General features: G+C 69.6%; 49 protein-coding genes, 1 tRNA gene and 3 pseudogenes (2 of these 53 running past the window's edge). 22 read left to right on the top strand and 31 right to left on the bottom strand.

Features of this window, described 5'->3' with window-relative positions; genetic code table 11:
• Window positions 1-1289, top strand: the 3' portion of a protein-coding gene (locus tag M6G65_RS03770; protein WP_250103590.1) for an aminotransferase class I/II-fold pyridoxal phosphate-dependent enzyme. The gene continues 79 nt to the left of window position 1, outside the view; 1289 of the gene's 1368 nt are visible here — the last part of the coding sequence; its start codon lies beyond the left edge, outside the window; the stop codon is at window positions 1287-1289.
• Window positions 1290-1436: 147 nt separating this feature from the next.
• Here M6G65_RS03770 and M6G65_RS03765 read toward each other — a convergent pair whose 3' ends face one another.
• The 3 genes and pseudogenes from M6G65_RS03765 to M6G65_RS03750 all read right to left on the bottom strand — a co-directional run bounded on the left by M6G65_RS03765 (window position 1437) and on the right by M6G65_RS03750 (window position 6025).
• Window positions 1437-2621, bottom strand: a complete 1185-nt coding sequence (locus tag M6G65_RS03765; protein ID WP_250103589.1) for a polysaccharide biosynthesis/export family protein — start codon at window positions 2619-2621, stop codon at window positions 1437-1439.
• Between the two features lie 194 nt (window positions 2622-2815).
• Window positions 2816-4305, bottom strand: a pseudogene (locus M6G65_RS03760) (LTA synthase family protein).
• Between the two features lie 217 nt (window positions 4306-4522).
• The gene (locus tag M6G65_RS03750; RefSeq protein WP_250103586.1) at window positions 4523-6025 is read right to left on the bottom strand and encodes a capsular polysaccharide export protein, LipB/KpsS family; all 1503 of its coding nucleotides are present in this window, start codon (window positions 6023-6025) and stop codon (window positions 4523-4525) included.
• A 334-nt stretch (window positions 6026-6359) separates the two neighbouring features.
• Between M6G65_RS03750 and M6G65_RS03745 the strand changes: the two genes are divergently transcribed.
• The 4 genes from M6G65_RS03745 (at window position 6360) to M6G65_RS03730 (ending at window position 10050) form a co-directional block, all read left to right on the top strand.
• Window positions 6360-7667 (top strand): capsule polysaccharide biogenesis protein, encoded by a 1308-nt coding sequence (locus M6G65_RS03745; protein ID WP_238199571.1) that lies wholly within the window; start codon window positions 6360-6362, stop codon window positions 7665-7667.
• Window positions 7668-7774: 107 nt separating this feature from the next.
• Complete coding sequence (locus M6G65_RS03740) at window positions 7775-8542, top strand: SDR family NAD(P)-dependent oxidoreductase (RefSeq protein WP_238199572.1); 768 nt, start codon at window positions 7775-7777, stop codon at window positions 8540-8542.
• Window positions 8542-9402: a formyltransferase family protein gene (locus M6G65_RS03735; protein WP_238199573.1), complete on the top strand. Its 861-nt coding sequence runs from the start codon at window positions 8542-8544 to the stop codon at window positions 9400-9402. The genes M6G65_RS03740 and M6G65_RS03735 overlap by 1 nt, the downstream gene beginning before the upstream one ends.
• Before the next feature lie 237 nt (window positions 9403-9639).
• Window positions 9640-10050, top strand: coding sequence for a flagellar basal body rod C-terminal domain-containing protein (locus tag M6G65_RS03730; protein ID WP_192708776.1), 411 nt, complete (start codon window positions 9640-9642; stop codon window positions 10048-10050).
• On the opposite strand, the gene M6G65_RS03725 is transcribed toward M6G65_RS03730, so the two are convergent.
• Complete coding sequence (locus M6G65_RS03725; RefSeq protein WP_238199574.1) at window positions 10043-11437, bottom strand: amino acid permease; 1395 nt, start codon at window positions 11435-11437, stop codon at window positions 10043-10045. The genes M6G65_RS03730 and M6G65_RS03725 overlap by 8 nt on opposite strands.
• Before the next feature lie 482 nt (window positions 11438-11919).
• On the opposite strand from M6G65_RS03725, the gene rpsO reads away from it, so the two are divergent.
• The 3 genes and pseudogenes from rpsO to M6G65_RS03710 all read left to right on the top strand — a co-directional run bounded on the left by rpsO (window position 11920) and on the right by M6G65_RS03710 (window position 15003).
• The gene (gene rpsO, locus M6G65_RS03720; protein ID WP_010685305.1) at window positions 11920-12189 is read left to right on the top strand and encodes a 30S ribosomal protein S15; all 270 of its coding nucleotides are present in this window, start codon (window positions 11920-11922) and stop codon (window positions 12187-12189) included.
• 210 nt (window positions 12190-12399) lie between these two features.
• Window positions 12400-14618, top strand: a pseudogene (gene pnp / locus M6G65_RS03715) (polyribonucleotide nucleotidyltransferase).
• Between the two features lie 163 nt (window positions 14619-14781).
• Window positions 14782-15003, top strand: coding sequence for a YgaP-like transmembrane domain (locus M6G65_RS03710; protein ID WP_012317941.1), 222 nt, complete (start codon window positions 14782-14784; stop codon window positions 15001-15003).
• 217 nt (window positions 15004-15220) lie between these two features.
• On the opposite strand, the gene M6G65_RS03705 is transcribed toward M6G65_RS03710, so the two are convergent.
• Window positions 15221-15484 (bottom strand): GlsB/YeaQ/YmgE family stress response membrane protein, encoded by a 264-nt coding sequence (locus tag M6G65_RS03705; protein ID WP_238199598.1) that lies wholly within the window; start codon window positions 15482-15484, stop codon window positions 15221-15223.
• A gap of 181 nt (window positions 15485-15665) precedes the next feature.
• Here M6G65_RS03705 and M6G65_RS03700 point away from each other — a divergent pair, with 181 nt between their 5' ends.
• Both M6G65_RS03700 and M6G65_RS03695 read left to right on the top strand, forming a co-directional pair.
• Window positions 15666-16022, top strand: a complete 357-nt coding sequence (locus M6G65_RS03700) for a RidA family protein (RefSeq protein WP_250103585.1) — start codon at window positions 15666-15668, stop codon at window positions 16020-16022.
• Window positions 16023-16042: 20 nt separating this feature from the next.
• Window positions 16043-17125 carry a polyamine ABC transporter substrate-binding protein gene (locus tag M6G65_RS03695; RefSeq protein WP_373323904.1) on the top strand — a complete coding sequence of 361 codons (1083 nt, stop codon included), beginning with the start codon at window positions 16043-16045 and terminating at the stop codon, window positions 17123-17125.
• A 38-nt stretch (window positions 17126-17163) separates the two neighbouring features.
• Here the strand turns inward: M6G65_RS03695 and M6G65_RS03690 are convergent.
• Window positions 17164-17575 (bottom strand): annotated as a pseudogene (locus M6G65_RS03690) (DUF3597 domain-containing protein).
• A 211-nt stretch (window positions 17576-17786) separates the two neighbouring features.
• On the opposite strand from M6G65_RS03690, the gene M6G65_RS03685 reads away from it, so the two are divergent.
• Window positions 17787-18842, top strand: coding sequence for a double zinc ribbon domain-containing protein (locus M6G65_RS03685; protein ID WP_238199577.1), 1056 nt, complete (start codon window positions 17787-17789; stop codon window positions 18840-18842).
• A gap of 176 nt (window positions 18843-19018) precedes the next feature.
• Here the strand turns inward: M6G65_RS03685 and M6G65_RS03680 are convergent, their stop codons facing one another.
• From M6G65_RS03680 to M6G65_RS03665, 4 genes are all read right to left on the bottom strand, one after another.
• Window positions 19019-19186 carry a hypothetical protein gene (locus M6G65_RS03680; protein ID WP_238199578.1) on the bottom strand — a complete coding sequence of 56 codons (168 nt, stop codon included), beginning with the start codon at window positions 19184-19186 and terminating at the stop codon, window positions 19019-19021.
• A 328-nt stretch (window positions 19187-19514) separates the two neighbouring features.
• Complete coding sequence (locus tag M6G65_RS03675) at window positions 19515-19838, bottom strand: hypothetical protein (RefSeq protein ID WP_238199579.1); 324 nt, start codon at window positions 19836-19838, stop codon at window positions 19515-19517.
• 40 nt (window positions 19839-19878) lie between these two features.
• On the bottom strand, window positions 19879-20700 hold the full coding sequence (locus tag M6G65_RS03670) for a helicase C-terminal domain-containing protein (protein ID WP_250103584.1): 822 nt from the start codon (window positions 20698-20700) through the stop codon (window positions 19879-19881).
• A complete protein-coding gene (locus M6G65_RS03665; protein WP_250103583.1) occupies window positions 20664-21728 on the bottom strand; it encodes a DEAD/DEAH box helicase in 1065 nt (354 codons plus the stop codon). Before M6G65_RS03665 ends, M6G65_RS03670 begins: the two co-directional genes overlap by 37 nt.
• Before the next feature lie 276 nt (window positions 21729-22004).
• Between M6G65_RS03665 and M6G65_RS03660 the strand changes: the two genes are divergently transcribed.
• Window positions 22005-22088 (top strand) — tRNA-Tyr (locus tag M6G65_RS03660).
• Window positions 22089-22105: 17 nt separating this feature from the next.
• Here M6G65_RS03660 and ruvC read toward each other — a convergent pair.
• The gene (ruvC, locus tag M6G65_RS03655) at window positions 22106-22729 is read right to left on the bottom strand and encodes a crossover junction endodeoxyribonuclease RuvC (protein WP_238199582.1); all 624 of its coding nucleotides are present in this window, start codon (window positions 22727-22729) and stop codon (window positions 22106-22108) included.
• Window positions 22730-22818: 89 nt separating this feature from the next.
• On the opposite strand from ruvC, the gene M6G65_RS03650 reads away from it, so the two are divergent.
• Window positions 22819-23391, top strand: coding sequence for a peroxidase-related enzyme (locus M6G65_RS03650; protein WP_373323902.1), 573 nt, complete (start codon window positions 22819-22821; stop codon window positions 23389-23391).
• 7 nt (window positions 23392-23398) lie between these two features.
• Here M6G65_RS03650 and M6G65_RS03645 read toward each other — a convergent pair whose 3' ends face one another.
• Window positions 23399-23719, bottom strand: a complete 321-nt coding sequence (locus M6G65_RS03645; RefSeq protein WP_238199585.1) for a YnfA family protein — start codon at window positions 23717-23719, stop codon at window positions 23399-23401.
• Window positions 23720-23820: 101 nt separating this feature from the next.
• Here M6G65_RS03645 and M6G65_RS03640 point away from each other — a divergent pair, with 101 nt between their 5' ends.
• Entirely contained in the window at window positions 23821-24786 is a 966-nt protein-coding gene (locus tag M6G65_RS03640) for a tyrosine recombinase XerC (protein WP_238199586.1), read from the top strand.
• Between the two features lie 171 nt (window positions 24787-24957).
• Window positions 24958-25797: a response regulator gene (locus tag M6G65_RS03635; RefSeq protein ID WP_238199587.1), complete on the top strand. Its 840-nt coding sequence runs from the start codon at window positions 24958-24960 to the stop codon at window positions 25795-25797.
• A 255-nt stretch (window positions 25798-26052) separates the two neighbouring features.
• On the opposite strand, the gene lpdA is transcribed toward M6G65_RS03635, so the two are convergent.
• The 10 genes from lpdA to gloB all read right to left on the bottom strand — a co-directional run bounded on the left by lpdA (window position 26053) and on the right by gloB (window position 38383).
• Window positions 26053-27459 (bottom strand): dihydrolipoyl dehydrogenase, encoded by a 1407-nt coding sequence (gene lpdA, locus M6G65_RS03630; protein WP_250103582.1) that lies wholly within the window; start codon window positions 27457-27459, stop codon window positions 26053-26055.
• 61 nt (window positions 27460-27520) lie between these two features.
• Window positions 27521-28276 (bottom strand): SDR family oxidoreductase, encoded by a 756-nt coding sequence (locus tag M6G65_RS03625; RefSeq protein ID WP_238199589.1) that lies wholly within the window; start codon window positions 28274-28276, stop codon window positions 27521-27523.
• 7 nt (window positions 28277-28283) lie between these two features.
• A complete protein-coding gene (odhB, locus tag M6G65_RS03620) occupies window positions 28284-29603 on the bottom strand; it encodes a 2-oxoglutarate dehydrogenase complex dihydrolipoyllysine-residue succinyltransferase (RefSeq protein WP_238199590.1) in 1320 nt (439 codons plus the stop codon).
• 49 nt (window positions 29604-29652) lie between these two features.
• Window positions 29653-29952 (bottom strand): YciI family protein, encoded by a 300-nt coding sequence (locus M6G65_RS03615; protein WP_238199591.1) that lies wholly within the window; start codon window positions 29950-29952, stop codon window positions 29653-29655.
• A gap of 10 nt (window positions 29953-29962) precedes the next feature.
• Window positions 29963-32950 carry a 2-oxoglutarate dehydrogenase E1 component gene (locus M6G65_RS03610; RefSeq protein WP_250103581.1) on the bottom strand — a complete coding sequence of 996 codons (2988 nt, stop codon included), beginning with the start codon at window positions 32948-32950 and terminating at the stop codon, window positions 29963-29965.
• Between the two features lie 172 nt (window positions 32951-33122).
• Window positions 33123-34007, bottom strand: a complete 885-nt coding sequence (gene sucD / locus M6G65_RS03605) for a succinate--CoA ligase subunit alpha (protein ID WP_238199594.1) — start codon at window positions 34005-34007, stop codon at window positions 33123-33125.
• Window positions 34008-34009: 2 nt separating this feature from the next.
• Window positions 34010-35206 (bottom strand): ADP-forming succinate--CoA ligase subunit beta, encoded by a 1197-nt coding sequence (gene sucC / locus M6G65_RS03600; RefSeq protein WP_238199595.1) that lies wholly within the window; start codon window positions 35204-35206, stop codon window positions 34010-34012.
• 102 nt (window positions 35207-35308) lie between these two features.
• Window positions 35309-36271, bottom strand: a complete 963-nt coding sequence (gene mdh, locus M6G65_RS03595; RefSeq protein ID WP_250103580.1) for a malate dehydrogenase — start codon at window positions 36269-36271, stop codon at window positions 35309-35311.
• 410 nt (window positions 36272-36681) lie between these two features.
• The gene (locus M6G65_RS03590; RefSeq protein ID WP_012317921.1) at window positions 36682-37257 is read right to left on the bottom strand and encodes a TetR family transcriptional regulator; all 576 of its coding nucleotides are present in this window, start codon (window positions 37255-37257) and stop codon (window positions 36682-36684) included.
• A 349-nt stretch (window positions 37258-37606) separates the two neighbouring features.
• Window positions 37607-38383, bottom strand: a complete 777-nt coding sequence (gene gloB, locus M6G65_RS03585) for a hydroxyacylglutathione hydrolase (protein WP_238199596.1) — start codon at window positions 38381-38383, stop codon at window positions 37607-37609.
• A gap of 140 nt (window positions 38384-38523) precedes the next feature.
• Here gloB and M6G65_RS03580 point away from each other — a divergent pair, with 140 nt between their 5' ends.
• Window positions 38524-39258 (top strand): class I SAM-dependent methyltransferase, encoded by a 735-nt coding sequence (locus tag M6G65_RS03580; protein WP_192708754.1) that lies wholly within the window; start codon window positions 38524-38526, stop codon window positions 39256-39258.
• Window positions 39259-39325: 67 nt separating this feature from the next.
• Window positions 39326-40039, top strand: a complete 714-nt coding sequence (locus M6G65_RS03575; protein ID WP_238199597.1) for a MarC family protein — start codon at window positions 39326-39328, stop codon at window positions 40037-40039.
• A 24-nt stretch (window positions 40040-40063) separates the two neighbouring features.
• Here the strand turns inward: M6G65_RS03575 and M6G65_RS03570 are convergent, their stop codons facing one another.
• Window positions 40064-41116 (bottom strand): hypothetical protein, encoded by a 1053-nt coding sequence (locus M6G65_RS03570; RefSeq protein WP_250103579.1) that lies wholly within the window; start codon window positions 41114-41116, stop codon window positions 40064-40066.
• Between the two features lie 1038 nt (window positions 41117-42154).
• Here M6G65_RS03570 and M6G65_RS03565 point away from each other — a divergent pair.
• Window positions 42155-42988: a nucleotide-binding protein gene (locus M6G65_RS03565; protein ID WP_192708752.1), complete on the top strand. Its 834-nt coding sequence runs from the start codon at window positions 42155-42157 to the stop codon at window positions 42986-42988.
• The gene (locus M6G65_RS03560) at window positions 42985-43476 is read left to right on the top strand and encodes a hypothetical protein (protein ID WP_250103578.1); all 492 of its coding nucleotides are present in this window, start codon (window positions 42985-42987) and stop codon (window positions 43474-43476) included. The genes M6G65_RS03565 and M6G65_RS03560 overlap by 4 nt, the downstream gene beginning before the upstream one ends.
• Before the next feature lie 11 nt (window positions 43477-43487).
• Here M6G65_RS03560 and M6G65_RS03555 read toward each other — a convergent pair whose 3' ends face one another.
• From M6G65_RS03555 to M6G65_RS03535, 5 genes are all read right to left on the bottom strand, one after another.
• A complete protein-coding gene (locus M6G65_RS03555) occupies window positions 43488-44531 on the bottom strand; it encodes a cytochrome-c peroxidase (RefSeq protein WP_238198153.1) in 1044 nt (347 codons plus the stop codon).
• Between the two features lie 143 nt (window positions 44532-44674).
• The gene (gene pbpC / locus M6G65_RS03550; RefSeq protein ID WP_373323834.1) at window positions 44675-46801 is read right to left on the bottom strand and encodes a penicillin-binding protein 1C; all 2127 of its coding nucleotides are present in this window, start codon (window positions 46799-46801) and stop codon (window positions 44675-44677) included.
• A gap of 105 nt (window positions 46802-46906) precedes the next feature.
• Window positions 46907-47116 carry a hypothetical protein gene (locus tag M6G65_RS03545; protein WP_238198149.1) on the bottom strand — a complete coding sequence of 70 codons (210 nt, stop codon included), beginning with the start codon at window positions 47114-47116 and terminating at the stop codon, window positions 46907-46909.
• 184 nt (window positions 47117-47300) lie between these two features.
• The gene (locus tag M6G65_RS03540) at window positions 47301-50714 is read right to left on the bottom strand and encodes an acyl-[ACP]--phospholipid O-acyltransferase (RefSeq protein WP_238198147.1); all 3414 of its coding nucleotides are present in this window, start codon (window positions 50712-50714) and stop codon (window positions 47301-47303) included.
• Between the two features lie 150 nt (window positions 50715-50864).
• A complete protein-coding gene (locus tag M6G65_RS03535; protein ID WP_238198145.1) occupies window positions 50865-51125 on the bottom strand; it encodes a hypothetical protein in 261 nt (86 codons plus the stop codon).
• A gap of 180 nt (window positions 51126-51305) precedes the next feature.
• Between M6G65_RS03535 and M6G65_RS03530 the strand changes: the two genes are divergently transcribed.
• Together M6G65_RS03530 and M6G65_RS03525 are read left to right on the top strand one after the other, a co-directional pair.
• A complete protein-coding gene (locus M6G65_RS03530; protein WP_250103577.1) occupies window positions 51306-52316 on the top strand; it encodes an SDR family oxidoreductase in 1011 nt (336 codons plus the stop codon).
• A gap of 206 nt (window positions 52317-52522) precedes the next feature.
• Window positions 52523-53389: an MBL fold metallo-hydrolase gene (locus tag M6G65_RS03525; RefSeq protein ID WP_238198142.1), complete on the top strand. Its 867-nt coding sequence runs from the start codon at window positions 52523-52525 to the stop codon at window positions 53387-53389.
• 247 nt (window positions 53390-53636) lie between these two features.
• On the opposite strand, the gene M6G65_RS03520 is transcribed toward M6G65_RS03525, so the two are convergent.
• Genes M6G65_RS03520 through nthA form a run of 3 tightly spaced genes read right to left on the bottom strand, consistent with a single transcriptional unit; the run spans window position 53637 to window position 55266 of the window.
• On the bottom strand, window positions 53637-53963 hold the full coding sequence (locus M6G65_RS03520) for a nitrile hydratase accessory protein (protein ID WP_238198140.1): 327 nt from the start codon (window positions 53961-53963) through the stop codon (window positions 53637-53639).
• Entirely contained in the window at window positions 53960-54619 is a 660-nt protein-coding gene (nthB, locus tag M6G65_RS03515) for a nitrile hydratase subunit beta (RefSeq protein WP_238198138.1), read from the bottom strand. Before nthB ends, M6G65_RS03520 begins: the two co-directional genes overlap by 4 nt.
• Window positions 54616-55266: a nitrile hydratase subunit alpha gene (nthA, locus tag M6G65_RS03510; protein WP_238198136.1), complete on the bottom strand. Its 651-nt coding sequence runs from the start codon at window positions 55264-55266 to the stop codon at window positions 54616-54618. The genes nthB and nthA overlap by 4 nt, the downstream gene beginning before the upstream one ends.
• A gap of 201 nt (window positions 55267-55467) precedes the next feature.
• Between nthA and M6G65_RS03505 the strand changes: the two genes are divergently transcribed.
• Window positions 55468-55953, top strand: the 5' portion of a protein-coding gene (locus M6G65_RS03505; protein WP_250103576.1) for a sigma-70 family RNA polymerase sigma factor. Its footprint extends 219 nt past the window's final position; 486 of the gene's 705 nt are visible here — the first part of the coding sequence; it begins with the start codon at window positions 55468-55470; its stop codon lies off the right edge, out of view.

Here is a 55953-nt window from a genome sequence, read left to right as displayed (position 1 = left end):
CGCGCCCGGCCCCCGTCAAGACGGCCTCCCCGGCCGGCAAGTCGGCGGCGCAGAACTTCGAGAACCTGCCGGGCTACCGTGAGCTGAAGCTCCAGCGCCAGGCGGCCGATCTGATCGGCCTGGGCAACCCGTTCTTCCGCGTCCACGACGCCAAGGCCGGGGCCACGACGCGGATCGACCAGAAGAGCTTCACCAACTTCTCGTCCTACGATTACCTCGGCCTGAACGGCCACCCGCGGGTGAGCAACGCCGCCCGGGAGGCGATCGAGGCCTACGGCACCTCCGCGTCGGCGAGCCGTGTCGTGGCGGGCGAGCGGCCCGGGCACATCAGCCTTGAGCAGGCGCTGGCCGAGCACTACCAGTCCGAGGGCTGCGTGGTGATGGTGAGCGGGCACGCCACCAACGTCACGACGATCGGCGCCCTCCTGGAAGCGGGCGACGTGATCTTCCACGACGCGCTGTCCCACAACAGCATCGTCACCGGCGCCCAGCTCTCGGGCGCGCAACGGCGCTCCTTCGCCCATAACGACCTCGACGCCCTGGAGACCCTGCTCCAGTCGACCCGCCACGAGCACCGCCGGGCGCTGATCGTGGTCGAGGGGCTCTACAGCATGGACGGCGACGCGCCGGACCTCGCCGGGCTCGTCGCCCTCAAGAAGCGCTACGACGCGTGGCTGATGGTCGGCGAGGCGCACGGCCTCGGCGTCACCGGCCGCACCGGCGCGGGCCTGTTCGAGCATTGCGGTGTTGACCCCAAGGAGGTCGACATCTGGATGGGCACGCTGTCGAAGACGCTCTCGACCTGCGGCGGCTACATCTGTGGCCCGATCGCGCTGATCGAGTACCTGAAGCACTCGGCCGGCGGCTTCGTCTACAGCGTCGGCATGTCGCCGCCGCTCGCCGCTGCCGCCGAGGCAGCGCTCGCCGTGATGCATGCCGAGCCGGAGCGGGTCGAGCGCCTGCGCCAGAACGGCACGCTGTTCCTAGCGACCGCCAAGAAGCTCGGCCTCGACACCGGCTTCAGCCTGGGTCTCGCGGTGGTGCCGATCATCGTCGGCGACTCGCTGAAGGCCGTCACCCTGTCGGATCGGCTGTTCCGCCGGGGCATCAACGTCCAGCCGATCATCCACCCGGCGGTGCCGGAGCGAGCCTCGCGCCTGCGCTTCTTCCTGACCTCCGAGCACACCCCCGACCAGATCCGCGACACCGTGAACGCGGTCGCCGAGGAGCTGGCGGCGATCGACAAGGGCGGTTCGCTGATCGAGCAGCTGCTCGCCAAGCGGGTCTGAACGCAGCCGGGGCCTCCGGCCCCGGAACGTGACGGATACCGAACGGTCGGCGAAAACCGAAAACGGGCGCAGATCCTATCCGCGCCCGTTTTCGCATTCGGTGGATTACGGGTCCGGCGGCGCCGGCCACGTGGCCGGCGCCGCATGTTACTTCGCGTAGAAGTACGCGGTCGATAGCGACGAGATCGGCCCGGTGACGCCGCTGAAGGCGGTGAGCACTTTGGAGACCTCGGTGAACGGCGCGTTCGAGACGTAGATGAGGTCGCGGTTGCGCATCCGGAACGCCTGGGAGACGAACAGGCTGTTGGGGTCGCGCATGTCGATCCGATAGACCACTGGCACGAGCGGCGTGCCGAGCAGCTTCGAGCCCGGGCTGAGCCGGCGCACGACGCTGGCCGGCTCGAAGCGGAAGATGAACGTGCCGGCCGGGTCGGCGGCGAAGTCCGACAGGCCGCGCGCCTTGGCGAGCGCCTGCGCCAGGGTGATGCCATCGGCCTGGAACGGCAGCTCGGTGCTGTTGCCGAGGGCGCCGACCGCGATGAAGGTCTGCGGATCGCGCACCAGCGTGAGCACGTCGTTGGGCCGCAGGTAGATGTTCTCCTTGGGGTTGGACACCACCGTGGTCAGCGGCACCGTGGCGGTGACCGGCCCGCGCGACAGCCGCACGAAGGTCTCGTTGACCGGCGCGCGGTTGCCGCCGGCGGCGGCGATGACGTCGAGGATTCGGTCGCCGTGGCCCGAGAGCGGCAGGCGGGCGCCGGCCGCGCCCTCGCCGGTGACGGTCACGGCCTGGCTGATCGGCCGGGTGACCGAGACCAGCACCTGCGGCTGGATGGCTTTGCCGGCGAGTTCGGTCTCGATCAGCGCCTGGACGTCCTGGGTGCGGCGGCCGGCGACCTTGATGCGGCCGGCATAGGGCACCGAGATGGCGCCGTCGCGCCCGACCGGCTGCTCGGGGATGAGGGCGGACTTGGAGCCGGCCGAGAACCGGTCGGCGACCAGCGGGCCGGAGAACAGGCCGCCGGAGCCGGCTTCCCAGACCGAGACCGAGACCATGTCGCCGATGCCGATGACCGGCTCGGTCGAGGGGCGGTGATCGCCGAACGAGGCGAGCAGGCTGTCCAGCGGCCGGCCGCGCAGGGCCTCGACCACGCTCGGGGTGACGTCGATGATCTCGTAGCGCGCCAGCAGGCCGCCGTCGGCGGTCGCCACCTCCGACCCCGCCTGGATCGCGCTCGCCGTCGGACCCGCCGCGGGCAGGTACGTGCAGCCGCCGATCGATCCCGCCGCCAGTGCGGCCATCAAGGCGGTGCGCGTCGTCTTACGCAGCATCACAGAGACTTCTCCTCGCCGAACCTCCTGCCATCGCTGGCATGGGTCGGGACATCCAGTTTGACCGCCAAACGCTGCGATCGCTTTAACGGCCGCGCCGAACCTGCGGCCGTCTCGCGGACGGTCGCGCTATCGGTCGGCAATGCGTCACCAGCGTGGCACGGCCACGCTTATGGCGTGCAAGCTTAACCTTATCATGTCCGAACGGAGATGTCCGCAGACGCGGCGGCGAGGGCGCCGCGCAGTGCCCGCCCCAAGGCATCGGCGGGGATATCGACCCGGCGCGGCGTGTCCGACGCGCGGCCAAAGCGGAACAGGGCGTACTCGGTGGTCCGGCCGCCGAAGCCGGGCTTGCAAGTCGGCAGAGAAGGCGCGTGGTCGCCGAACACGCAGAGCGTCATCGTCTGGCGACGCTCGCGGGCCAGGGCATCGAGCCCCGCCACGAGGGCCTCGACCATCCGCCCGGTATTGGCGACGTGGTGGAGATACTGCGCCTGCGGGTCGTCGAGCCCGGGCAGCCGACCGGGCTTCCAGGGACCGTGGTTCTCCATGGTGACGCAGAACAGGAAGAGCGGCGTCGGTCGCGCCCGCACCTCGGCCAGCAGGCGCTCGCCCAGGGCGACGTCCCCGACATACGGTCCGACCCGCGGCGCCTCCGCGAAGGCCTCGCCCATCACGAGGTCGGCGAAGCCGAACGCCTCCATGATCTTCGCCCGGCGGAAGAAGTCCCGGTGGAAGGGGTGGAGGAACAGGGTCGCGTAGCCCCGGGCCCGAGCGAGACGGGCGAGGCTCGTCGGCTCGTCGCCGCTCCGGGACGTGTAAGGATCATACCGGCCGAAGCCGAGGCTTTCGGAGGGCCGGCCGGTGAGCACCGCGTGCTCGCTGCGCATCGTGTAGGCGCCGTGCGCCGGGACTTGAAGGCGGCCGTACTGCGCGGCCCGCGTTCGGAACAGCTCCATCGCCGGCAGCGTCGCGCCGCCGAGCCGCTCTGGGTCGATGAAGGATTCGAGCTGGACCACCACCACGACGTCGTCGCCCGGTCCGGGGGGCAGCGTCGGCGCTTCGGGCCCGGGCTCGCCCCCGCCAGCGCCCGGGCGGTGTAGCCGAGCAGGCTCGCCGGAAGGCCGACCCGGGCCACGTCCGCCTCTAGGTCGGGGCGCGGGAACCAGCGGGCGATCAGCCTGGAAAGCGGCGGGCGCGGCGCGGCCTTGACCATCAGCCAGAGCAGCAGCGGCAGGCCGAGCAGGGCGAGGATGCGCGGCAGGGTGGAATCGGGCAGCACGCTCGGCTCGGTCCGGTACCACAGCACGGTGGCCGCCAGGGTGAGCAGGACGGGCACGGAGATGCGCGGATCCCATAGCGGCGGGATGTAGTAGAGCTGCGGGTGGCGCGGCACCTGCGGAAGCAGGGCGAAATCGCTGAACAGCAGCGGCTCGCCGATCACCGAGCGCTTGGCGCGGCTGACGACGATGAGGATCGCTACGGTGATCACGCAGGTCAGCCCGGCGAGCCAGGGCCGCCAGGAGAATTCGAACCAGAACAGCAGGATCAGCAGGTAGCCGGTGAGCCGCAGGCCGAGGTCGCGCGGCGCGAGGCTCGCCCGGGTGATCGCGTCGCCGACGAGCACCTCCAGGGCTAGGCAGACGGCGAGCGCGAGGCCGGTGGCAATGAGGAAGGTCGTCAAGACTCGGGCACTCGGCTGGAGACGGGCCTGCTCGCCGCCGGGCTACGGTCCGGCGGGAAACAGCGCGTCGGAGCAAGGGTTTGCGAGTCGCTCCTGATCCGGATTGATCGGGGGCGGCCCAGGGCATGCTGCTGAATCTCGATCTTAGCAGCGCGCGCTATCGCTTTGGTGTCACAGCAAGGTCTCGGAATTCCGGTGTCTCGGCCCGGGATCCGTCTCACCGCGGGCCGTCTCCGGTCTCGCGGCCGACGCCGCGCCGACTGCGCAGCGCCCGCACGATCGGGTTGAGGAGCCCGTAGCGAGCCCGCATCACCAAGTGGGCCGCCCGGCCGATGGACAGGGCGCTGCGCGGCGCCGCGTCCCGGGCTGCGCTGAGCCGGTCGAGGAGTTGCTCCGGGCTGCACGGCTTCATCGCCACGGGATCGAGGTAGCGCGGATAGAGGATCATCGCCCCGGCCACCAGCGCGTCGAGGCTCAGCCGGCGGCCCCGGTCGGCCCCCGGCGCCAGATCCTCCGACAGGCCCCAGCCCGCGTAGAAGGGCCGGCCGTGCGTCGCCACGGTGAGTCCGCGGATCAGCGCCTCGAAGCCGGCGAGCGACGTCATGGTCTCGACGTGGTGGACCCGGTCGAGCAGGTCGACGATGCTGATGCCGGCGACGATCCGGTCGGCCAGGGTCAGCGCCTCCGCCTCCGGGATGATCCCCGGGCGGAAGCCGGCCTCCACGTCGGGATGCGGCTTGTAGAGCAGGAACGCGTCCGGGTTGCGTCGTCGGGCCGCCTCCAGGAGTGCCCGGTTCGAGCGGACCAGCGGCGAGCCGTGCCGCACCGAGGCATCGTCCTCCACTTGGCCGGGGACCAGAACGATCCGCCGTCCGGCCGGCCAGTCGAGCGACGCGGCGTCCAGGCCGACATTGTACTTGCTGAGCCGGCGCACCACGACCTCCTCGCGCAGGCGGCGTGCCCGGGCAACGAGATCCGGGGTGAAGTCCGCCTCGGCGAGCAGCCGCTGGAGGCGGCTCTCCCGGCGCGGATCGTAGTAGATGCCGAGATCGCCGACCACGATGGAGGCGCCGGGCTGCAGGCTGGCGCCGAGCCCGACGGAGCGCAGGAACCCGTCCTCCACCCGGGCCAGCGGCAGCCCGGCCTGCGCGCAGGCCTCCTCCAGCTGGCCCGGCGCCCGGGTCGCCCAGGCGAGGACGCGCCCGCGATGGCGCCGACCGGCCTTGATGGCGGCCTCGGTGGTCATGGTGTGGATCGGGCGCCCGGCGGGCCCGGCCCCGAGCACGTCGAGGGCCGGCCGCTTCCAGCGCGACATCCCAACATAGATGACCCGCCGGTCGTTCTCGGAAAAGCGCGCGGCGAGCCACGCCACCCGCTCTGCGCAGGCTGCGCGCTCGATCGGCGCCCGGGTCCAGGGATCGAGGTAGTGGACGCCGCCCTCCCCGCCGAGCGGCACGCCGTCGAGCCTGATCGTCAGGGACGCGAAACCGGTCTCCGGCGTATCGTACGGGCTGAGGAGCGGCCCGGGGCCGACCACGAGGCGGCGCCGGCCCGCCAGGGCCAGCAGACGCCCGGCCGGACTTCCGGCGCCCCAGACCGCACCGACCGCTCGGGGGCGCGCCGGCGCGAAGGCGAGGCCCGTCGCGGCCTCGATCTCCGCCCGCAGGCGGCGGATCGTGCGGCCGGTCGCGTAGAGCGACGGGGTGGGTTCAGGGGCCATGGTCGGCGCGTCCGGCTCCGTTCGGGCGAGGTGGTGGGCCGCCTGTAGCGCATTTTCGTCGGCGTGGGATGGCCGTGCAACGCGGGGACAACCGTGGCCGACGTCACCGCCGCCACGACCTGGAAAGGATTTGGACATATCGTCGCCGCGATTGCCGGCCTAATCCGAATCTCGAACCGCGGACGCGCCACCGTTGCAGACGGGCCACGCCGACGCGGAAAAACCGTGCTGCGGCACGGCTTTGGATTGCCGGGCCGTCAGGCTCCGTGCCACCTGATTGTCTCTCATCGGCCTGGCTCGTCCGGGCCAGGGTCAAGGATAGAAGCGCCGCGGAATGCAACAGCCCGCCCCCGACGCCCTCCGTGACCGCCCTGCGACCTTCCTCTTCCTCCAGGGCATCGCCACGCCGTTCTTCTCCGATCTCGGAAAGGCGCTGCGCGCGCGGGGGCATCAGGTCCGGCGCATCAATCTCTGCCCCGGCGACTGGCTGTTCTGGAGCGGCGAGGCGGACAATTACCGCGGCCGCCGCGAGGCCTGGGGCGAGTATCTCGAATCCTATCTCGACCGCGAGAGCGTCACCGATATCGTGCTGTTCGGGGATTGCCGGCCGTTCCACAAGGCCGCCCGGATGATCGCCGAGTATCGCGGCCTGCGGGTGCACGTGTTCGAGGAGGGCTACATCCGCCCGAACTGGATCACCTGCGAACTGGGCGGCGTGAACGGCTTCTCGTCGCTTCCGCGGACGGCCGACGAGGTCCGGGCCCTGGCGCGGCGCCTGCCGCAGCCCGGCCGGGCGATGCCCTCCACGGGCGACATGGCCCGGCGCAGCGTCTGGGACGTCGGCTACAACCTCGCCAACGTCCTGTTCCCCTACCTCTTCCCGCATTTCCGCAGCCACCGGCCGACCCATATCGCGGCCGAATATGCGGGCTGGATCAAGAAGTTCACCCGCCGAGCCCATACCCGTCGCGAGGCCGCGCGCTGCGACGAGATCTACCGTGCCGTCGGCTGCGACTACTTCCTGCTGCCGCTCCAACTCGACAGCGACTACCAGATCCGGGTCCACTCGCCGTTCCTCGGCGTCGAGGGCTTCATGGACCGGGTGATCAAGTCCTTCGCGGACGCCTCTGCGGCGCCGACGCGTCTGCTGGTGAAGCTGCACCCGCTCGACAGCGGCCTGATCAACTGGCGCAAGTTCGCCCGCGCCTCGGCTCGCCGCCACGGTGTCAGCGACCGGCTCGACTTCATCGACGGCGGCGACCTTCCGGCCCTGATCAAGGGCGCGCGCGGCGTGGTCATCGTCAACTCGACAGTGGGCATGCTGTCGCTGGAGATGGGCTGCCCAACCCATGCGGTCGGCAGCGCGATCTACAACATGGCCGGCCTGACCCATCAGGGTGACCTCGACGGCTTCTGGAAGAGCCCGACGGCGCCCGATATGGGCCTGATGGCCGATTTCCGCCGCGTCGTGCTTCATCGGACCCAGGTCAACGGCGGCTTCTTCTCCAAGGAAGCCATCGACCGGGCCGTGGCCGGCTCGGTGCCACGGATGGAGGCGGCGCTTCCCGATTCGATGCTGGCGGCGGCGCGGGCGATCCGCGAAGCGGCCGAGCGGGACGGCGAACTCGCCCCGGTTTACTGACCGAAATCCGCACCGGCGGAGGGATCCGGGGCCTTTGACACGGCTTTCGCGGTCGGTGAGCCCGTCCCGACCTTGATCTTTCCACGCCCGGCGGCGTAACCCGCCCTATGCCCCGCATTCTGATCACCGGCGCGTCGAGCGGCATCGGCGCTGCGCTGGCGCGCCACTACGCGCAACCCGGCGTCAGCCTCATCCTCGTCGGCCGCAATGCCGAGCGCCTGGAGATTGTGGCCCGCGACTGCCGCGCCAGCGGCGCCACGGTCGATGCCGCCCGCCTCGACACCCGCGACCGGGCCGCTGCTGTGGCGCTCGTGCGCCGGTCGGACGCGGAGGCGCCCCTCGACCTCGTCATCGCCAATGCCGCGGTGAACGGCGGCAACCAGGAGGGGCAGGTCGAGGCCGAGGACGTGGCCTTCGAGACCGCCGACATCAACTACACCGGCTCGCTCAACGTCGTGCTGCCCAGCCTGACGCTGATGCTCGAGCGCGGACGCGGCCAGATCGTCCTGCTGTCGTCGCTGGCCGCCTATGCGCCGCTGCAGGACGCGCCGGCCTATAGCGGCGCCAAAGCGGCCCTCGTTGCCCACGGTCTGGCGCTTCGGCAGAAGGTCGGGCCCCGGGGCGTGAAGGTCAACGTCGTGACGCCGGGCTACGTGAAGACCCCGATGGGCGGTGAGCTGAAGGGCTGGCGGCCGCTGGAAATCAGCGCCGAGGAAGCTGCCGTGCGCATCGCCAAGGGCATCGCGGCCAACCGCGACGTGATCGCGTTCCCGTTCATCCTCGCGGCCCTCGCCCGCACCGTGCTGCTCCTGCCGGAGAATGTCCGCAAGGCCGGGCTCTACGCCTTCCGGTTCCAGCGGCGGAAGCGCCGCTGATGGCGCGGCCCCGGATCGCGCTGTTCGTCCTGGAGGCGCTGCCGAACGCCCGCGTGGTCCGCCGGCTCGTCGCCGATTACCGGGCCGACATCGCCTTCGTGGGCCTCTCCAACGCCGAACGGCCGTCGAGCGGCGGCCTGACGGGCCAGATCCGGCGGCACCTCGCGCGTTCGGGCGCCGGCATCCTGCCCTACCTGGCGGTCAATTTCGGCCTGCCGGACCTGCTGCGGCCCCTGGCGCCGCTGACCCAGGCGGCGGCCGGAAGCGGTGACGCGCCGGAAGCGACACCCCTCAAGACCCTGTGCCGGCGCCTCGGCATCCCGACTCTGTCGATCGACGACGTCAACGGTCCCGAGGTCGCGCAACGGCTGCGCGAGGCGGCGCCGGACCTGATCCTGACCTACCATTTCGACCAGATCCTGAAGCCGGAGACGATCGGGCTGGCGCGGCTCGGGGGCATCAACGGCCATCCCGGCCTGCTGCCCCGTCACCGCGGCCCGGTGCCGACGATCCACGCCCTGGCCGAGGGCCCCGGCAGCTTCGGCATGACGCTGCACCGGCTGGCCGCCACGATCGACACCGGGGCGATCCTCGCCCAGGAATTCGTGCCCCTGCCCCCCGGCACCACCGCAACCCGGGCCGCCGTGGCGCTGCACGCCCACGGGCGCGGCCTGCTGGATGGGCTGCTCGATACGATTGCCCGGACCGGCGCGATGCCCGAGGGCCGGACCACCGCGGTGCTGCCCTACTGCCCGTTCCCGGACCGGGCGATGCTAGCATCCCTGCGCCGCCGGGGCCTGCGGCTGACCGACGGTCAGGATCTCCGGGAGGCGTTGAGCCTCTCCGGGACGGTGAGGTGAGCATCAGATGCTGATTTCGGATCCCGGGCTCCGCTACACGGCCTCGGGATGACTGAGTCGGTTTTCGGGACCGCTCGTTTTGCGTGCACATCGGGATCCTGCTGCGTCTCTGACGGCCACGTCTCGCGAGGCGGCCAGAGGTTGAGCCCCAAGAGCTCGCCGGACCTGGTCTTAACCGGTCGTTAAGCCTATCGCGCCGAGGATCGTGCACCGTCCTCCCGCCGCTCAGGCCCGCGCATGCCGGATACCAGCGCCCTCCACTCGGCCTCTGACGCACTGGCGGCCGGCCGGCAGGTGCAGACCGGACGGATCCGCACGATCTCCGAGAACATCGCCAACGCCGATTCCGCTCCCACCGAACCGGGCGGGGCGCCCTATGCCCGCAAGATCGCGGTGTTCGCGCCCGTCGTGGCCGACAGCCCGCGCAGCCCGGTCGGCCGCATCGTGCGCGACAGCAGCGACTTCCGCCGGCGCTACGACCCGTCGAACGGCGCCGCCGACCTCAGGGGATATGTTCGCCTGCCTAACGTGAACGCGGCCGCGGAATCGGCCGACCTGCAGCAGGTGGTCCGGAACTACGAGGCCAATCTCAACGCCTCGGCCACGATCGACAGGCTGACCCAGGCGACGATCAACCTGATCAGCTGAGCCGGGCGCGCCGCCGGCCGTAGCCGGCATAGATCGCGAGGCCGAGCACCAGCCAGAGCGCGAGGCGGATCCAGGTCTCGGCCGGGAGCGAGGCCATCAGCGTCAGGCACGACAGGATGCCGAGCCCGGCCGTGAGCGCCGCCGCCGGCGCCCGGAAGGGGCGCGGCCGGTCCGGCTCCGTCCGGCGCAGGATCAGCACCGTGGCGCAGACGAGGCAGAACGCCAGGAGCGTGCCGATGCTGACGATCTCGCCCAGGATGCCGATCGGCACGAGGCCCGCCACCGCGGCCGTGAACAGGCCGATCACCAGCTGGCTCGCCACGGGCGCCCGCGTCACCGGATGGACCCGGCAGAAGGCCTCCGGGAGGAAGCCGTCGCGGGCCATGGCGAAGAAGATCCGGCCCTGCCCGTAGAGCGCGGTCAGCGCCGAGGTGGTCAGGCCGATCAGGGCGCCGGCCTTGATCACCGTCGCGAAGCGCGACAGCCCGATCGTGTCGACCGCCTTGGCCACCGGGTCGGCGACGTCGAGATCGCGGTACGGGACGAGGCCGGTGAGCACGGCCGCCATCGCCACGTACAGCACCGTGGTGATCAGGAGCGAACCGATCAGCCCGACCGGCGCGTCCCGCTGCGGCGCCCGGCACTCGCCCGCGGCCGTCGCCACGGTCTCGAAGCCCACGAAGGCGAAGAACACCACGGCGGCGCCGCGGAACACGCCGCTCCAGCCATAGGTGCCGAAGAGCCCCGCATTGTCCGGCACGAACGGGTGCCAGAGCTCCGGCTTCAGATGGGCCGCGCCGACGCCCACGAAGGCCAGGATGATCGCCACCTTGCAGCCGACCAGGAGCCCGTTCACCAGGGAGGCCTCCCGGGTGGCGCGCATCAGGAGCGCGGTCAGCAGCAGGACGATGCCCACGGCCGGCAGGTTCACGAGGCCGCCATCCCCGGGTGCTCCGGCGAGCGACGCCGGGAGCCGCAGGCCGAAATCCGCCGCGAGCGACTGCGCGTAGCCCGACCAGCCCACCGCCACCGTCGCCGCCGCCACGGCGAATTCGAGGACGAGGTCCCACCCGACCAACCAGGCCGGAAACCGCCCCAGGCTCGCGCGGGTGTAGGTGTAGGTGGAGCCCGGCTCCGGGATCATGGCCGCCAGTTCGGCGTAGCACAGGCCGACGAAGCCGCACGCGATCGCGCCGATGACGAAGGAGAGGCTGAGTGCCGGGCCGGCATATTGCGCCGCCGCGGTCCCGGTGAGCACGAAGATGCCGGCGCCGATCGTGGCGCCGAGCCCGATGGCGATGAGGCCGGGGGCCGTGAGGCTCCGGGCGAGTGCGCGGCTCTGCCCGGGCTCGGCACGGACGCCTGTCGTCACCGCAGATTCGGCCATTCCGTCCCCCCTTCCCGCTTGATCGCGCCTCGAACGCCGAGGAGCAAGCGGCGCGCCCGAACGTGTTCTGAGCCCGGTCACGCGTCGAAGCATCGCGCAGCGTGGCCGCAAACGGAATGGTTCGCGGGACCCTCCCGGGGCCGCGTCGCCGAGCCTAAAATCCCGAATCGCCGGTGCCGCCAGGCTGAGCCAACCACGCGGATCTGGATTCCGGGCCCTGCTTCGTGGTCCCGGCATGACGCCGCGGGATGCGACCGTCTTGTGCCGGGTCGATCGGACACGGCGGCCCGCAGGCTCCGGGGCTGGCATATCCGGCGGTTTCGTGCCATGGAACGCGGGCCTCGACCCGGGTTACCGGGCGGGGCTTGAGCCGCTTGGCGCTGTGACCGTGCTGGACGACATCCCGGCACCGGCCGAACGCCGAGCCCGCGCGCGCCCGAACGGGGCGCCGCATCCGACCAGCACAACCCGAAAGGCACGCGATGTCGATCACGGCAGAGCGCAAGACCGCGCTCATCAAGGAACACCGCAAGGACGCCAAGGACACCGGGTCCCCCGAGGTCCAGGTGGCGATCCTGACCGAGCGGATCACCAACCTCACCGGCCACTTCAAGACCCACGCCAAGGACAACCATTCCCGGCGCGGCCTCCTGAAGCTGGTCTCGCAGCGCCGCTCGCTGCTCGACTACGTCAAGCGCAAGGACGAGGCCCGCTACCGCGCCCTCATCGAGCGTCTCGGCATCCGCCGCTAAGGCGTCTATCGCGCGGTTCCGGGCACGGCCCGGGGCCGCGTTTCACCATCGCGGGCTGCCGGAATGGGTCCGGCCTCCCGACAAGCGGGCCGCTTCGAGGCGCCGGCATCGGGGCAGGATCGCGAGACACTCACGCCGTGGAGTGTCTCGCCGTCTTGCCCCGGGCGGCGCCGGGCTTGGGCCCGCCGCAGGCAAGGAAGAGACGAAAGAATGTTCGACGTTCAACGCGAAGAGCTGATGTGGGGCGACCGCAAGCTCGTCCTCGAGACCGGCAAGGTTGCCCGCCAGGCCGACGGCGCCGTGGTCGCCACCTACGGCGAGACCTCGGTGCTCGCCACCGTGGTCGCCACGAAGGAGCCGAAGCCCGGCATCGACTTCATGCCGCTCACCGTGAACTACCAGGAGCGCGCCTACGCGGCCGGCCGCATCCCAGGCGGCTACTTTAAGCGCGAGGGCCGTCCGTCCGAGAAGGAGACCCTGGTCTCCCGCCTGATCGACCGCCCGATCCGCCCGCTCTTCGTCGAGGGCTGGCGCAACGACACCCAGGTCGTCGTCACCGTCCTCACCCACGACCTTGAGAACGATCCCGACATTGTCGCCATGGTCGCGGCCTCCGCCGCCCTGACCCTGTCGGGCGTGCCGTTCATGGGCCCGATCGGCGGCGCCCGCGTCGGCTACATCAACGGCAGCTACCGGCTGAACCCGCTGGTCACCGAGACCAAGGAGGAGTCCAGCCTCGACCTCGTCGTCGCCGGCACGCAGGACGCGGTGCTGATGGTCGAGTCGGAGGCCAAGGAGCTGTCCGAGGACGTGATGCTCGGCGCCGTGATGTTCGGCCACAAGCATTTCCAGCCGGTGATCGAGGCGATTATCCGCCTCGCCGAGAAGGCCGCCAAGGAGCCGCGCGACTTCAAGGCCCCCGAGAACGCCGACGTCGAGAAGGCCGTCCTCGAGGTCTGCGAGACCGAGCTGCGCGCCGCCTACACCAAGACGGTCAAGCAGGAGCGCTACGCCGCCGTCGACGCCGTCAAGGCGAAGGTGATGGCCGCTCTCTGCCCGGAGGGTGCCGAGAAGTACCCGGCCGAGAAGGTCAAGGCCGCCTTTAAGGAGGCCCAGTCGAAGGTCGTGCGCTGGAACGTGCTCGACACCGGCGCCCGCATCGACGGCCGCGACCTGAAGACGGTCCGCCCGATCGTCTCCGAGGTCGGCGTCCTGCCGCGGGCCCACGGTTCGTCGCTGTTCACCCGCGGCGAGACTCAGGCCCTGGTGGTCGCCACCCTCGGCACCGGTGAGGACGAGCAGTTCATCGACTCGCTGGAAGGCACCTACAAGGAGCGCTTCCTGCTCCACTACAACTTCCTCCCTACAGCGTCGGTGAGACCGGCCGGATGGGCTCCCCGGGCCGTCGCGAGATCGGCCACGGCAAGCTCGCCTGGCGGGCGATCCGCCCGGTCCTGCCGCCGGCCCACGAGTTCCCCTACACGATCCGCGTCGTGTCGGAGATCACCGAGTCGAACGGCTCGTCCTCGATGGCCTCGGTCTGCGGCGGCTCGCTGTCGCTGATGGATGCCGGCGTGCCGCTGCGCCGTCCGGTGGCGGGCATCGCCATGGGCCTCATCCTCGAGGGTGAGCGCTTCGCGGTCCTGTCCGACATCCTGGGCGACGAGGATCACCTCGGCGACATGGACTTCAAGGTGGCCGGCACGGACGAGGGCGTGACCTCGCTCCAGATGGACATCAAGATCGCCGGCATCACCGAGGAGATCATGCGGGTCGCCCTCGACCAGGCGAAGGACGGGCGCGCCCACATCCTCGCCGAGATGGCCAAGGCCCTGACCGCTGCCCGTCCGGAGCTCGGCGAGTACGCGCCGCGCATCGAGACGATGCAGATCCCGACGGACAAGATCCGCGACGTGATCGGCACCGGCGGCAAGGTGATCCGCGAAATCGCCGAGAAGACCGGCGCCAAGATCAACATCGAGGATACCGGCATCGTCAAGATCGCCTCGGCCGACGGCAAGGCGATCAAGGCGGCCTACAACTGGATCCGCTCGATCGTAGCGGAGCCGGAAGTCGGCGTGATCTACGACGGCACGATCGTGAAGTGCATGGAGTTCGGCGCCTTCGTGAACTTCTTCGGCGCCAAGGACGGTCTCGTCCACATCTCGGAGCTCGCTGCCCAGCGGGTCGCCAAGGTTCAGGACGTCGTCAAGGAAGGCGACAAGGTCAAGGTGAAGTTCCTCGGTCAGGACGACCGCGGCAAGATCCGCCTGTCCATGAAGGTCGCCGACCAGCAGACGGGCGAGGACATCACCGAGAAGGTGAAGGCGCAGCGCGACGCCGACCGGGCCGAGCGCGGCGACGAGCCGCGCGAGCCCCGCGAGGGCGGCCGCCATCGCGGCGAGCGCCGCCGCGAGGCCGGCGAGTAAGCCTCGGGACTCACGCACCGGCTCCGGCCGGTGCTGGATGTCTCAGACGGGCGCGGTCCTTAGGGGCCGCGCCCTTTTCTTTTCGCTCCAGGGGGCCGGCCATCAGCCGGGAACGGGGCGCCGGATGCCGCGTTCCCCCGCGACTTCCCAACCGGAGACTCTCATGGCCAACGACATGATGCACGACATCTTCAGCGGGCAGCCGAACCTGTCGACGACGGAGCGCGCCGTCTCGGTGGCGCTCGGCCTCGGCATCGCCGCGGCCGCCGCGCAGCCCCGCCCCAACAAGCTCCTGAGCCTGCTGGCGCTCGTCGTCGGCGTCGGCCTCGCGGTGCGCGGCGCGACCGGCCACTGCGCCGTGAAAGCCGCGTCCGAGCATTTTTAAGGCCCCGACGTTCGAGGGTTCCGGCGTCACCGTCTTTGCGAGCGAAGCCAATCCAGTCCGTGCACCGTTTGACATCGTCGGGTTGCCCTGGGTCACTTCGCTGCGCCCGTGATGACGGAGGGTGCTGTAGCGGGACCCCGACCGGAATGCGTCGGCCAGACAACAAAAGGGGCGCCCCGCGGGGCGCCCCTCGTCGTTCCGGGAACTGCCGGACGGTTCAGTAGGTGGTGGTGCGGCGGCCGGCGATCAGGCCGTAGATGAACAGCACGACCACGGCACCCACGATCGCACCGATGAAGCCCGCGCCCTGATTCGGTCCGTACCAGCCGACGGCCTGGCCCAGGAAGGTCGCCACGAAGGCGCCGACGATGCCGAGGATCGTGGTCAGGATGAAGCCGGCGGGCTCGTTCGGGCCCGGCATGAGGAACTTGGCGATGACGCCGGCGAGGAACCCGATGATGATGGTCCAGAGGATACCCATAACAAACCCCAAGGCGTGATTGTCGATGCCGGCAGAACGCTTCGCGGACCGCGACGGTTGCCCGCACCCCGCCCCCAGGTGACGATTTTCCTCGGGTTCCAGCGGCGTCCGGACGCGCAGCCCTTTACGGCCGGGCCGCTGCGGCGGCAGATACGCCGGTTCTTGAGGTGTGGAGACGGGCATGGACATTCAGCGGATCGAGCCGGGCAAGCGGATGTCGCAGGCCGTGACCTTCGGCAACATGGTCTACCTCGCCGGCCAGGTCGCATCCGATACGGTCGGCACCGGGGTGACGATCCAGACGCAGCAGATCCTCTCGGAGATCGACCGGCTGCTGGCCGCAGCGGGCAGCGACAAGGAACGGATCCTCTCGGCCACCGTCTACCTCGCCGACATCGCGACCTTCGCGGAGATGAACGCGGCCTGGGATGCCTGGGTCTCCCCGGAGAACCCGCCGGCCCGCGCCACCGTCGAGGCCAAGCTCGCCGCGCCCGAGTATCTCGCCGAGATCGTGGTCGTGGCCGCGAGGAGCCGGTGAACGGCCTGCGTCGCATCGTTCTGGCGGCCGTCCTTCTGGCCGCCCTCCCCTTCGCGCAGCCGGTCCCGGCCGCCGAGGAGCGGGTCCTCAACATCTACAACTGGTCGGACTATATCGAGCCGAAGGTGCTCGAGGCCTTCACCCGCGAGACCGGCATCAAGGTCGTCTACGACACCTACGACAACAACGAGATCCTCGAGACCAAGCTGCTGGCCGGCCGCTCCGGCTACGACATCGTCGTGCCGTCCGGACCCTACCTGCAGCGGCTGATCCGGGCCGGCGCCTTCCTGCCGCTCGACAAGTCCAAGCTGAAGAACCTCGGCAATCTCTGGCCCGAGGTCACGAGCCGGCTGGCGGCCTACGATCCCGGCAACACCTACGCCGTCGACTACATGTGGGGCACCACCGGCATCGGCTACAACGTCGCCGCCGTGCGCGAGCGCCTGGGCGCCAACGCGGCGGTGAACTCTTGGAACCTCGTTCTCAATCCCGCTTCCGCCAACAAGCTGAAGGAGTGCGGAATCATGATGCTCGACAGCCCCGAGGATCTGATCCCGAGCATGCTGCCGGCCTTCGGGGCCAAGGCCGATTCCAAGCGCTGGGACGACATGACCCTGGTGACCGATGCCCTCTACAAGGTGCGCGGCTCCGTGCGGAAGTTCCACTCGTCGGAGTACATCCAGGCGCTGGCCAACGGCGATATCTGCGTGGCGGTGGGCTATTCGGGCGACGTGATGCAGGCCAAGCGCCGCGCCGACGAGGCCAAGAACGGGACGGAGATCGCCTACGTGGTGCCGAAGGAAGGCGCGCTGATGTGGTTCGACACCTTCGCGATCCCGAAGGATGCCGCCCACCCGGCCGAGGCACTGGCCTTCATCGACTACATGATGCGGCCCGACGTGGCCGCGGCCAACACCAACTTCGTGGCCTATGCCAGCGGCAATCTCGCGGCGAAGAAGTTCGTGAAGCCCGAGATCCTGAGCAATCCCGGCATCTACCCGGACGAGGCGACGATGCAGCGCCTCTCGATCAACACCGCCTGGGACGACCGCACCCAGCGATTCGTCACCCGTCTGTGGACTCGGGTCCGGACCGGGCGCTGAGCAGGGAGCCAGCGGACCGGCTCCCCTTTTCCTGTGGCCTAGTGCTTCAGGTCGTCCGGCACCTTGCCGCCATTCTCGGCGAGCTTCTGCATGACCTGCTTGTGCAGCCAGATGTTCATCGAGGCCGAGTCGTCCTTGTCGCCGGTGTAGTGCAACTCATCGGCGAGCTGCTTGCGCGAGGCGAGGCCGGAATCGAGGCCGAGCAGCTTCATCAGGTCCACGATCGAGTGGCGCCAGTCGAGCGTCTGCGGGTTCTTCTCGGCGAGGCTGGTGAGCACGGCCGCGACATCCACCGGTTCGCTGCCGCCGGAGCTGCCGGGGGCGGACGGGGTGGACGGCGTGCTGGAGGGCCGGACCACCCGAGCCGGCCGTGGCCGAGGGCGCGGCCTCCGCGGTTCCACCGCCGAACGGGTGGAGGATCTTGCCGACGATGCTGCCGAGGAGGCTCATGGGTCCGCTCCGAATCTCGTAACCCAGCATCCGCGCCGGGCGGCCTGACAACAGGTTATCCGGCTCGACGTTCCGTAGCCGAGATGGGACGCGCGTCCCGGTCGCCTGCTAAGCTCGGCGGCTGCCATCCGCGGAGAACCGATTCGACCCGGGCCTGCACCGGGCAGATGGGATGTCGTCGCACTCGCCTGGACCAGCCGAGGATCGTGTCGTGAGATCAGGTGTCAGTCTGTCCGAGCGGTCCTTCACCCTCATCCTCTGGCTGGTGGCCGTCGCCTTCGCGGTTTTCCTGATCGGCCTCGGTTCCCTGGTGGTCGGCGACCTGCCGGAGGTCGAGCACCGCTATACACTTGAGCAATTCCTCGACCCCGGGAAGTCGCAGGCCACCGCGGCCGCCCTGAAGGAGGTCCGCCGTGAGCGCGGCGACAACCAGCAGCAGACGGATCAGGCCCAGCTCGCCCTCGACGCGGCGCGCTCGGCCTCCGCGGCTGCCCGCGAGACCTTCGCCAACTGGCTGAAGACCCGGGATACGACACAGCGTGTCGACCAGGATCCCGATCTGGTTGCCCGAACGCAGCAACTCGACGCCCTGAAGGCCGCCGAGCGGACGGTCGAGGAACGGCTGGAAGCCCTGGCTCAGGCGGATCTCGACCTCGCGCAGAAACAATCGGCGCTGATGGCCGAGGACAGCGAGGAGCGCGCGGCCGCCCAGCAGAAGCTCCAGGCCGCCGAGAGCACGCAGGAGCTGCGCGTCTTCGGCTACCGGCTCGCCGTGACCCTCCCGCTGTTGGTTCTGGCCGGATGGCTGCTCCTGAAACGGCGGAACACGCGCAATTGGCCGTTCGTGTGGGGGTTCGCGCTGGCGGCGGCCTTCGCGTTCTTCGTCGAGTTGGTGCCGTATCTGCCGAGCTACGGCGGCTACGTCCATTACGGCGTTGGGGTGGTGGTCACCCTTGTGGCCGGACGCGCGGCGATCAACGCCCTCCACGCCCATCGGGAGCGCCAGCGGATCGCGGAAGCGCGACCCGACGAGGAGCGACGGACCGAGATCGCCACCGATCAGGCCCTGCTCCGCCTCGCCAAGAAGGTCTGCCCGGGCTGCGAACGGCCCGTCGACGTCGCGAGCCCGAATGCGAATTTCTGCCCGCATTGCGGGATCGGCCTGTTCGAGCGGTGCCCCGCCTGCGACCATCGCAAGAGCATGTTCGAACGGTTCTGCTCCGCCTGCGGCAGCCGCGGCGGTCATGCCGCCCTGGGGCAGGCCTGACCGACGCGCGGGGCGAATGGCCGGCATGTATCCCAGCGCGCGGCTTGCCGCGCCTAGGGCTCTGCCGAGACACCGTAGACACCGCTTAGCTCAGCCGATCGGCTATCCTGCCGACTCGCCCGCCACCGCGATGTCGTCCTGTGCGTGATCCGGTGCGGCGGGAAAGGTGTGAGGGCCTACGTGCGGGCGCCGTGCAGCGCCGCTCCGAGCAGGCACAGGCCGAGCACGAGGCAGATCCCGCTCCAGCGCTCGAAGACGGCCGCGCGCCCCGGATACCGCAATGAAAGACCCGCGAGACTCACGCCGCAGATTAGACACACCAAGCTCATCACGGCGATCAGCACGTTTCCCTGCTTCCGGACTTGATGCGCGTAGCCATAATCAGATTTCGCCGACAGGCGAGCGAAAAAACAGCGTCATCCATAGCGAATTCGGAATTGTGAAGTTTCCGCCAGGGCCGCCCAGCTTGATTTAAGAACACTAAATCTGAGGTTGTATCGGATCGACGATCGGAAAATGACTGATTTGTCCCGTCTCGGTATTAGACCGAACTTGAAAATTGACATTTGTTACAAATCGCGAACGACAAATCCTCCGCCCAAAAGCGGGTGCGTTCCCGCCGCGACCAGGAACGGCGGGGTGGCGGATTTCGATCCGTTGCGACGGGATGAATTAAGACGGGTTCGACAGGGCCGTGATGATGGCGGTCCGCTCCTCCGCCAGGGTGCCGCGCGGTCCCGGGCGGCCGGCGCGCCCATACCAGTAGCGCGCGTTGCCTGCGTCGCCCTCGAGCCTATGGAGATGGGCGTGCACCCAGGCGGCATCGGGCCCGGACGCGTCCTGAACCAGGGCATGCGCCCGCTCCCAGGCAGCCAGGTCCGAGCCGGACGGATCCTTGGCCAGCCACCAGAGGGCGGCGAGCGGCGCCGGCCAGGACGCTGGGGGCGTGGTCCCGGTCAGGGCCGCGGCGAAGGCGGCGGGCAGGCTCTCGGTCATGGCGCTTCTCCCCTCCGTCGCGTCGATCCCGCACCGCGGCTCAGCGGCCGGCGGCGCGCTCCGGCTGCCAACGTCCGCGGCGCTGCCGGGCGGACCAAGCGTAGCGGGCATCGCCGTCGAGGCGGTCGAGATGGTCGGAGAGGCGGTTGCGTTCAAGCCAGGCGAGCGCTGCCTCCAACTCCGGCAGGGTCATGGTCGCGCGGCCCTTGCCGAGGACGCGCTTCAGCACGGCGTTGTAGCGATGCGCGAGGTTGCCGCCGCGGGGCACCCGCAGGGAGGCCTCGTCCTCCACCGCCTGCGCCGCTACCGCGACGGCGAGCCTCTGGCGCAGGGTCCGCTCGGTGATGGAGGGCGGCTCGGGGGTCGGTGCCATCGGCGTCGGCTCGGCGAGGCGCGGGCGCAGGAGGGCATAACGGAGGCCGATCGCGTTGCTCTCCAGGGGCGTGATCCCGGCGGGCTCGGCGTCACGCCAGCGGGTCCGCTCGGGCACGACGGCGCTGGCCGGGCGCTCGCGCCGGGGCCGGACGCTGCTGCCCTGCTCGGTCTCCAGCTCCAGGCGGAAGCGGGCGAAGAGCGGGTCGTCGGGGTGGAAGATCAGGGCCTGCTGCGCGTCGTAGGCGCCGGCATGCGGATCGACCCGGGTCGCCCGGGCGAGCATCTGCTCCAGCCAGGGGCGCGAGCGGATATGGGTGAGGGCCGCGACCACGGCGACCTCCGGCGCGTCGAGGCCTTCGTAGGCCATAGCCACCGTTACGAGCACCGCCGGTTCCGGGGTGAGGCGGAAGGCGGCCAGGGCGGCATGGGCGTCGCCCTGGCCGGAGGTCGCTAGGCGGACGTCACGCTCCCCCTGCCCGGCCGGCATCCAGCTTCGCAGGGTCGCCAGATAGGCCCGCGCGCTCGCCTGATCCGGCGCCACCACCAGAAGCTTGCCGAGCCCCTCACGGCCTCCCCGGGCGGAAGCTGCCGCTCCGCTCGGCGCCGGGCGCGCAGGCGCTTCGTGGCGTGGAACGCCTCGCTCAGGAGATCGCGGGCGAAACCGGTGCGCAGGGCCGTGAACAGGGCCGGCCGCGTGGTGACCCGCACCGAGCCGGCGCCCAGCCGGTGTGGTCCGACCCGCGGGCTGTCGCCGGCGATCCGGCCGCCCTCGAGCCAGCTCGCCTCGCCGTCGATCGCCCCGAAGGTCACCGGCAGCACGGCCCGCTCGGCGAGGGCCTGGGCGCGCGAATAGCCGATCACCGCGAGGCCCGGCGCGTCGAGGTCGAGTTCCGGCCCGCGACCCGGCGCTGCGGGCTGGTAGGGCAGGCCGAGGATGCGCCGGCCGTCCGCCCGCTCGAGCGTGCCCGACAGGTAGAGCCGAAAGGCGGCCGCCTCCATCACGGGCAGCATCGCCCGGGACCATGCCCCGGCTTCCGCGTCCTCGGCTGAGGCCTCCTCCGCCCCCGGCCTGCCGGGAACTGGCAGGTGATGGACCTCGTCGACGACCAGAAGGGTCCGGTGCGCCCGCGCTTCCGCCAGATGAAGGGCCGGCGCGGCGGCGACCGCCTGGTAAGTGGTGATGTAGCCGGCCGTGCCCCGGGCCGGATCACGTTCGTTGTCGGCGGCGCGCACGGAGAGGGCATGCCCGAAGGCAGCGCGCCAGAGCGGGTCGGCGAAGGCCTCCTCGGCCTGCAGCCGCAGCGAATCCCGCGGCACCACCCAGACCACGCGCTCGACGAGACCGGCCTTGATGAGCCCATGCGCGGCGATCACCGGCAGCAGCGACTTGCCGCCGCCGGGCGTCACCGCAGCCAAGATCTTGCGGACATGGCCCGCCTCCCCGCGCGCCATGGCCGCGACCAAGGCCATCAGCGTGCGCTGGTGGGACCGCAGGGACGGGGCGGGACGGGTCAAGGGCCGACGAAGCAGGGCGACATGCGCGCACCGTGGCCGATCCGGATTCCTTTGTGAATCCCCCGGAGTCGCGGAACGTTCGCGTTTTCGTCTCGCTGGCGTCGGCTGAACGCGACCCCGGACCCGGCTCAGGCGCTCCCGCCCGAGCGGCTTCGGCGCCGGAAACCGATGTCCCTTCACGGCCGCCGCACATGTGAGACCGGATCCGGGCATCACAAGCGTTGACACCCGGCCCACCCCTCACCATAAGGGCGCCGCGGGCGAAAAACCCGCCTTGGGGGAATGTCCCGAGCGGCAAAGGGGGCGGACTGTAAATCCGCTGCGTAAGCTTCGTAGGTTCGAGTCCTACTTCCCCCACCAAGTCCTTCCCGATCCCGTCAGTTCTGTTTCGCCAGCGCGGCTTCGATGCGCGCGGCGGCGGCGGCGGAGAAACCCTTCCCTTCGAGCCCCTGCCCCGCAGCCGCCTGGCCCGTGAGCGTGCGGCGCTTGCCCGCCGGCAGGTGCGCCTTGCGCAGCGCGTGCGAGTCCCGGTGGCTGGCATGGGTGATGGCGATGGCCAGCGCGTCGGCGGCGTCGGCGATGCGGAACTCGGCCTTCGGCAGCAGGAAGCGCACCATCGCCTGGATCTGCACCTTCTCGGCATGGCCGGAGCCCGCCACGGTCTTCTTGATCAGGTTGGCGGCGTACTCGAACACCGGCAGCCCGGCGAGCGCCGGCACCACCAGCGCCATGGCCCGGGCATGGCCCAGCTTGAGGGTCGCCTGCGCGTCCTTGTTGACGAAGGTTTCCTCCACGGCGACCTCGTCGGGCTTCACGCTGTCGACGATGCGCCCGATCCCCTCGAACAGCTCGCGCAGGCGCAGGGCCAGCGGCAGGTCGCCGTCCGAGGTCACGACGCCGCAATCGCCGTAGGTGAGCTTGGTGCCCTGCGCGGTGATGAGGCCCCAGCCGGTGCGGCGGAGCCCGGGATCGATCCCGAGGATGCGGACGGGGCTGGTCATGATGCTCCACGGCTCGACGAACGGCCCGAGGCTGCCGTACGTATCGTGAACGCCGGGTTTCACCAAGACACGGCTTCTGGAGGATGACCATGAGCGCGGACGCCCCGATCAGCCGCTTCCCGGTGCCAAAGCTCTCCGAGATGCCGGAGGATCTGCGCGCCCGGATCGCCCTGGTGCAGGAGAAGGCCGGCTTCGTGCCCAACATCTTCCTGGCGCTGGCGCATCGCCCGGACGAGTTTCGCGCCTTCATGGCCTATCACGACGCGCTGATGGACCGGCCGGGCGGCCTGACCAAGGCCGAGCGCGAGATGATCGTGGTGGCGACCAGCGCGGCCAATGACTGCCTCTACTGTGTCATCGCCCACGGCGCGATCCTGCGGGTGCGGGCTAAGAACCCGCTGATCGCCGACCAGATCGCGGTCAACTACACCAAGGCCGACATCACCCCGCGCCAGCGCGCCATGCTGGCCTTCGCGGTCAAGGTCGCGACCGATTCCCGGCGCGTCGGCGCGGAGGATCACGCGGCCCTTGCCGAGCACGGATTCGGCTCGGACGACATCTGGGACATCGCGGCGATCACCGCGCTCTTTGCCTTGTCGAACCGGATCGCCAGCGTCGCGGAGCTGCGCCCGAACGACGCGTTCTACGCGATGGGTCGGTAAGGCCGGCTCAGCCGCGGCGCCCGAGCAGGATGATCGCCGTCCCGGCGAGGCAGACCGCGCTGCCCGCGAGATCCCAGCGGTCGGGTCGGTGGCCCTCGGCGAGCCAGAGCCACAGGACCGAGGCTGCGACGTAGACCCCACCATAGGCCGCGAAGGCGCGCCCCGCGGCCGGGCTGTCCACCAGGGTCAGCAGCCCGGCGAAGGCCGCCAGCGAGGCCAGGCCCGGCACGACCCACCAGACGGAGCGGCCGAGCCGGAGCCAGGACCAGAACGCGAAGCATCCGGCGATCTCCGCAAGAGCGGCACCGACATAGGCGAGGAGTGACATGGACGCAGCTTGGCACGGCGTCGTGCGCCAAGCGACCGTCGTGAGGGCGAGCGTGCGCGCACGTTAAGTGCGCAGCAAGGATGATCCGGTCGATAGGTCCCATGAGCGCGCGTGAGCCTGACCACGATCTGTTGTTTCCGGGCGACGCCCGCCTGCGTGAGGCCGTCCAGGCCTGGATCGACGGGCTCGCGCGCGAGCGGCGGATGGCGCCCAACACCGTCGAGGCCTACGGGCGCGACCTGCGCCAGTTCCTCCATTACCTCGCCGCGCGCCACGGTACCCCGACGATCCCGATGCTCGTGGCTCTGAAGGTGCGCGACATCCGCGCCTTCATGGCCGCGCGGCGGGCCGACGAAGTCTCCGGGCGCTCGTTGATGCGCATGCTCGCGGGCTTGCGCTCCTTCGCGCGCTACCTGGAGCGGGAGGGTTACGGGACCGTTTCGGCGCTCGGCGGCGTGCGCTCGCCGAAGGTGCCGCGGCGTCTGCCGCGCCCCCTCCCCGTCTCCGCTGCGGTGGCGCTGACCGACACGGGTATTCGCGCCGGCGAGGAGCGCGAGCCCTGGGTACTCGCCCGGGACGCTGCCGTTCTGGCGCTGCTCTACGGGGCCGGCCTGCGCATCTCCGAGGCGCTGGGTCTCGCACGGCGCGACGCGCCGTTGCCGGGCATCGATCAGGTCACCGTCCTCGGCAAGGGCGGCAAGCAGCGGATGGTGCCGATCCTGCCGATCGTCGCCCAGGCCGTCGCCGATTATCTCGCCGCCTGCCCGCTGCCGCTGCCGCCGGAGGGGCCGCTGTTCGTCGGGGCCCGCGGTGGCCCGCTCTCGCCGCGCATCATCCAGTACACGGTCGCCCGTGCTCGGGGCGCCCTCGGCCTGCCCGACACTGCGACGCCGCATGCCCTGCGCCACTCCTTCGCCACGCATCTCCTTGCCCGGCAGGGGGAACTCCGCGCCATCCAGGAACTCCTCGGTCACGCGTCCCTGTCGACCACACAGCTCTACACGCAGGTCGATGCGGCCCGGCTGATGAGCGCCTACGCGGCCGCCCATCCCCGAGCCGGACGCTGATCTAAACTGCTAGAACGGGCAATTTTGACGCAGTATGTTACTGGACTCTGCAGAATATCGACTGCACCGAGTTAGCAGTCGTTTTCTTTAAGAGCTTCGTCATGATCTTTGGCCACTCTAGCTGACGAGACACGGATCGGCTGGGCGGGCGTCATGGAGCTTGAGGGGGGAATGACGCCGGCACGGGTTGTGATCGCGGATTGCGACACGGGCCGCCGTACAGCCCTCAGGGAAGTCGTTCAGCGCTTCGATGCCCGGGCCATCATCGATGAGGCGACCTCCGGTCAGGCGCTCTGCGACATCCTGCTTCGGCACCGTCCGACCCTGGCCTTCGTCGGCCTTCAGCTCGAGGATCTGAGCGGACCCGAAGCCGTCGCGGTGGCGCGTCGGGCCGGCGCGGAACCGCCCTGCCTGGTTCTGGTCGCCACCCGCGTGCTGGCACACTGGCAGGACATCGCCACCAGTCTCGGCGCCTACGAGGTTCTGAAAACACCCCTCGACCCGAGCCATATCGAGCAGCTTCTGCACGCCGATGCCCGCCGCCGCGCGCCGACCCGGGCACTGCTCGCCTGCTCGACGCCGGCGGGACGGTCCGCGATCAGCCGGGTGGTGGCGCGCAGCGGCTTCGCGATCGAGCTCGATGAGACGGATGACGGCCGCCACGCGCTGAAGCAGCTCAAGCTCGCGTCCTACGATTTCGCCTTCATCGACGTGAAGCTCGCCGGCATCGACGGGCTCGAACTCGCCTGCCAGATCCAGCCCCTCGGCCTCGGCACCCGGATCACCCTGCTGACCACGGCCGAGCTGGAGCCGGTCGCCCAGGCGGGCCGCTATTTCGGCGTCGATGCGGTGCTGCGGATGCCGTTCTACGCCCGCGATATCGACCTCGCCCTGCACAACGCCCTCGGCCTGCGCAGGCCGTACCTGCTGAACGCCCTCACGGCTCCGCCCGCGCCGAGCGCGCTCCTGCGGATCGCCGATCTGCCGAATTCACGGCGCAAGATCGCCTGATCCTCCTGCGGGTCGGAGAAACGACCGGGCGATCGGGCGCGCCGTCTTTCCGGGGCCGCGCGGCGGAGCCCGGAACCCAGAAACATCGACGGGCTCAGGTCCTGCACGGAGTGCGGATCTGGATCCGGGGTTCGCCTTCGGCGATCCGGAATGACGGTCGGCGCGGACAGGGTGCCGTGGATTGGCCTCGAAGGGGGCGTCCTCGAGGCTTGCGCTAAGGATGAGAAAGCGGGTGGGACCCCACCCGCCCGTCGCTCAGACGTGGATGGCCCGCTTGTTCACCGCCAGCGCGGCTTCCTTCACCGCCTCGGTCAGCGTCGGGTGCGCGTGGCAGGTGCGAGCGATGTCCTCGGATGAGGCACCGAACTCCATCGCCACCGCCACCTCGGCGATCAGGTTGCCGGCATCGGCGCCGACGATGTGCACGCCGAGCACGCGGTCGGTCTGGGCATCGGCCAGAACCTTCACGAAGCCGTCCGTGGTGCCGTTCGCCTTGGCGCGGCCGTTGGCCGTGAACGGGAATTTGCCGGCATTGTAGGCGATGCCGTCCTTCTTGAGCTCTTCCTCGGTCTTGCCGACCGAGGCGACCTCGGGGAACGTGTAGACCACGTTGGGAATCACGCCGTAATTGACGTGGCCGGATTGCCCGGCCAGCATCTCGGCGATGGCGACGCCCTCGTCCTCGGCCTTGTGGGCCAGCATGGGGCCGGCGATCACGTCGCCGATGGCGTAGATGCCGGTGACGTTGGTGGCGTAGTGCGCATCCGTCAGAATCCGGCCCTTGTCGTCCCGCTGGACGCCGACGGTGTCGAGACCCAGGCTTTCGGTGTAGGGCACCCGGCCGATCGCCACCAGGACCACGTCGGCCTGCAGCGTCTCCGCCGCGCCACCACCCGCGGCCGGCTCGACGGTGACGCTCGCGCCGCCCTTCTTGCCGACCTCGACGCCTGTCACCTTGGTGGACAGCTTGAAGGCGATACCCTGCTTGGTCAGGATCCGCTGGAACTGCTTGCCGACCTCGCCATCCATGCCGGGCAGCACCCGGTCGAGATACTCGACCACGGTCACCTCGGCGCCGAGCCGGCGCCAGACGGAGCCCAGCTCCAGCCCGATCACGCCGGCGCCGATGACGAGGAGCTTCTTCGGCACCCGGTCGAGTTCGAGAGCGCCCGTCGAGGACACCACCACCTTCTCGTCGATGGTCACGCCCGGCAGGCGCGTCACGTCGGAGCCGGTGGCGATGACGATGCTCTTGGTCTCGAGCATCTGGTTGCCACCATCCTCGGACACGACCTCGACGCGGCCCGCGCCGGCGATCCGGCCGGTGCCGTGGAAGGTCTCGACCTTGTTCTTCTTGAGCAGGAACTCGACACCCTTCGTGTTGCCGGCCACGCCCTCGTCCTTGAAGGCCATCATCTTCTTCAGATCGAGCTTCGGCGTGCCGACGTCGATCCCGAGATCGGCGAAGTGCTTGTTGGCCTCCTCGAACGCCTCGGAGGCGTGGAGCAAAGCCTTCGACGGGATGCAGCCGACGTTGAGGCAGGTGCCTCCATGAGTCGCGCGCTTCTCGGCGACCGCGGTCCGCAGGCCGAGCTGCGCCGCGCGGATCGCGCAGACATAGCCGCCAGGGCCAGTGCCGATGACGACGAGATCGTAAGACATGTGCGTTCGCTTCCGGTCGGTCGTGCCGCGTAAAAGACGGGCGAAGATGATGAGGTTGGACTCAGCGGCCGCCGCCGATGTCGAGGATGGTGCCCGTGGTGTAGGAGGCCTCCTCCGAGAGGAGCCACACGATCGGCGCGGCGACCTCCTCGGCGGTGCCGGCCCGCCCCATCGGGACGCCGGGGCCGAGGCGTTCCACCCGGTCGGGCTCGCCGCCGCTGGCGTGGATCTCGGTGGCGATGATCCCGGGCGCCACCGCGTTGACGCGGATGCCCTCGCCGGCGACTTCGCGGGCGAGCCCGATCGTCAGGGAGTCGATCGCACCCTTGGAGGCGGCGTAGTCGACGAACTGGCCGGGTCCGCCGAGCCGCGCCGCCACCGAGGACAGGTTGACGATCGATCCGCCGGCGCCGCCGCGTTTGGTCGACATGCGCCGCACCGCCTCGCGGGCGCAGAGGAAGCTGCCGACGACGTTGGTGGTCATCATCCGCTGGAGACGGGCCGCACTCATGTCAGCGACGTCGGACTTCACGTCGACCACGCCGGCATTGTTGACGAGCGCCGCGAGGCGACCGAGCCCATCGGCCGCCTGGAACAGGGCGATCACGTCGGCCTCGCTGCCGACATCGCCCTTCACGGCGAGCGCCGTCCCGCCCTTGGCGGTGATCGCGTCCACCACCCCCTGCGCCGCAGTGAAATCCGACACGTAGCTCAGGCAGACCGCGTAGCCGCGCTCGGCCAGGAGCAGCGCCACAGCGCGGCCGATGCCGCGGCTGCCGCCGGTGACGATCGCGACCCTGTTCTCAGCGCCCGGCATGACAGCCTCAGAGGTCCAGCACGAGGCGCGCCGGATCCTCCAGCGCCTCCTTGACCCGCACCAGGAAGGTCACGGCCTCCTTTCCGTCGACGATGCGATGATCGTACGACAGGGCGAGGTACATCATCGGCCGCGCCTCGATCTTGCCGGCGCGGACCACCGGGCGCTCCTCGATGCGGTGCATGCCGAGGATGCCGGATTGCGGTGCGTTGAGGATCGGCGTCGACATCAGCGAGCCGTAGATGCCGCCGTTGGTGATCGTGAAGGTGCCGCCCTGCATCTCCTCGATGGAGAGCTTGCCGTCGCGGGCCTTCTTGCCGAAGCCGGCGATTTTCTTCTCGATCCCGGCGATCGACAGGTCGTCGGCGTCGCGCACCACCGGCACCACGAGACCCTTATCGGTGCCGACCGCGATGCCGATGTGGTAGTAGTTCTTGTAGACGAGGTCCTGGCCGTCGATCTCGGCATTGACCGCCGGCACGTCCTTGAGGGCGCCGATCACCGCCTTGGTGAAGAAGCCCATGAAGCCGAGCTTCGTGCCGTGCTTCTTCTCGAAGATGTCCTTGTACTGGCTGCGCATCGCCATCACGGCCGACATGTCGACGTCGTTGAACGTCGTCAGCATCGCCGCGGTGTCCTGCGCGTCCTTGAGGCGGCGCGCGATGGTCTGGCGCAGCTTGGTCATGCGCACGCGCTCCTCGCGCGCGGCGTCGTCCGGAGCCGAGGGGGCACGCGGCAAGGTCGGGCGGGCCTCCTTGGCGGGCGCCGACGGGGCCGGGCCCTTGGCGATGGCGCCGAGCATGTCGCCCTTGGTGACGCGGCCGTCCTTGCCCGAGCCGTTCACGCTCGACGGATCGATACCGGATTCGCGGGCGATCTTGGCAACCGCGGGACCGTTGTCGCCGACCGGGCGCTGCTGAGCCGCGGGAGAGGCGGCATCGCCGTGATTACCGTAACCGGTCGAGGATTCCTGAGCCGGCGCCTCTGCCTTCGCGGGCGCGGCGGCCTTCGGAGCCTCGCTGCGGGTCTCGGCCTTGGTCTCGGTGGCCTCCTTCGGCGCGGCCTTCTTGGCCGTTCCGCCGCCGGCACCGGCCTCGACGATCGAGCCGAGCAGGGCGCCGGGCTCCACGGTCTCGCCGTCCTTGACCAGGATCTCGCCGAGCTGGCCCGCCGCCGGGGCGTTCACCTCCAGCGTGACCTTGTCGGTCTCGAGTTCGACGATCGGCTCGTCGGCCGCTACCGTGTCGCCGGGCTTCTTGAACCAGCGGCCGATGGTGGCCTCGCTGACGGATTCGCCGAGGGTCGGGACGAGGATGTCGGTTGCCATGCTCTCTTTTGCCCCGCGGGGGGCCTCCTCTGGATGTCGGGCCGCGACGTCAGCGCCGCAGGATCAGGGATGGAACGGGCGAGACGGTGTACCGGAAGCCTGCCTGCGCCATCAGGACGGGATCTGCTTCGCCGAGCGCTTGGGCCTGCGCCGCATCGGCCGCCTCTACCAGGGCCAGGCCCCAGGTGCCGCCGGACTCGAAGACGGGTCCGACCGCGATGGCGGCCCCGGCGTCCGCCTGCTCCATCCAGTAGCCGGAATGCGCCGAGAACAGCGCCTTCTCGGCGTCCGTCGCGTCGAACGGGAAGCTCGGGCGGGGCGGTTCCAGACGGAGCAGGAAGTAGGCCATGGCCGGACGCTCAGACCGCCAGGGCCTCGTTGAGGAAGGCCTGGAGCTGCGCCTGGTGCTTCGACATCTGGCCGACCGCCGTGGAGGCCGAGGCCGGACGGCCGACGTAGCGGGCGCGCTTCACCGCGGAGCCGGCCTGGCCGAGCACCCATTCGAGGTAGGGTTCGACGAAGGACCAAGCGCCCATGTTCTTGGGCTCTTCCTGGCACCAGATCACGTCGGCGTTGCGGAAGCGGGCCATCTCGTTGGCCAGGGCCTTCAGGGGAAACGGGTAGAGCTGCTCGACGCGCATCAGGTAGATGTCGTTGAGGCCGCGCTTCTCCCGCTCCTCCAAGAGGTCGTAGTAGACCTTGCCGGAGCAGAGCACGACGCGGCGGATCTTGTCGTCGCGCACGAGCTTGTTCTGCGCGCCCTCCTCCTCGGCGTCGTCCCAGAGGACGCGGTGGAAGGTCGAGCCCTCGGCGAGCGCGTCGAGGTTCGACACGGCGCGCTTGTGGCGCAGCAGCGACTTCGGCGTCATCAGGACCAGCGGCTTGCGGAAGTCGCGCTTCAGCTGCCGGCGCAGGATGTGGAAGTAATTCGCCGGCGTCGTGACGTTGGCGACCTGCATGTTGTCCTCGGCACAGGCCTGGAGGTAGCGCTCCAGGCGGGCGGAGGAGTGCTCGGGCCCCTGCCCCTCGTAGCCGTGCGGCAGCAGCAGCACGAGGCCGGACATGCGCAGCCACTTGCGCTCACCGCTGGCGATGAACTGGTCGATCACCACCTGGGCGCCGTTGGCGAAGTCGCCGAACTGCGCCTCCCACAGGACCAGGGCGTTGGGCTCGGCCAGCGAGTAGCCGTACTCGAAACCGAGCACGGCCTCCTCGGAGAGCATCGAGTTGATGATCTCGATGGAGGCCTGCCCCTCGCGGATGGCGTTAAGCGGCGTGAAGCGCTGCTCGTTCTCCTGATCGATCACCACCGCGTGACGCTGCGAGAAGGTGCCGCGCTCGACATCCTGGCCCGAGAGGCGGACCCGGTTGCCGTCGAGCAGCGTCGCCCCGAAGGCTAGGGCCTCGGCGGTCGCCCAGTCGACGCCGACCCCGGTCTCCACCGCCTTGGCGCGGTTGTCCATGAAGCGCTGGATCGTGCGGTGCAGGTGGAAGCCGGGCGGCACCTGCGTGATCTTCCGCCCGATCTCCTGAAGGGTCTCGGCCGGCACGGCGGTGCGGCCGCGGCGCGGGTCGTCCACGTCCTCGTGCACGGCCTTCACGCCGGACCAGCGGCCGTCCAGCCAGTCGGCCTTGTTGGCCTTATAGTTGTTGGCGACGTCGAGCTCGGTGTCGAGCAACCCGCGGAACTCGGCCTTGCGGGCGTCGAGCGCCTCTTGGGTGACGGAGCCGTTCTCGGCGAGCTTGCGGCCGTAATTCTCCAGCACCGACGGATGCTTGCGGATCCGCTGGTACATCTTCGGCTGGGTGAAGGCCGGCTCGTCGCCCTCGTTGTGGCCGAAGCGGCGGTAGCAGAGCATGTCGATCACGACCGGCTTGCCGAACTTCTGCCGGTACTCGACCGCGACCTTCGCCGCGAAGGTGACGGCCTCGGGGTCGTCGCCGTTGCAGTGGAAGATCGGCGCCTCGACCATCTTGGCCACGTCCGACGGGTACGGCGACGAGCGCGAGAACCGCGGATCGGTCGTGAAGCCGATCTGGTTGTTGATGATGAAGTGGACCGAGCCGCCGGTGCGGTGGCCCTTCAGGCCCGACAGGCCGAAGCACTCCGCCACCACGCCCTGGCCCGCGAAGGCGGCGTCGCCGTGGATCAGGAGCGGCAGCACCGTGCGGCGCTCGATGTTGGGCTTGGCCCACTGGTCCTGCTTGGCGCGGACCTTCCCCAGCACTACCGGGTCGACGATCTCGAGGTGGGACGGGTTGGCGGTGAGCGACAGGTGGACGTTGTTGCCGTCGAAGGCGCGGTCCGAGGACGCGCCCAGGTGGTACTTCACGTCGCCCGAGCCCTCGACCTCGGCCGGGGAGGCCGAGCCGCCCTTGAACTCGTGGAACACCGCCCGGAAGGGCTTGGCCATCACGTTGGTGAGCACGTTGAGCCGGCCGCGATGAGCCATGCCGAGCACGATCTCACGGACGCCGAGCGCGCCGCCGCGCTTGATGATCTGCTCCAGCGCCGGGATCATCGCCTCGCTGCCGTCGAGGCCGAAGCGCTTGGTGCCGGTGTACTTGAGGTCCAGGAACTTCTCGAAGCCTTCGGCCTCGATCAGCTTGTTGAGGATCGCCCGGCGACCCTCGGGCGTGAAGGAAATCTCCTTGTCCTTGCCCTCGATGCGCTCCTGGATCCACGCCTTCTCGGCGGGGTCGGAGATGTGCATGAACTCGACGCCGAGCGTCTGGCAGTAGGTCCGCTCCAGGATATCGGCGATCTCGCGGATCGTGCCGAACTGGAGGCCGAGCACGTTGTCGAGGAAGATCGGACGGTCCCAGTCGCTCTCCTGGAAGCCGTAATGCTGCGGGTGCAGCTCCTCGTGGTCGCCGCGCGGGGCGAGACCCAGCGGGTCGAGCTTGGCGTGCAGGTGGCCGCGCATGCGGTAGGAGCGGATCAGCATGATCGCTCGCACCGAATCCTTCGTGGCCTGCTCCACCGAAACGCCGGTGGTGGCGGTGACGCTGTCCTGCGGCTTGCCGGGCTTGGCGTCCTTGGCCTCGCGGGCGACGATCTTGTCGCCGATCGCCTTCTCCAGGGCGCCCCAGTTACCGTCCAGCGCCGAGACCAGCTCGCCGTTGAGCGGCACCGGCCAGTTCGGCCGCTCCCAGGACGCGCCGGCGGCGTTCTTCTCGACCAGAGTCTCGTCCTCGCCGAGTCCCTTGAAGAAGGCCTGCCACTCCGGATCCACTGAGGACGGGTTGCGGGCGTAGGCCGCCTGCAATTCCTCGATGTAGGCGGCGTTGGCGCCGTAGAGGAACGAGGTTTCGAGGAGCGCTTCGTTCACGTCCTGGCGTGCCATGGTGCGTCCATCCTGATCGCGCGGGCAGGCTCCCCTGCCCTTCGGGCTCCCCGTCCGCGCGGCGGATCGCCCTCAAACCGAAACGGGGCGGGTGACCGCCCCGCTGAAATCATCTGCACGCCCGATATGGGCGTTGCGGCCCTGCGATGGCCGCAACGCAGGCGCGCTTGCCTCAGCCCTTCAGGACCTCGACCAGCGTCGAGCCCAGCCGGGCCGGCGACGGCGACACGCGGATGCCCGCGGCCTCCATGGCGGCGATCTTGTCCTCGGCGCCGCCCTTGCCGCCCGAGATGATCGCGCCGGCATGGCCCATGCGGCGGCCCGGAGGCGCCGTGCGGCCGGCGATGAAGCCGACCATCGGCTTCTTGCGCCCGCGCTTGGCCTCGTCCTTGAGGAACTGCGCCGCCTCCTCCTCGGCCGAGCCGCCGATCTCGCCGATCATGACGATCGACTCGGTCTTCGGGTCGGCCAGGAACAGCTCCAGCACGTCGATGAACTCGGTGCCCTTCACCGGGTCGCCGCCGATGCCCACGGCCGTGGTCTGGCCGAGGCCGGCATTGGAGGTCTGGAACACCGCCTCATAGGTCAGCGTGCCCGATCGGGACACGATGCCGACGGAGCCCGGCCGGAAGATGTTGGCCGGCATGATGCCGATCTTCGACTCGCCGGCCGTGACGATGCCGGGGCAGTTCGGTCCGACCAGGCGCGACTTCGAGCCCGTCAGCGCCCGCTTCACCCGCACCATGTCGAGCACCGGGATGCCCTCCGTGATGCAGACGATCAGCGGCACCTCGGCGGCGATCGCCTCGCAGATCGCGTCGGCGGCGCCCGGCGGCGGCACGTAGACCACCGAGGCCTCGGCGCCCGTGGCCTCGCGGGCCTCGGCGACGGTGTCGAAGACCGGCAGGCCGAGATGCCGCGAACCGCCCTTACCGGGGCTTGTGCCGCCGACCATCTTGGTGCCGTACGCAATGGCCTGCTCGGAGTGGAAGGTTCCGTTCTTGCCGGTGAAGCCCTGGCAGATGACCTTGGTATTGGCGTCGATCATCACCGACATGATCAGGCTCCCTTCACGGCGGCGACGATCTTCTGGGCGGCGTCGTCGAGGTCGTCCGCCGGGATGACGTTGAGGCCGGAATTGCGGATGATGGCCTTGCCCTGCTCGACGTTGGTGCCCTCCAGGCGCACCACCAGCGGCACCTGCAGGCCCACCGCCTTCACGGCGGCGATCACGCCGTTGGCGATCACGTCGCACTTCATGATCCCGCCGAAGATGTTGACGAGGATCCCCTTCACGTTCGGGTCGGCGGTGATGATCTTGAACGCCGCCGTGACCTTCTCCTCGGAGGCGCCGCCACCGACATCGAGGAAGTTCGCCGGCTCCTCGCCGTAGAGCTTGATGATGTCGAGGGTCGCCATGGCGAGGCCGGCGCCGTTGACCATGCAGCCGATCGTGCCGTCCAGCGCGATGTAAGCGAGGTCGTACTTCGACGCCTCGATCTCCTTGGCGTCCTCCTCGGTCTCGTCACGCAGCGCGACGATGTCCGGGTGTCGGTAGAGGGCGTTCGAGTCGAAGGCCATCTTGGCATCGAGGCACTTGAGGTGCCCGTCGGCGGTCAGCACCAGCGGGTTGATCTCGAGGAGGCTCATGTCCTTGGCCACGAAGGCCGCGTAGAGCTTCTCCGTCAGCGCGGCCGCTTCCTTGGCCTGGGCGCCGGAGAGCCCGAGGGCCTTGGCGACGGCGCGGCCGTGATGGGGCATGACACCCGTCGCCGGATCGACCGCGATCGTGTGGATCTTCTCGGGCGTGTCGTGCGCGACCGCCTCGATGTCCATGCCGCCCTCGGTGGAGACCACGAAGGCGACGCCGCCGGTGGCGCGGTCGACCAGCATCGAGAGGTAGAATTCCTCGGCGATTTGGGCGCCTTCCTCGATGTAGAGGCGGTTGACCTGCTTGCCGGCCGGGCCGGTCTGGATCGTCACCAGCGTCTGGCCGAGCATCTCGCCGGCATATTGCTTCACCTCGTCGATCGACTTGGTGACGCGCACGCCGCCCTTGGCGCCCTCGGGCGCGCCCTTGAAGGTGCCCTTGCCGCGCCCGCCGGCGTGGATCTGGCTCTTCACGACCCAGACAGGGCCGCCGAGCTCCTTGGCGGCGGCTTCGGCCTCCGACGGGTTGAAGATGGCCACGCCGCGGGAGACGGGCAGGCCGAACTCCTTCAGCACGGCCTTGGCCTGATATTCATGGATATTCATCGGAGCCTCGTAGGGAGGAGCGAATAGGTGGCAGCGAGCAGCGCGTGGCGACTGGGACTCGAATCCCCGAACGCGACGCGCGGCCCGGTATCCGCTTACCGGTCAGGCGAGGTTGCTGTCGACGCCCTTGCAGGCCTCGATCAGGCCCGTCACCGAGGCGACCGACTTGTCGAACATCGCCTTCTCGGCGGCGTCGAAGGTGACTTCCAGGACGCGCTCCACGCCGTTCGCACCGATCACGATCGGCACGCCGATGAACATGCCCTTCACGCCGTACTGGCCGTCGAGGTAGGCGGCGCAGGGCAGCACCCGCTTCTTGTCGCGCAGGTAGCTCTCGGCCATGGCGATGGCGGAGGCGGCGGGCGCGTAGAAGGCCGAGCCGGTCTTGAGCAGGTTGACGATCTCGCCGCCGCCCTTGCGGGTGCGGTCGACCATGGCGTCGAGCTTCTCCTGGGTGGTCCAGCCGAGCTTGACGAGGTCGGTCAGCGGCACGCCGGCGACCGTGGAGTAGCGGGTCAGCGGGACCATGTCGTCGCCGTGGCCGCCAAGCACGAAGGCGGTGACGTCCTCCACCGAGACCTTAAATTCCTCGGCCAGGAAGTGGCGGAAGCGCGCCGAATCGAGCACGCCGGCCATGCCGACGATCTTGTTGGTGGGGAGCCCCGAGAACTTCTGCAGCGCCCACACCATCGCGTCGAGCGGGTTGGTGATGCAGATCACGAAGGCGTCCGGCGCGTAGGTCTTGATGCCCTCGCCCACCGCCTGCATGACCTTGAGGTTGATGCCGATCAGATCGTCGCGGCTCATGCCGGGCTTGCGCGGCACGCCGGCGGTGACGATCACGACGTCGGCGCCCTTGATGGCGCTGTAGTCGCTGGCGCCCGCATAGGTCGCGTCGAAGCCCTCGACCGGGGCGGCCTCGGCGATGTCGAGGGCCTTGCCCTGGGGCACGCCGTCGGCGATGTCGAACAGCACCACGTCCCCGAGGTCCTTCAGGCCGGCCAGAAGGGCCAGGGTGCCGCCGATCTGGCCGGCACCGATGAGCGCGATCTTGTTGCGAGCCATGTCGGATTCGTCTCCGCTGCGTTCGACGTCTAGGATGTTCCGCGCGAGGCCGGGACCGTTCGTCCGCTTGCGTTCGAGGCCGGATTCGCCGCTCTGAAATCTGCGCGGCTGTGTGGCCGAAAAGCACCGCCGCTTCAACCCGATGCGCGACCAGCGGAGGCCCCCTCCTTCGGGTTAGGCGACGCGGAGGGCGTCAGACGTGGATGAAGAAATGCCAGCGTCGCGAAGGTTTTAGGTGCGGTGCACGCGGTCTCGCCGGTGCTGCAAAGCTCGGATGACAGATCCGAAAAGCTGTCATTTCGGGTCGCGGCCGACCTCATCTTCCGGTCCGGAAACGCAGAAGGCCCGGACGCGGGGTCCGGGCCTGCCAAGAGAGCTGGGCGTCAGAGAGCGAGGCGTTTGTGTCGGCCTCAGAGGATTCCGGAGCGCAGAACCCGCTGGATCGCGTGGATGACAGCCCCGAACCGGGCCTCGATCAGGTCGCGCGGCACTTCGGCGTCGTGCTGGATCGCCAAGGGATGCGTGAACCGGTAGCTCGCGTCGAAGATGTAGGCGATCGCCCGCTCCCGGTCGCGCGCCGAGAAGATGCCGGAGGTGATCCCCTCCTCGACCACGCGCTCGACCAGGCTGCGCAGTCGCACGCGGTGCCGCCGGGCGATCGGCCGGGCCGACACGGTTGCGTCGAGATGGACCGCGAACAGGTTCGGCTCATCGAACAGGGCGTCCCGCTGGACCGTCGCGAGCGCGGTCAGGAGCCGCTCGATCTTGTCGTCGGCGGGGTCGGGTGCGTCTGCGATGCCGGCGAGCCGGGCTTCGACCTCGCGCAACCAGCGCCCCGCCACCGCGTCGAGGAGCGCGTCCTTCGACGGGAAATAGCGGTACACGTTGGCGTGCGTCATGCCCGCCTCGGCAGCGACGGCTACGACCGTCACGCGCTTGGGCCCGAGCCGCGAGAGATGTTCGGTTGCGATACCGAGCAGGCGCACATCGGCCGCAACCGGTGCTCGGGGCCGCGTTGCGCCGGCCGTATTGCCACCATCGCGGGGCGTGCCGGTCTCGGCATCGGCGAGGGTGAGCTTGGCCTTGGCGGTGAGCGCCTCTTCCTTGGACCCGTCAGATTCTGGCTTGAGGAAAGGAAGCGGAAGGCGGGAAGTGGACAGGTGGTAGGGCGAGACGGACCCCCATCATACCGGCTGGAAGCGTCCCGGCGCTTCGCGTTGACGTTGCGGCTTCCCCCCGGGAGCCCGGTTACCTGAGCGGATTAGGACCGCTTAAATAACCCTATGTGTCAGTTCGCCTTGAGAAGGCAACAAATTTTTCTCGTTACCCCCTGCGTCAGAAGCGGTTCTTCCACGCTCGCAGAGCGACGAACACTGCCTCTGGATCACTTTCCGGTGGCATGTCGACCGACTGGGCCAGGGCCTTCTCGGCGCTGCGCAGGAAGGGGTTGGTCGCCCGTTCCGCCGCCAGGGTCGACGGGATCAGGAACCGGCCCTGCGCCTTCGCCCGCTCGGCCTCGGCGAAACGGGCCTTGAGATCCGGGTTGTCCGGATCCGCCGCCAGGGCGAAGCGGGCGTTGCTGAGGACATAGTCGTGACCGCTGAACACCTGCGTGTCGTCGGGCAGGTCGTCGAAGCGCCGGAGGGATCGGTAGAGCGTCTCGGGCGGGCCCTCCATCACCCGCCCGCAGCCCAGGGTGAACAGCGTGTCCCCGGCGCAGACGAGGCCGGCCTCGGCGAACCAGTAGGTGACGTGATCGGCGCAATGGCCCGGCGTTTCCCAGACCTGAGCCTCCAGGTTGCCGACCTGCACCGTGTCGCCCTCGCGCACGGTGACGTCCACCTGCGGGACGGCGTCCCCGGCCTTCGCGGGCGCCGTGACGCGCGCCCCCGTCGCCTGCTTCACCGCCGGGATGCCGTCGACATGATCGGCGTGCCGGTGGGTGACGAGGATGTCGGTGAGCCGCCAGCCGGTCTCCTCGAGGGCCCGCAGCACCGGCTCGGCCTCGGGCACGTCGATCGCCGCGCAGGCACCGGTGGCCGGGTCGCGAATCAGGACGCCGATATTGTCGCTGCGGCACAGGAAAGTGCTGATCTCGGTCTCGGCGGCCATCGGACGGCATCTCCTCGGGGCGCGAAAGCTGCTGCCGTGAACAGGCTGCGGTCCGGCCGGGTTCCGTCGGAGCTTGCCGCAGGCGGTCCGGCTCACCATTGAGTACGGCAACCGTTCCAGTCCCGAATTCCTGCTCCTCCATGCGTCTCGACGTCAACGGCTTGCGGGCCTTCTACGCCAGTCCCCTGGGCCGCACGACGCACCGCGTCGTCGGGCGCGCGCTGCACGAGTTCCTCGGCTCGGTCTCGGGGCTGCGGGTCCTCGGGATCGGCTACGCGACCCCCTATCTTGGCCCGATCCACTGCATCGCGGAGCGCACCCTCGCCTTCATGCCGGCCACGCAGGGCGTGGTGAACTGGCCGGACACGGGTCGCTCCTGCGCGGCCCTGGCCGATCCCACCATGATGCCGCTTCCCGAGGCCGCGATCGACCGGGTCATCTTGGTCCATGCCCTCGAATCGGTGGAGAGCCCGACCGAGCTGCTGCAGGAGGTTTGGCGCACGCTCACGCCCGGCGGGCGGATGATCCTGGTGGTCCCCAACCGGCGGGGCGTCTGGGCCCGCCGCGAGGCGACGCCGTTCGGCCACGGCCAGCCCTACAGCCGCTCGCAGCTCGGCCGGCTGATGCGCGACACGCTGTTCTCGCCGGTGAACTGGTCCGAGACCCTGTACATGCCGCCGGTGCGTTCGCGCCTGATGCTCCGCACCGGCCCGGCCTGGGAGCGGCTCGGCACCAGCCTGTCGTTGCCCTTCGCGGGCCTGCACGTGGTCGATGCCACGAAGCAGCTCTATCGGCCTGTCGCCGTGCAGCAAGTGCGGCGCGCCCGTCGCCTCGCGCCCGCCCGGGTGCTGGTGCCGGCACCGTCGCCGGGCTGATCCGGGCAGGCGACACGTTTGTTAAAAGGCCCTGCGTCTAGGATCGGCCGCGACACGGGTCTGCCAGATGAGCATCGATTTCACGGTCCAGCAGTTCCTGCTCGCCCTCTCAGGCCTCATCTCGATCGTGAACCCGATCGGCGGCGCCTTCATCTTCGCCCAGGTCACCGGCGCCTACAGCCATGCCGAGCGCGTGCTGCTGTCCCGGCGGATCGGCATCTACGCAGCGCTGGTGATGCTCGGCGCCCTCTGGGCCGGCACGCCGATCCTCAACTTCTTCGGCGTCACCCTGGCGGCGCTGCGCATCGCCGGCGGTCTCGTGGTGATGTCCTCGGCCTGGACCCAGCTCAATCGGCCGGAGGCGCGCGAGGCGCGCAAGCAGGCCGAGGCCTCGGGCTCGGCGAATCGCGGGGCGGTTCCCATGGAACCGCAGGCGGATCAGGCACCGGGCCCGCTGTCCGAGATCGCCTTCTTCCCCCTCACCCTGCCCTTCACCACCGGGCCCGGCACAATCGCGGTCGCCATAACCCTGGGCGCGAACCGGCCCGAGGCCTACGCGGAGCGGCTCGGCTTCTATCTCGGCATCACGCTGGCGGCCCTGGTGGTCGCCGCAACGGTCGCGCTGATCTACGCCTCGGCCGACCGGGTGGTGGCGCTCATCGGCCCGGCCCGCGCCCGGGTGGTGGGGCGCCTATTCGCCTTCCTACTGCTTTGCGTCGGCACGCAGATCCTGATCAACGGCCTCACCGACGTGTTCGCGCCGCTTCTCGCGGCGCGATGAGTCCGGACGGGGAGCAAGCCGTCGTCAGATGACCGGCAGCTCGCTCAAGCCCCCGAACAGGGCAGCGTGCCCCACGTAGTAGAGGAACAGGAAGGCCGCGAGCGCCGCCCCATAGTAAGCCGGTGCCAGCAGCGCCTGCCGGGCCCGCACCGGCACCCGAACATCGTCGGCGGCGATCGCCAGAAGCACCACGATGATCCCGGAATGGCCGATCGCGTCCACCTTGCCGAACTCGAAGATCGCCGAGACGAAGATCGCCGCCAGGATGATTGCCGAGGTGCGGCGGACGAGGGGCGTCCAGATCAGCGCGAAGGCCAGGGTGAATTCGATGACGCCGGCGGCCTGCATGAACAGCTCGGGCGTCGCGCCCATCGTCATCTGCGGCTTGGCGGCGATGAGCGGGGCCGTCCAGTCGGGATAAGCCCACTTCTCGATCGAGGCCCACATCAGCGTGATGGCGGCTGTCCAGCGCACGAGGTCGAGCGACCGGATGTCGAAGGGCTTAAAACCGAGACCCTGGGCGATCAGATAGACGGCGATGCCGAGGAAGATCGGATAATCGGCGAGGTGGAACAGGCCGTACTGCGCCGTCGCGAAGCTGAACAGGAAGACGAGGCCGAGGCCGGTGATCGGCATGGTCCGGCGCCAGATCAGGCAGGCCGCCATCGCGAGCTGAAGCCACGGGATCCAGGCGACATCGGTCTTCAGCTCGGGCGTGAGGATGATGCCGCCGAGCTCCCAGAGCGAGACCAGGAAGAAGCCCAGCGTGGCGCGCACCAGCAGCTCGGTATCGGTGCGGATCCGCGCGGTCACGCGGTCGAGGGCGTTGAGCAGCGCGCCGCCCAGCGGCGTGCCCTCGGCGAGGCAGCCGAACATCAGGCAGGCCAGGGCGAGGCCGGTCAGCCACTCGAAGTCCAGGCACAGCACCTGCTCAAGGCCCTGGGGCTGCCCGGCGACGTCGTAGGCGCAGAACCACTTCACGTGGGCTTGGGCCGCGCTCGGGGCCGCGAGAGTGAACAGGCCTGACAGGCCGAGAGCGCCGACTACCGATAACCGCTTGTTCTTGGATCTTGGCATCGGACCCTCGTCGCTGCAAAGCGACACCGTGGTTACTCAGCCATTTACATATTTTCGGTCAATTTTAGCCATCGGTTTGTTAACGAATATGAGTGAAAGGTTAACGCTGTGGATTCTGCGTAGGCCGTTCACGCGGTTCGCTTTTTCCACGCAGCCCACAGGCGTGCAGGATCCCTGAGGTTATTGCGAGTCGCAGCGCACCGGGCGTGGCCCCTCCGGTGTCTGCGCCCGGCGACAATCCGTCTTGCGCGCAGATCTGCGCAGATGCCGCTCGGCTTTCATCCCGTCGAACGCGAAGCCGATCCGGTCGCTATCGCGCAGGCGCCAATTCGTGCCGGCGCGATCATTCAAATATGGGTAATGGCTAGTTTTTGCCTATAGATAGTCGAACAAAGATACCCTTGCATAATAAATAGCAATATGTATTATAGTATTATTGTGATTTTACGACGGCTCTGGCGGTTGAGCCGGCAGCATTTTGTTCACCGAATTTTGGGATGTGACGGAGGACAGCGCGAAACTGTCTTCACCCGAAGGCTTGCATCTTGATTGAACATGCGCAGAGTCTTGATCGTGCTCTGTCTGGATGGGATGAGATCTGCTGAAGCCGTTCACCGGAGGCACGAGCCAGGAATGGGATGCGGGTTGTGCGGCAGAACGGCATTCTCAGCTCAGGCACGCGACTCCTCGTACCGGCACAGCGCCTCACCGGGCCGTGCGGTGCGGGACCAGCGTTACGCCTGATCTCGCTTCTGCTCCGCCCGCACACGGGCCGCCGGCGCCGTCGGCCCTCCCTGCCCGGCGCATGATCAGATCGGCCGCTTGAGACTGTCCGGCCTTCGAGTGCGCGACCGCTTCGGTGGGATCGGGCCTCCGCTCCGAACGCCGCGGCGTCCCGTGCGCCGCATCGCTGCCGGCATCCGGTCGACCCGGAGCGCCGGCGCCACGCATCAACCCTGACAGCCCCGCAGGTCCGGGCCGGGCGGCGCAGAGGCGCGCCCCGGACGCCTGCATCCACCACGCAGCAAGGAGACATCCATGACCGACGCGACGCAGATCAAGGTTCCGGCCTGGTACAGCCCGGACGAGATCCAGGACATCCAGCGCGACCTTTTGGGCCCGGCAGCGAAGGTTCTGATCCTGTGCCTCGGCGGCAAGGGCGGCGTCGGCAAGACCACCATTGCCCTGCAGATCGCCGATCTCTGTGCCGAGGTCGGGCCGGTGCTGGCGATCGACACCGACCCGGCCAACCGGCATTTCCACACGGCGCTGATGACCGAGACCAGCCCCGGCAGCGACAATTTCGTGCCGCGCCGGCCCGGCGTGTCCTGCTTCCGGCAACGGCTGCGCGCCGAGGACAGCGTGGGCCGCGTCGATCCGACCCTGTGCCAGGACATGATCGAGCGCGTGGTGGACGCGCCCGAGCGTTTCGTGGTGGTCGACTTTCCGGCCGGCGATACGGAGACGACCCGGCGCTGCACCGAGATCATCGTCGAGAGCTGCCGGGAGGCCAATGTCCGCCTCTGTGTGGTCGTCGCGGCCGGCGCTGTCGATCCCACCGCCCTCGAGGTCCTCAAGGAACTCCGGCCGATGCTGATCGAGTGCGATCGGGCGATCCTCGCGAAGAACACCGCGCAGGCGACCAATTTCGACTATCTCGAATCGTCCGATCTCGTGCGTGCTCTGCGCAAGCAGCCGAATTTCCGCGTCATCGAGATCGAGCGGATCGGCGAGCGCCTGATCGAGGCGCTGCGGGTCCAGCACATGACGTGGCAGACGCTCGCGACCGGCGCACCGATGCGGCTGCGCGTCGAAGGGCGCCGCCTCCGGCGCAACTTCCACACGGCTTGGCGGGATGCGCTCCGGCCGTGACCAACCTCGAGCGGTTCTACCGGTCGGTCCACGGCCGCGATCTCCAGCCCTGGGAGCGCCAGCTCGCCGTGCGGATCGCGGCCGCCCTGAACACCACGACGGACGACGACTTCGTCGTCCATCTCTTGCTGGTGTACATGTCCACCAACGCCATCACCAACATGTACAATGAACTGGTGGCCGCGCGAAACAGTCTTGCCGAGGACAGCCGCGATCTGGTGCGGACGATCAAGTCCGATCTGCGCCGGAACAGGCTGCTGACCTATGTGATGCTCGGTATTGCCGTGGTGAGCCTTCTCGGAAGTGTCTGGATCCTCGCCACGGTTCTCAACCTCTCGCACGATGTGACGGTCGGCGAAGCCCGGCTGGCCGCCGCGCTGCAGGGCTTTGAACGACGGAGTCTGGGCGGATCGCAGCGCGGGCCGCGCTCGACCGCTGACGGGACGCGGTTCGCCGGCCGCAAGTCAGGCCGGCCTGGGGCCCGATGAGAGCCGGTCCGTCAGGGGGCCGGCGCTTTGGCGGCGAACGAGATCGTCACGAGGTCGCGGCCCGCGCTGGTCGAGAGCGTCGCCAGGAAGGCCAGGAGATCCGCTCGCTCCGCCGCGGTGAGCTGAAGCGGCTTGATCGACCGGGAGCGGCTCGGACGGTCGATCCCGCCGCGGTTGTAGAGATCGATCACGGCGCTGAGGGTCGGCACGGACCCGTCGTGCATGTAGGGGCCGCGCTGCCCGATCTCCCGCAGGGTCGGCGTCTTGAAGGCGTATTGAAGGGCGAGCGACGTAGGCTTGTACCGGCCGCGGCCGATATCCGGGCCCACCCCGACCCCGATATCGTGGAACGAGTTGTCGGTGAACGACCAGCCGGAATGGCAGCTCGCGCAGCCGGCCCGGCCGTTGAACAGGTCGAAGCCCCGCTTGGCCGGCTCCCCGATCGCGTCTTCCTGGCCGGCGATCCAGCGATCAAAGGGCGTCGTGCCGGTCACGATCAGGCGCTGGAAGGTCGCCAGTGCAGCCTCAAGCCGTTCCCGGGTGATCGCGGGATCGGCGAAGGCTTCGGCGAAGGCCGCCGCGTAGCTCGGGTCGGACGAGAGCCGCGTCAGGGCGTCGGGCATCGGCAGATTCATGTTGCCCGGCGCCGCCATGGGCATCGCGGCGACCGATTCGAGCGTGCGGAACTTCCCGTCCCAGCCGAGCGACCCATCCTGCCAGGCGATGTTGAGGAGCGTCGGCGTGCGCAGATCCATGTCGCCCTGCTGGCGCGTGGCCGCGCGGGCGCGTCCGTCGCCCCAGGCGAGATCCGGGATGTGGCACGTGGCGCAAGCCCGGGTCCCGTCGCCGGACAGGATCGGATCAAAGAACAGGCGACGGCCCAGTTCGGCCTTGGCGGCCGTGTACGGGTTCTCGGCGGGAAACGGGATTTCGGTCGGTGCTCGGTAGGCGTCGCGCCAGCCCGCGCGGCGTGGATCGGGGCCGCTGCCGACACCCCCGCTGACCCCGACAAATCCGAGAAGCACCGCCACCGCGGCGCCGACCTTCCACGCCATCACCAACCTCACGGGTCACGACTAGACCCATATTCGTTGATGACCGATGAATCTCCGCATGGAAGTTTTCCGGCTCGGACTGTACTTCTGTATTCAAAATCGCAGCACGGCCAAGCTTCGCCGGCAAGAACGATGATGTCGGGCTATTCAAGCCGGATGGAAACGCTGTCGCTCGCGCCCATAGAATCCAGAACCGAGATCCGTGCGAAGCCGGCACCTGTCGGGGACCATGCGGCGCGGCGCCGCGGTGTTTGCACGACGGGCTGACCGTCGATCAGCCAGGTGAGCGGCGGCACCCCGCCCAAAGCTTTTAGGGCGAGCGCCGGACCGTCGGCCTTGCCCTCCCCTTCGTGCCCAGCCACGCCGAGGCCGAGGTCGATCCGGGCGCCGTCTGGGGGATAGGCGATCCGCAGCGCCGGCCCCGGCGCGCCGGGCGCCTCACGGCGCAGATGGCGGAGCGGCGGCGGCAGGCCGCCGGGCCCGGCCGCCAGAACGTCTCGGGGTTGCGGCACCGGCTCCGGCTCGAGGCCGAGGCGCGCGAAGGCGTCGAACAGCATCGGTGCCGCGACCGTTCGACCAACGAGACCCGGAACGGCGGCGCCGTCGGGCCGGCCGACCCAGACCACCACCGTCACGTGCCGGTCGAAGCCCGCCGCCCAGGCGTCCCGGTAGCCGTAGGAGGTGCCGGTCTTGTAGGCGATGCGATTCGGAAGCGCGTTCTCCGGCGGCGGCGTGCCGCGCAGGATGTCGGCGACGTACCAGGCGGCCACGGGTTCCGCGACCCGACCCTCGGCACCGGCCGGGGCCGCCTCGGCTCGGCGGAGGAGACCGGGCACCGTGCCGCCGCGGGCGATTCCGGCATAGAGGCGCGCGAGGTCGGTGAGCGTGATGCCGAGACCGCCCAGCGCCACCGGCAGCCCCGGCGCCGCCTCGCGCGGCAGCTGGATCGCGGCGCCCGCCGCGCGCAGCCGCGCGATGAAGCGCGCGGGCCCGACCGCGTCCATGAGTTCGACCGCGGGCACGTTGAGCGAGAGCTGCAGGGCCCGCCGGGCCGTGACCGTGCCCTGGAAGGTCAGGTCGAAATTCTCCGGCGCGTAGCTCGCCGAGAAGCGCGCGGGGCGGTCTTCCAGCAGCGTCTCGGGATGCGCCAGCCCGTCCGCGAAAGCCATGGCGTAGACGAAGGGCTTCAACGCGGAGCCGGGAGAGCGCACCGCGAGGGACATGTCGATGGCGCCGTTCCGACTCGAATCCAGGTATCCGGCGCTGCCCACCTGGGCGAGCACGCGCCCGTCGCGGTTGTCGAGGACGAGGATTGCGGCCGAGAGGCCGGGGCCGGCCGCGGCGGCCCGCTCGGACGCAAGAACCTCCAGCCGCTCCTGCAGGCGCGCATCGATGGCGAGGCGGATCACCGGGGCGGTGGTGTCAGTCGCCACCGCCTCCTCGGCTGCGTGCGCCGCGAGCATCGGGAAGGGACGCCGTGCCGTCGGCACCGGCTCGGCCTTGGCGTCCGCGGCCTCGGCGGCGGTGAGGATGCCCCGGGCGCTGGCGATGTCGAGCACCCGGTCGCGGGCCGCCCGGGCGCGCTCCGGGAAGCGGTCCGGCCGGCGGGTCTCGGGCGATTGCGGAAGGGCGACGAGGAGCGCAGCCTGTGCCGCCGTCAGCCGCACCGGCTCGCGTCCGAAATAGGCGAGGCTCGCCGCGCGAACGCCCTCGACCGGGCCACCGTAGGGGGCAAGGGCGAAGTAGAGCTCGAGGAGGCCGGACTTCCCGAGACGCCGCTCCAGCAGGAGCGCCCGCGCCATCTGGCGGAGCTTGGCGTCGAGCGTGCGCTCGCGCCGCGGCTCGACGAGGCGCGCCACCTGCATCGACAGGGTCGACCCGCCCGAGACGATGCGTCCATTCCTCAGCCACTGGATCGCGGCGCGCAGAACCGCCACGGGATCGATCCCGGGATGATTCGCGAAGCGGCGATCCTCATAGGCGACGAGCATCGCCCGGTAGCGTGGGTCGATCGTGTCGGCGGTGACCGGCAGGCGCCAGCGCCCATCCGCGGTTGCGAACGGCCGCAGGAGCGTGCCGGACCGGTCGAGCACCACCGTCGAACGTGTCGAAGCGGCGGCGAGATCGAGGGTCGGCAACGCCTCCGCGTAGCGCCACAGCGCAGCCACCCCGATGAGCCCCAGCGCCAGCGCAACCGGAAGGGCCAGGCGTGCCACAGTGTGGCGGCGCCGGGCCGGTGCTCCGCTCGGATCAGACCCGTCCCGCGGCACGCATCCTCCAGGTCCCCGATCCGCCGGTCTCAGGCGCAGGATTCCGCGATCCCGCGCGGCGGACAAGCCCTGGACGGCTCCGGAGTCTCGGCGGCGTTCCGGCGGCTAGGCCGTGCCGACCCCGCGCAGATCCTCGAAGACCGGGCGCTCCGGCCGGTTCGGGCGCATCGGGAACAGCACCACGTTGGACGGCATCGGCGCGGGACCGGCCTCGGGCGCCGTCTTGCGAGCCTTGCCGACCTTCGACCAACGCTCGATCCGCTTGAAATACGACCGTCTTGCCAGCCAAGTCGGAATTCGCCTGCTCTTCAGCATGGTCTGCCCCTCGTCGATGCGACTCGCGACGCGAAATCCAGTCCGCCGATCCGATCGCGCCGGGTAGACCGCCGTCGATCGAATCGGAGCTGTATTCGTGATACGAGCGGATCCGCCAAAGCGTTGCATCCCCCGTTTGGATGACGCGCCGCATGGGTCGATCTGCGGGCGAGCCTGCGGGGCCTCAGGCGGCGGCCGATTCCTTCGCCCGCTCCTGGGCCAGTTTGATGACCGCCACTTGGTCGATCTTGCCGGTGCCGAGCATCGGGATCGCCTCCAGCACCACCACCTCGGCGGGGATCGCGACGTCCGAGGCGCCGCGGCCCTTGGCGAAGGTCTGGTAGGCGGCCCGGGTGGCGCCCTTCTCCTGCGTGAACAGGATCAGGCGCTCGCCCTTGCGCGGATCCGGCACGGCCGCCACCGCGCTCGGCCGATCCGGCCAGAGGTCGGCGGCCAGCGCCTCGATGCCGGCGAGCGACACCATCTCGCCCGCGATCTTGGCGAAGCGCTTGGCCCGCCCCTTGATCGTCACGAAACCCATCGGGTCTATCGCCACGATGTCGCCTGTGTCGTGCCAGCCCCCCGGCGGCGGCTCCAGGACGCCGGGCTTGTCGGCGCGCAGGTAGCCCAACATGATGTTGGGGCCGCGCAACGACAGGCGGCCGCCCTCCTCGATTCCCGGCACGGGCTCCAGGCGGGTCTCGATCCCCGGCAGGATCCGCCCGACCGTGCCGAAGCGGTTGAACATCGGCGTATTGAGGGCGACGACGGGCCCGCACTCGGTGACGCCGTAGCCTTCGAGGATGCGCAGGCCGAACTTCTCCGCCCAGGTCTTGCGGGTCGTCTCCTTCACGGCCTCGGCGCCGGCCACGACGTAGCGCAACGAGCGCAGGTCGTAGGAATGGGCGGCGCGGGCGTAGCCAGTCAGGAACGTGTCGGTCCCGAACAGCACCGTGCTGTTCGAGCCGTAGATCAGCTCCGGCACGATCCGGTAATGCAGCGGCGACGGGTAGAGGTAGACCGGCACGCCCGAGACCAGCGGCAAGACCAGCCCGGCCGTCAGGCCGAAGGCGTGGAACACCGGCAGAACGTTGAACACCTTGTCCATCGGCCCGAAGTCGATCCGGGCCGCCACCTGCGCCACGTTAGCGAGCATGCAGCGGTTGGCGAGCACCACACCCTTGGGCGTGCCCTCGCTACCGGACGTGAACAGCACCGCGCCCGGATCCTCCCCGGCGCGCGCCACCAGGGGGCGGCGGGGTGCGAGGAACCCCCGGATCTTGTCCCCGGTCGTGACGGTGGCGCGCACATCCTCCAGGTAGATCAGCTCGACCGAGCCGCGGATCGCCTCGACGAGCGGCCCGAGCCGCCCCTTGTCGATGAAGGCCCGGGACGTCAGGATCCGGTTCACCTCGGCCGCCTTGCAGGCGGAGAGGACGTTGGCGGGACCGGCCGAGAAATTGATCATCGCCGGCACCCGGCCGGCGGAGGCGAGGGCGAACAGCGTCACCGCGGCGCCGTTGGCGTTCGGCAGCATGAGTCCGATCCGGCCGCCCTCCGGCGCCAGCGGCATGAGCTTGCGGCCCAGGATGTTGGCGCCCATCACCAGGCGGCCGTAGCTGAGCCGCCCGCCGACCGGGTCCTCGAGAGCGTTGCGGCGCCAGCCGTGAAGCTCGCCCGCCTCGATCAGCGCCGCCATCAGTCCGCGGTCCGTATCGGCGGTGCGGAACAGGAGGTCCGACATGATCCCGTAGAGGGCCGCGCCCGCCGCCTGCCGCCGGGCCTTGCCTTTGAGCGCGGGATCCACCGTCAGGCGCACCGGCGGCATCACCGTCACGGTCACTTTGGGCCACCAGCGGCGGCGCACCTGCCCGCGCGACAGGCGCGAGAAGACGGTGCGCTCGAGGCCGTCGAGCTTCACCGGCACGACCATCGCGCCCGACTTGTCGGCGATCAGCCCGGCGCCGTCATAGATCTTCATCAGGCTGCCGGTGACGGTCAGCCGGCCCTCGGGGAAGATGATCAGGGTCTCGCCGCCCTTGACGGCGTTGATCAGCGTCCGGGTGGCGAGGGGGCGCGTCGGGTCGAGGGGCATCGCCTTGGTGACCCGCAGGAACGGCTTCACCCACCAGCGCTGGGCGATGCCGCTGTCGATGGCGAAGACCGGCTCCTGCTCCAGAAGGGACAGGGCCAGCGGCGCGTCGAGGAACGACACGTGATTAAGCGCCACGATGGCGTTCGGCCCGGCCGCCGCGAGGTTGTCGAAGCCGCGGACCTCCAGCCGGTAGAAGGCCCGGAACAGGATCGACAGGGCGTCGCGGAACGGGCTGGTCGGCAGGGTCGCGAACACGACCGCACCCACGATCAGGTTCAGCACCGCCAAGACGGCGAGCAGGCTCGCGATCGTCAGGCCCGCGCCCTGCAGCGCCGCCAGCGCCAGGGTGCCGGCGACCATGAAGGCCGCCGTCATGACGTTGACGGCGCCGATGATCCGCGCGCGCATCGCCTTCTCGGCCCAGGCCTGCACGGCCGCGAAGGACGGGACGATGTAGAGGCCGCCGGAGATCGCCAACCCGAGGAAGTCGATCCCGGTGCGCAGACCGTGACCGGTCCGGAGGAAGGCGAGCGGGCCGATCGCCTCGGCGGGCGGTGCCGGCAGGTAGCCGATCGTCCAGGCGAGGTCGAGGCCGAACAGGCCCATCAGCACCGCGCCGACCGGCGTCGGCAGCAGCACGATCCGGCCGCTGGCGAGCCACGAGGCGAGGCCGGAGCCCACCGCGATGCCGATCGAGAACAGGGCCAGCAGCAGGGTGATCACGGTCTCGGTGCCGTTGAAGGCGCCGCGCACCAGCACGGGCAGCAGCGACAGCACCACCACGCCGACCAGCCAGAACCAGCTCACAGTCAGTGAGCCGCGCCACAGGCGCGTGTCGGCCCAGAGGTCACGCAGCAGGGCGTAGGTCGAGCGGGCGACGTTCGGGTCGACGCGCAGGTCCGGGGCCCCCTCCCCGGTCGCCGGGATCATCCGAGCCGAGAGCCAGCACAGGACGGCGAAGCCCATCACCAGGGCGCCGAACAGCAGGCCCGAGCCGCCCATCGCCGAGGCCGCGCCGGCCGCGATCGTGCCGAGCAGGATCGCCAGGAAGGTCGCGGCCTCGACCAGGGCGTTGCCGGCGGGCAGTTCCTCGCGCTTCAGGTGGTCCGGCAGGATGCCGTATTTGATCGGGCCGAACAGGGCCGCGATCGTACCGAACAGGCCCAGCGCCACGAACAGCACCGGCACGGAGTGAAGCAGGAAGCCCAGCACGGCGGTGCCGGCCGCGAAGATCTCGGCGAATTTCAGCCGCCGGGCCATCAGCGCCTTGTCGTACCGGTCGGCCCACTGGCCGCCGAGACCCGACAGGATGAAGAACGGCCCGATGAAGACGGCGCTCGCGAGGGTGACCAGGACGCCCGCATTGGCGTCCGCCTGGCCACCGATCCCGAACAGGATCAGGAAGGCGAGCGCGTTCTTGAGGAAATTGTCGTTGAACGCGGAGAAGAACTGGCACCAGAACAGCGGCGCGAAGCGCCGCGCAGTCATCAGGGTACGGAACATGGCGATCTCTCGGTTCCGAACCTGACTGGCCTACCAGATACGCTCAGGTCAAATCGGCCCGTTGAGAACGCACAGCCATCACGGTCGTGCCGAATGCTCGCCGTGCGAGCCGGCACCTCTGAAGATCAGCCCGCCGCGGCGCGGCCGCCTTCAAGCCTTCCAGACGATCCGGTCCTTCCGGCGGGAGCGGAATCCGAGACGCCGCTCGATCAGGGCACGCAGGGAGGCGCCGAGGTCGTAGGACCGGTCGACGTGGGTCACCAGCGTGGCAGCCACGAGGAGGAGAGCACCGGCCGCGCAGGCCGGCACCAGCAGCAGGAAGGTCAGGACCATCCCGACCGCCGTTCGCTCCCCGAGGGAAGCCTGCGGCCAGGGATCGATGGGCAGGGAGAAGCGTCGTCCATAATGCATGGTTTCGACCCTCGATGTCCGCACCGGGCGGTACAGGCAGTCAACAGCGGTCTTCAGCGGTCGTTGCGTGGTCGATTCCAAAATCAGCGCCGCCGTGACGATTCGGCGTGTGGAAGCGACGCAACTGCGGCGCTCGATCCGTGTTGCCGGATCGAACTTTCGTCGTCGCATGAGGTGGGTATGGCACGGGTGGCGGTCGTTACCGGGGGCACCGCCGGGATCGGTCTCGCAACGGCCCATCGGCTCGCCGCCGGCGGCTGGTCGGTGGCCATCATCGCGCGCGACCCGGGTCGGCTCGCCGCGGCGGAACGGGCGCTTGCCGCCTACGGCCAGCCCGTCCTGGCGATCAGCGCCGATGTCGCCGATCCGCAGGCCGTCGATGCCGCCGCCGAGCGCGTGGAACGGGAGCTCGGCCCGATCCGCGCCTGGGTCAACAACGCCATGTCGACCATCGTGAACCCGGCCGACCAGATCACGCCGGACGAGTACCGGCGGGTCACCGAGACCACCTATCTCAGCCAAGTCTACGGGACGCTCGCCGCCCTGCGCTTCATGAAGCGGCGCAACCGCGGCGCGATCATCCAGGTCTCGTCCGGCCTCGCGATCCGGGCGGCGCCGCTGCAGGCGCCCTACTGCGCGGCGAAATTCGCGGTCTCGGGCTTCACTGATGCCCTGCGCTGCGAGCTGCTTCACGACCGGGTCGATGTCAGCCTCAGCGTCGTCTACCTGCCGGCGGTCAACACGCCCCAGTTCAACTGGGCGCGCAACCGCACCGGGCATCGCCAGTATGCACCTGATCCGGTCTTCGACCCGCGGCTCTGCGCCGAGGCGATCCTGTACGCCGTCGAGCATCCGCGCCGGGAAGTCTGGGTCGGGCGCTCGCCGATGATGATGGCCGCCGCCCAGGCCCTGGCGCCGGCGCTCGCCGACCGCAAGGCCGCCTCCATGTGGTCGGCGCAGCTCTCCGACGAGACCATCCCGGAAATGGACGGCAACCTCTACGAAGCCGTGCACGGCCCGGTCGGGATCGATGGGCGGTTTTTCGGGCGGACAAAGGCAAGCCGTGGCGAGTTCGTCACGAGCCGCACCCGGGATCTCGTGGTCGGCGGTCTCGCCGGATTGGCGCTGATCGGGCTCGCTGGCACCGTCCACGCCGCCCGCTCGGCGCGCCGGCTGCCGGGGCGGACGTGACGGCTGCGCCTGTACGCGCCGCCTGTTACATCCATTCCGGTTGAAAGGGCTGCCGCCGTCCCTGCGCGCGGAGCGAAGCCATCCAGGTGCGCTGCGCTGAACGAGGTCGCGCTGCCCTGGGTCGCTTCGCTCCGCTCGCGATGACGGAGAAGGCGACGTCAACCGGGGCCGTATCACACGCACCGCCCTCAGGAAGGTCCGAGACGATGCCAGGCTACCTGCCCTTCGCGGGCGCCCTGAAGCTGCCCGCCTACACCTGCGACAATTGCGGGTTCTGGCAGCGCCACTTCGAAACGCCCGCCGCCTGCCCGCTATGCCTCGATGCCCGTCACGTGGTGCCGCAGGACGGCTGGCGGTTCCGCACCGCGCGGGAGGCGCAGGACGCCTTCCCGTGTCACTGGCAGGAGCTGGAGCCGGGCGTGTGGCGGTTCTGGAACGAGCCGGTCTCGGGCATCGGCCCCTCCGCCTACCTGATCCAGACCGAGCACGGAAATCTGGGCTTCGAAGGGTGCCCGGTCTTCAGCGAGGCCGCCCTCGACCAGATCGCCCGGCTCGGCGGCATGGCGGTGCTCTCGGCCTCGCACCCGCATTCCTACGGGGCGCTGCCGCAACTCCAGGACCGGTTCGATCCGGAACTGTGCCTGCCGGCAGCTGACTTCACCTGGAGTGCGGCCCTGCAGGTGAGCTGGCCCTACGACGACTTCCTCGAGCCGCTTCCAGGCCTGGAGCTGCACCGCACCGCCGGTCACTTCGACGGCCACGCCGTCCTCTACGACCGGTCACGCAAGATCTGCTTCTGCGGCGACGCGCTGAAGTTCGAACTCGACCCGGCGGATTTCCGGCGGGCGACCACGATCTCGGCCCACAAGGCCTTCGTGCGTGGCGTGCCGCTCACCCCGAACGAGCTGCGCCGCTACCGGGACGTGTTCGAACGCCTCGACTTCGTCCAGACCTGGACGCCCTTCGAGCCGGCGGGCAATTGCGGGCGGCCGGAGGTGCTGGCACTCCTCGACCAGCTGATGAGCGGCCGGTCGCACGCTGCCCCCGTGCCGCTCGATGGGCTGCGGGTTTAGGGGGCAGGGCCGGGTTCGCGGATCGGCGGCCCGGCCCACCGTCCCGTTGTTCCGGGGCGCCGCAGGCGAGCCCGGAACCCAGAGCCGCCGACGGAGCAAGTTCTTTGAGCGGGTGCGCGTCTGGTTCCGGGCTCCGCTGCGCGGCCCCGGAATGACGGCCTGGAGTGGCACAGCTGCCGTCGTGCGCGCCAACCGCCCTCGATGGGCCGAGCGCGGCTCGCAGGCCTGTCGCGACCACGCGTAATCATCAGCGTGGCCGATAGAGCGGATCATTCTCCAGGCGGATCGGCTGGCCGTGGGGCGTCGCCGCGGCGGCGCGCAGGAACGCTTCGGTGCGCGCAGCGACGCTCTCCGATCCGGCCACGCCGCGCTCGGCCAGGATTGTCTCCAGCGTCGCCAGCCACGCGCCGTAATCGGCCGCGCGCTCAGGACCATCCGTGGGTCGGATCTCCCGGCCGATCCGGTCCGCCCATTCCGACCACGTGAACAGCCCGGCCTCCTGCAGAGAGACCACCAGGGCGAAGACCTGCGCCTCCCAGGGCGCCGCGAAGTTGCTCGGAGTCGGTTCGGTCACGCGGGGTCCAGGTAGGGTTCGAAGGCCGCCACGGTGACGACGCCGCCCGGATCGCCGCTCTCGCCCCAGAGGTCCTGCGCGGTGAAGGCGACCGTGTAGAGCCAGGTCGGGTTCTCGCCCGCCCGATAGGCGTTGGTGTCGGGGAAGACGAAGACCCCGTCGACACGCATGATTCGGCCGCGCTTGCCGCGCACGTAGCGCGGCAGCCGCGTATGGCCGGTCGGGTGGATGTTGCGCGCCAGGACCCTGTCGCCGACCGCGAAGCGCGCGGGGGCATCGGCGGCGCGGCTGCTCGGGAAGCCGGCCCGGAAGCGTTCCTCCAGGCCCTCGCGGGCCAGGATGCGGGCCACGGGCTTGGCCGGCTCCGCGGATCGGCCGGCCTCGATCTCGGCCTGCGTCGCAAGGCCAGTCGCGGCGACCTGCTTCTCCAGAGCTCTCAGCCAGATCTCGTAGTAGCTCGACGCGAGGTATTCGGCCGGCGGCAGGGACTCGCGGTTAGCACGGCTGCCGTCGAGGTTCCAGGCGCCGGTGTATCCCATGGCCATCGCCAGCGCGAAGACGCGCCGCTCCCACGCGGCATGGAAGACCGGCTCGTCCGGCTCCGGCACCACCGGCCCGAAACCGTGCGCGCCGCCGAGATCCTGGGCGCCGTTCATACCGTCATCTCCACGGGCGCGGCCGGGATGGCCGTGGGCAGGCCGGTCCCGATCATGGAATCGCGGGTGACGAGGGCGGCCAGCGCCTCTTCGGAGAAGCCCTCGGTCTGCGCGGGTCGCATCGGCAGGACCATGTAGCGGGTCTCGGCGGTCGAATCCCAGACGGTGATCCGGGTGGTCTCCGGCAGCGTCACCCCGAACTCGGCCAGCACACCGCGGGGATCGATCACCGCCCGGGCCCGGTAGGGTGGCGCCTTGTACCAGACCGGCGGCAGGCCGAGCACCGGCCAGGGGTAGCAGGAGCACAGCGTGCAGACGACGAGGTTGTGGGTCTCGGGCGTGTTCTCGACCACCACCATGTGCTCGCCGCCACGACCGCCGATGTCGAGTTCGGCGATGGCCGGTGTGGCGTCGGCCAGAAGGCGCGCCCGGTAATCAGGATCCACCCAGGCTCGGGCGACCACGCGGGCGCCCGCATGCGGGCCGACCTTGGTCTCGTAGAGTTCGACCAGGGCATCGAGGGCCGCCGGGTCGATATAGCCCTTCTCGGTGAGCAGAGATTCGAGCGCCCGCACCCGCGCCTCCACGGGGCTCAGATCGCTACCGTGATCGTGATCATGATCGTGATGCGCGTGATCGTGGCTCATCCCGCTCTCTTCCCCGCACGCTACCACGTGCGCATCGCGCCGCCATCCTGCGCGCCACGATATACCAATCGTCGCGCCTCCGAACACCTTGCCCAAACAACCCGATGGGGTCGGGAGCGTTTGGCATCGGTTCAGAATTATGCAGGTACCGACGTTAGATCGATTCCAGTATACCAACTGGAGAGGATTCAGGGTACGGCCATGATGGATGACGCCGCGAAGCCGGCAGCCGAGCCGGGGCATGACCGGAGCGCGGGCGCTTATGCGGCGGTCCTCGGCCAGCATCTCGCCCTGCCGATCCGAGACTATTTCAAGGTCGCCGAGCAGGAGCCTCTGCCCGCGCAGCTCGCCACGCTGGTGGCGCGCTTCGAGGCGGCCATCGCGGCGCACGGTCAGAGCGTGGCCTTCGATTTCCGGACCGACATCATCAAGGCGCTTCCGGCCCTGCGCACCTTCGCTCTGTCGCTGGTCGGGGATGTGAGCCGCGCCGACGATCTCGTGCAGGAAACCTTCGTCAAAGCCTGGGCCAACCAAGCGCGGTTCAGGCCCGGCACGAACTTCACCGCGTGGCTGTTCACCATCCTGCGCAATCAGTTCTACTCGGAGCTGCGCAAGCACCGGCGCGAGGTCGAGGACGTGGACGGGACCCATGCCGGCCAGATGACCAGCCCGTCCGACCAAGAGGAT

Source organism: Methylobacterium tardum, assembly GCF_023546765.1.
In the GTDB taxonomy this organism is placed as follows: Bacteria; Pseudomonadota; Alphaproteobacteria; order Rhizobiales; family Beijerinckiaceae; genus Methylobacterium; species Methylobacterium tardum.
The sequence above is the reverse complement of the archived record's forward strand: the minus strand, read 5'-3'. Positions and strand labels throughout refer to the sequence as shown.

What these genes read in the sequence shown, in the direction of transcription:
- M6G65_RS03765 (WP_250103589.1), bottom strand. Translation starts at nt 2,621, where the DNA reads ATGCTGCGTAAGACGACGCGCACCGCCTTGATGGCCGCACTGGCGGCG.
- M6G65_RS03750 (WP_250103586.1), bottom strand. Translation starts at nt 6,025, where the DNA reads ATGGCCCCTGAACCCACCCCGTCGCTCTACGCGACCGGCCGCACGATC.
- M6G65_RS03745 (WP_238199571.1), top strand. Translation starts at nt 6,360, where the DNA reads ATGCAACAGCCCGCCCCCGACGCCCTCCGTGACCGCCCTGCGACCTTC.
- M6G65_RS03740 (WP_238199572.1), top strand. Translation starts at nt 7,775, where the DNA reads ATGCCCCGCATTCTGATCACCGGCGCGTCGAGCGGCATCGGCGCTGCG.
- M6G65_RS03735 (WP_238199573.1), top strand. Translation starts at nt 8,542, where the DNA reads ATGGCGCGGCCCCGGATCGCGCTGTTCGTCCTGGAGGCGCTGCCGAAC.
- M6G65_RS03730 (WP_192708776.1), top strand. Translation starts at nt 9,640, where the DNA reads ATGCCGGATACCAGCGCCCTCCACTCGGCCTCTGACGCACTGGCGGCC.
- M6G65_RS03725 (WP_238199574.1), bottom strand. Translation starts at nt 11,437, where the DNA reads ATGGCCGAATCTGCGGTGACGACAGGCGTCCGTGCCGAGCCCGGGCAG.
- rpsO (WP_010685305.1), top strand. Translation starts at nt 11,920, where the DNA reads ATGTCGATCACGGCAGAGCGCAAGACCGCGCTCATCAAGGAACACCGC.
- M6G65_RS03710 (WP_012317941.1), top strand. Translation starts at nt 14,782, where the DNA reads ATGGCCAACGACATGATGCACGACATCTTCAGCGGGCAGCCGAACCTG.
- M6G65_RS03705 (WP_238199598.1), bottom strand. Translation starts at nt 15,484, where the DNA reads ATGGGTATCCTCTGGACCATCATCATCGGGTTCCTCGCCGGCGTCATC.
- M6G65_RS03700 (WP_250103585.1), top strand. Translation starts at nt 15,666, where the DNA reads ATGGACATTCAGCGGATCGAGCCGGGCAAGCGGATGTCGCAGGCCGTG.
- M6G65_RS03675 (WP_238199579.1), bottom strand. Translation starts at nt 19,838, where the DNA reads ATGACCGAGAGCCTGCCCGCCGCCTTCGCCGCGGCCCTGACCGGGACC.
- M6G65_RS03670 (WP_250103584.1), bottom strand. Translation starts at nt 20,700, where the DNA reads ATGCCGGCCGGGCAGGGGGAGCGTGACGTCCGCCTAGCGACCTCCGGC.
- ruvC (WP_238199582.1), bottom strand. Translation starts at nt 22,729, where the DNA reads ATGACCAGCCCCGTCCGCATCCTCGGGATCGATCCCGGGCTCCGCCGC.
- M6G65_RS03650 (WP_373323902.1), top strand. Translation starts at nt 22,819, where the DNA reads ATGAGCGCGGACGCCCCGATCAGCCGCTTCCCGGTGCCAAAGCTCTCC.
- M6G65_RS03645 (WP_238199585.1), bottom strand. Translation starts at nt 23,719, where the DNA reads ATGTCACTCCTCGCCTATGTCGGTGCCGCTCTTGCGGAGATCGCCGGA.
- M6G65_RS03640 (WP_238199586.1), top strand. Translation starts at nt 23,821, where the DNA reads ATGAGCGCGCGTGAGCCTGACCACGATCTGTTGTTTCCGGGCGACGCC.
- M6G65_RS03635 (WP_238199587.1), top strand. Translation starts at nt 24,958, where the DNA reads ATGACGCCGGCACGGGTTGTGATCGCGGATTGCGACACGGGCCGCCGT.
- lpdA (WP_250103582.1), bottom strand. Translation starts at nt 27,459, where the DNA reads ATGTCTTACGATCTCGTCGTCATCGGCACTGGCCCTGGCGGCTATGTC.
- M6G65_RS03625 (WP_238199589.1), bottom strand. Translation starts at nt 28,276, where the DNA reads ATGCCGGGCGCTGAGAACAGGGTCGCGATCGTCACCGGCGGCAGCCGC.
- odhB (WP_238199590.1), bottom strand. Translation starts at nt 29,603, where the DNA reads ATGGCAACCGACATCCTCGTCCCGACCCTCGGCGAATCCGTCAGCGAG.
- M6G65_RS03615 (WP_238199591.1), bottom strand. Translation starts at nt 29,952, where the DNA reads ATGGCCTACTTCCTGCTCCGTCTGGAACCGCCCCGCCCGAGCTTCCCG.
- M6G65_RS03610 (WP_250103581.1), bottom strand. Translation starts at nt 32,950, where the DNA reads ATGGCACGCCAGGACGTGAACGAAGCGCTCCTCGAAACCTCGTTCCTC.
- sucD (WP_238199594.1), bottom strand. Translation starts at nt 34,007, where the DNA reads ATGTCGGTGATGATCGACGCCAATACCAAGGTCATCTGCCAGGGCTTC.
- sucC (WP_238199595.1), bottom strand. Translation starts at nt 35,206, where the DNA reads ATGAATATCCATGAATATCAGGCCAAGGCCGTGCTGAAGGAGTTCGGC.
- mdh (WP_250103580.1), bottom strand. Translation starts at nt 36,271, where the DNA reads ATGGCTCGCAACAAGATCGCGCTCATCGGTGCCGGCCAGATCGGCGGC.
- gloB (WP_238199596.1), bottom strand. Translation starts at nt 38,383, where the DNA reads ATGGCCGCCGAGACCGAGATCAGCACTTTCCTGTGCCGCAGCGACAAT.
- M6G65_RS03580 (WP_192708754.1), top strand. Translation starts at nt 38,524, where the DNA reads ATGCGTCTCGACGTCAACGGCTTGCGGGCCTTCTACGCCAGTCCCCTG.
- M6G65_RS03575 (WP_238199597.1), top strand. Translation starts at nt 39,326, where the DNA reads ATGAGCATCGATTTCACGGTCCAGCAGTTCCTGCTCGCCCTCTCAGGC.
- M6G65_RS03570 (WP_250103579.1), bottom strand. Translation starts at nt 41,116, where the DNA reads ATGCCAAGATCCAAGAACAAGCGGTTATCGGTAGTCGGCGCTCTCGGC.
- M6G65_RS03565 (WP_192708752.1), top strand. Translation starts at nt 42,155, where the DNA reads ATGACCGACGCGACGCAGATCAAGGTTCCGGCCTGGTACAGCCCGGAC.
- M6G65_RS03555 (WP_238198153.1), bottom strand. Translation starts at nt 44,531, where the DNA reads ATGGCGTGGAAGGTCGGCGCCGCGGTGGCGGTGCTTCTCGGATTTGTC.
- M6G65_RS03545 (WP_238198149.1), bottom strand. Translation starts at nt 47,116, where the DNA reads ATGCTGAAGAGCAGGCGAATTCCGACTTGGCTGGCAAGACGGTCGTAT.
- M6G65_RS03540 (WP_238198147.1), bottom strand. Translation starts at nt 50,714, where the DNA reads ATGTTCCGTACCCTGATGACTGCGCGGCGCTTCGCGCCGCTGTTCTGG.
- M6G65_RS03535 (WP_238198145.1), bottom strand. Translation starts at nt 51,125, where the DNA reads ATGCATTATGGACGACGCTTCTCCCTGCCCATCGATCCCTGGCCGCAG.
- M6G65_RS03530 (WP_250103577.1), top strand. Translation starts at nt 51,306, where the DNA reads ATGGCACGGGTGGCGGTCGTTACCGGGGGCACCGCCGGGATCGGTCTC.
- M6G65_RS03525 (WP_238198142.1), top strand. Translation starts at nt 52,523, where the DNA reads ATGCCAGGCTACCTGCCCTTCGCGGGCGCCCTGAAGCTGCCCGCCTAC.
- nthB (WP_238198138.1), bottom strand. Translation starts at nt 54,619, where the DNA reads ATGAACGGCGCCCAGGATCTCGGCGGCGCGCACGGTTTCGGGCCGGTG.
- nthA (WP_238198136.1), bottom strand. Translation starts at nt 55,266, where the DNA reads ATGAGCCACGATCACGCGCATCACGATCATGATCACGATCACGGTAGC.